The sequence below is a fragment of the Allofranklinella schreckenbergeri genome (genome assembly GCF_003703475.1).
Lineage (GTDB): Bacteria > Pseudomonadota > Gammaproteobacteria > Burkholderiales > Burkholderiaceae_C > Lampropedia > Lampropedia schreckenbergeri.
On sequence record NZ_RDQM01000002.1, the window covers coordinates 113,428 to 170,089 of the forward strand.

A 56,662-nucleotide genomic window follows, 5' to 3' on the forward strand; every position below is an offset into this window, starting at 1 on the left:
GAGCTGGAAGACCAGATCGCGCTGATCAAGAAAATCGTGCCCAATGCCAAGCGCGTGGGCATTGTCTACAACCCCGGCGAAGCCAACTCCAACGCCGTGGCCGAACAGCTCAAGCAAGTGCTGCCCAAGCACGGCATGGAACTGGTGGAGTCCAGCGCGCCGCGCACGGTGGATGTGACCTCGGCCGCGCGCAAGCTCGCTGGTAAGGTGGACGTGATTTACACCAACACGGACAACAACGTGATCTCTGCCTACGAGGCCCTGGCCAAGGTTGCCAACGAAGCCAAGATCCCCCTGATCGCCTCCGATACCGAGGCGGTGCGCCGTGGTGCGATTGCCGCTTTGGGCGTGGACTACAAAGTCATTGGCCGCCAAACGGGCGAGTTGGTGGCCCGCATCCTCAAGGGTGAAAAGCCTGGCGACATCGCTTCGCAGCGCGCGGCCAGCCTGGAGCTGTTTGTCAGCACCAAGGCCGCAGCGGCGCAAGGCGTGACTTTGTCCCAGGAGCTGATCCAGTCTGCCAAGGAAGTGATCCAGTAATGGCTTGCTTGGCCCCGCTTCCCGGCACAAGGGGATAGTGGGTCGTGTTGCGGGCGCGTTGAGCGCCCGCTGGCGCATGCGCGCCGTCCCAGGGTGGGGCTTGAGAGCAATCACCGCCTCCCCCCTGTTTCCGTTTTCAGACGTCATCGTTTTCATCACACCGCGACATGTCCTTCTACGCATTCATGGGCGCCATGGAAATCGGGCTGATTTTTGGCCTGGTCGCCCTGGGCGTGTTGATTTCCTTCCGAATCCTCAACTTCCCCGACCTCACGGTAGATGGCTCCTTCCCGCTGGGCGGCGCCGTGGCGGCGATCCTGATTGCCAATGGGCGAGATCCCTTCATTGCCACGGCCCTTGCGGCTGCAGCGGGGGCGGCTGCGGGGTTTATCACGGGATGGCTGAACGTACGCTTGAAGATCATGGATCTGCTCGCGGGCATTTTGATGATGGGGGCGCTGTACTCCATCAACCTGCGCGTGATGGGGCGGCCCAACGTCCCGCTGATCAGCGAGCCGACGGTTTTCAGCGTGCTGATGCCGGGCTGGCAGCCCGAATACATTGAAAAACCGCTGATCCTCCTGGTCATCGTGCTGCTGTGCAAGTTGCTGCTGGATGCGTATTTCTCCACCGAGCGCGGTCTGGCCATGCGCGCCACAGGTGCCAACGCCCGCATGGCCAGCGCCCAGGGCGTGGCCACCAACCGGGCCAAGCTGGTGGGGCTGGCTATTTCCAACGCGCTGGTGGCTTTGGGCGGGGCCTTGTTTGCGCAAAGCCAAGGCGGGGCCGATATCTCCATGGGGATTGGCACCATCGTGATTGGCTTGGCTGCCGTCATCATCGGCGAGAGCGTACTGCCCTCGCGGCGCATCCTCTGGGCGACCCTGGCGGTGGTGATTGGCGCGGTGCTCTACCGCTTGTTCATCGCCTTGGCGCTGGAGAGTGGAGAGTGGACGGGCCTGCAATCGCAGGACTTGAACCTGATTGCCTCTGCCTTGGTAGTGCTGGTGCTGGTGCTGCCGCTGATCAAGCGCGGCCTGCGCTCGCGCAAGTGACGCAGGCCGCCGAGAACCCTTGTTGAGAAGTCGAACGAGAAGTCGCCAACGATGCTCAAAGCCACCGACCTGCACATCACCTTCAACCCCGGCACCCCGATCGAAAACCCCGCCTTGCGCGGGGCGGGGCTGGAAATCCCCTCGGGCCAGTTCGTCTCCGTCATCGGCTCCAACGGCGCGGGCAAATCCACCTTTCTCAACGCCATCGCAGGCGATGTGATGGTCGATAGCGGGCGCATTGAAATCGATGGCGTGGATGTCACCCACAAACCCGCCTGGCAGCGCGCCAACATGGTGGCGCGCGTATTCCAAGACCCCATGGCGGGCACTTGCGAAGCCTTGACCATCGAGGAAAACATGGCCCTGGCCATGCGCCGGGGGCATAAGCGCGGCTTGGCGATGGCTCTGAAGCGCGCTGACCGCGAGCTGTTTCGCGAGCGCCTGGCCAGCCTGGGCCTGGGGCTGGAGAAACGCTTGACCGATCGCATCGGCTTGCTCTCTGGCGGCCAACGCCAGGCTGTCAGCCTGCTCATGGCGGCGTTGCAGCCCTCGCGCATCCTGCTGCTTGATGAGCACACCGCCGCGCTGGACCCCAAAACCGCTTCCTTCGTGATGGAGCTGACCGCCCGCATCGTGGAGGAAAACCGCCTCACCACCATGATGGTTACGCACAGCATGCGCCAGGCGCTGGATTACGGCAGCCGCACCGTCATGCTGCACCAGGGCCGCGTGGTGCTCGACGTCAGTGGTCAGCAGCGCCAGGGTATGGACGTGCCGGATTTGCTGCATCTGTTCGAGCGCACGCGCGGCGAAGTGCTGGCCGACGATGCCCTGCTGCTCAGTTAAGGCGTGGCACGCATCGCAGGGTCCACGCTGCGCCGGATGCTCGCCGGGCGCATTTCCGGGCCAAGCGGCGGCCTGGCGAAAAGGCCGCGTTGCGATAGCCGCAGGCTTTGCGCCGGTTTTCACGCTTGGCCGCCTGCCCCATCCCGCTTTCCTTCCCCCTGAGCCATGACTGCGTTCCAGCCCGCCTTGACCGAAGAAGACCTGCGCCGCAACCTGGCGGCCATTCGCGCGCGCATTGATGCGGCCTGCGCCCGCAGCGGGCGCGACCCGCAGGAAGTGCGCTTGTTGCCCGTGAGCAAAACGGTGGAAGTCGAGCGCCTGCGCCTGGCTTATGCCGCCGGTGTGCGCGAGATGGGTGAAAACAAAGTGCAGGAAGCCCACGGCAAATGGCAGGCCATGCGCGAAGCCATGCCCGATTTGCGCTGGTGCCTGATTGGCCATTTGCAAACCAACAAAGCCAAGTTCGTGGCCGAATTTGCCAGCGAATTCCACGCGCTCGACAGCCTGCGCGTGGCCCAGGCGCTGGATACGCGCTTGCAGGCGCTGGGGCGCAGCCTGGACGTGCTGGTGCAGGTCAACACCTCGGGCGAGGCCAGCAAATTCGGCTTGGAGCCGGCCGAAGTGGTGCCATTTGTGCAGGCCCTGCCGGCGTTTGGCGCGCTCAAGGTGCGCGGGCTGATGACGCTGGCCATGCACACCACCGAAGAGGCCCAGGTGCGCCGCTGCTTCGTGCTGCTGCGCCAATTGCGCGAACGCTTGCAGCAAGAGACGGCTTATGGCGGCGCCATTGCGCAGCTCTCCATGGGCATGTCGGGCGATTTCGAGTGGGCGGTGGAAGAAGGCTCGACCACTGTGCGCGTGGGCCAGGCCATCTTCGGCGCGCGCGCACTGCCCGATTCGCATTACTGGCCCGAAGGCAGCGCGCCAGCCTGAGCAAAAAGGCCTTTGCATGCTTGTAATTACAATTCAAAAAGAAATAAAACAACCATTTTTCGGCATGATGGTATTGAAGTTGAATTCATATTGATATGTAATTTGCTGCATTGACCAATGCCGCCGACAACCCGATGCCATGAACGCCCCCAGCTCCCAATACCTCAGCCCCGCAGCCACCGTGCGCGTGTTCTGCGTGTTTGCGCTGGTGTACTTCCTCTCCACCATGGTGCGGGCCATCATGGCTACGCTGGCGCCCGAACTCACCGCCGCTTTCGCGCTCGACGATGCGCAACTGGGCCTGCTGGCGGGCAGCTATTTCGTCGGCTTTTCGCTGATGCAAATCCCGCTGGGCATGGCGCTCGATCGCTTTGGCCCGCCGCGCACCGCCGTCGTGTTCCTGTTGGTGGCCCTGGCGGGCGGGGTGTTGACCGCCACCGCCCAATCCTTTGCCGCCATGCTGGCTGGCCGCACCTTGTTGGGGCTGGGCCTGGCTGCCGGGCTGATGGCGCCCATGGCGGCCTACCGCCGCTGGTTTCGCCCCGCCGCGCAGGTGCGCTCCAACGCCTGGATGCTCACCGTCGGCTCGCTGGGCATGCTGGCCTCCACCGTGCCGGTGCAATGGCTGCTGCCCCAAATCGGCTGGCGCGGCGTGTTCTGGTTGTGGACGGGGCTGGCGCTGCTGGCCTGGCTGGGCTTGCTGCTGTGGATTCCGCGTTGGCAGCACAACGCAGCGGCAGACCACGCAGCAGCGGGCAATGGGGCAGGGCAGGGCGGCGCTGCGGCAGGCCAGGCCACGCCGCCTGCTGCGCCACGCCCGCCCACGCTGCGCGCCATCCTCAAAGGCTATGGCACGGTGCTGTTGGACAAACGCTTTCTCAGCGTCGCGCCAGTGGGTTTTTTTGGCTACGGCGCGATGTTCGCCATGCTGACGCTGTGGATCGGCCCCTGGCTGCGCGAGGTGCATGGCGCCAATGCGCAGCAAGTGGCCTCCGGCCTGTTTGCGATCAATATGGGCATGATGGCGGCCTTTTTCCTCTGGGGCGTCGTGGCGCCCAGGCTGGAGCGGCGCGGCTTGCAACTGGAGCCGCTGGTTCTGGTGACCATGCTCACCGGGCTGGCGCTGTTGCCGCTGGTGCTGTGGCAGGGCGAGCGCGCGGGCTGGCTGCATTGGGCGGTGTATTGCATGAGCCTGTCGGGCTTTTCGCTGGTGCAGCCCAAGCTGGCCCAGCACTTTCCCAGCCATTTGGCGGGCCGGGCGCTGACGGCGTTCAATCTGACGATTTTTGCTGGCGGCTTTTTCCTGCAATGGGGCGTGGGCGCAGCCATCAATGCCTTTGGCCAGGCAGGGTTTGAGCGCGTGGCCGCGTTCCAAATCGCGCTGATGCTGATGTGGGCGTGCAAGCTGGCCGCGCTGGGGTGGTTTTTGCGTTTTCGCCATGCGCCAGCGCCGCAATAATCGCCCGCTATGACCCTTTGCCGCATTTTCATCGTCGCCCACGCACCGCTGGCCTCGGCCCTCAAAGCCTGCGCAGAGCATGTGTTTGCCGATGCCGCCGCCGATGTGCAGGTGTTGGATGTGCTGCCTGAGCACGACAGCGCTTTCTGGCATGCGCAGGCTGATGCGCTGCTGCTGGCGCCACGGCCAGGCTCTGCCGCAGATGCTGCGGCGCCCCCGGCCCCGGTGCTGCTGCTCACCGACATCATTGGCGCCACCCCGTACAACGTGGCGTGCGCCTTGGCGGCGCATGCGGCTCAGGCGGGCCTGCCTGCCTGCGTGCTCACGGGCGCGAACCTGCCCATGCTGCTGCGCGCCATCACCTATCGGCACGAAAGCCTGCCTGACTTGGCCGAGCGCGCCAGCAGCGGGGCCGTGCAATCCATCACCTGCATTCAGCCATGATCCAAACTCAAACCACCATCGTCAACAAACTGGGCCTGCACGCGCGCGCTTCGGCCAAGCTGACCAAACTGGCGGGCAGCTTCGAGAGCCAGGTGTGGATGAGCCGCAATGGCCGTCGCGTCAATGCCAAAAGCATCATGGGCGTAATGATGTTGGCCGCAGGCAAGGGCGCTGAAGTCGGGCTGGAAACCGATGGCCCCGACGAGGCCCAGGCCATGCAGGCGCTGCTGGAGCTGATTGCCGACCGCTTTGGGGAGGGCGAATGATGGCGGCCCCCAACCGTTGCCTTGTCCCCTTCGGGCGGCCTGCGTGCGGCACAGGCTCTAGAGCGTGTCATGCACTTTTCGCTCTAGAGAGCGGTGGAAAGTGCATGACACGCTCCAAGGGATTGCCATGAGTGCGCACAACATCCACCTGGCAGGCATTGCCGTTTCGCGTGGCATCGTCATTGGCCGCGCGTTGACGCTGGCGCGCGCGCCCTTGCAGGTTGAGCACCACATCATCCCCGGCGCGCAGGTGCCTGCCGAGCTGGAGCGCTTGCAGCGCGGCTTTGACCTGGCCATTGGCGAGTTGCGGCGCGTGCAGCAGGGGCTTGCCGATGAGGCCGCCTACGCCGATTTGCACACCTTGCTGGACGCCCACGCCATGCTGCTCGAGGACGAAGCCTTGCAGCAAGGCGCGGCCCACTACGTGCGCGAACGCCACTACAACGCCGAATGGGCCTTGATGGAGCAATTGGCCGAACTCTCGCGCGATTTCGACGCCATGGATGACAGCTATCTGCGCGAGCGCAAGGCCGATCTGGAGCAGCTCGTGGCGCGCGTGCTGCAATGCATGCGCCTGGCCCCCGGCGTGGCGCCACCACCCATGACGGTGTTGCCCAGCGGTGCCGATGCCAGCCTGGATGTCACCAGCTTGCCGCCCCGGCCGCGCGATGCGCTGCCGCAAATCGTCGTCGCCCACGATTTGGCCCCTGCGGACATGCTGCACTTTCGCCGGGGCATGTTTGCAGGCTTTGTCACCGATGCGGGCAGCAAAGCCTCGCACACCGCCATCGTGGCGCGCAGCCTGGATATTCCCGCCGTCGTCGGCATGAAAGATGCCAGCGCGCGCATCGCCCACAACGATTTGCTCATCGTGCATGCCGATGCGGGCCTGGTCATCCTCAACCCCGATGAGGCCACCCTGCAAACCTACCGCGGCTTGCAGGCGCAGATGCTCCAGGCGCGCCAGCGCCAGCAGCGCTTGCGCTACACCCCCGCCATCACCCGCGATGGCTGCCAGATCGAGCTGCTGGCCAACGTCGAGCTGCCCGCCGACTGCGAAGCCGCCGTGGCTGCCGGAGCCGTGGGCGTGGGGCTGTTTCGCAGCGAGTTTCTCTTTCTGGGCCGCCACGACAGCCTGCCCGGTGAGGAGGAGCAATACCGCGCCTACCGCGCAGCCATCCAGGCCATGCAGGGCCTGCCGGTCACCATCCGCACCATCGATATTGGCGCGGACAAGTTGCTGGAGGTTTGCGGCCACGCGCTGCCCAGCCAGGAGCAATCGGCGCTCGGGCTGCGCGCCATCCGCTGGAGCCTGGCCAATCCCGAGCTGTTTTGCACCCAGTTGCGCGCTCTGTTGCGCGCCGCCGTGCATGGGCCGTTGAACATCTTGTTTCCCATGCTGTCCCAAATGGGTGAAGTGCGCCAAACGCTGGAGTTGCTGGAGCAAGCCCGCGAGGAGCTGCGCGCGCGCAACGTGGAATTTGGCCCCGTGCGCCTGGGCGCGATGGTGGAGGTGCCCGCTGCCGCCCTGATGCTGCGGCAGTTTTTGCCGCACTTCGATTTCATCTCCATCGGCAGCAACGACCTGGCCCAATACACCCTCGCGGTTGATCGCGCCCAGGCCAGCGTGGCGCATTTGTTCGATGCCACCCACCCCGCCGTGCTGCATTTGATCGCCAACGTCATTGCCCAATGCAAGGCCCAGGGCAAATCCGTCTGCCTGTGCGGCGAAATCGCAGGCGATCCGCACATCACCCACTTGCTGCTGGGCCTGGGCTTGCAATCTTTTTCCATGAACCCGGCCCAATTGCTGGCCGTCAAGGAGCGCATTCTCCAGGCCGACACCGGCGTGCTCGCGCCCTGGGCACAGCAGGTGCTGGAGTTGGAGGACACCCAGGCGGCGCTGGAGCCATCTGGCTAGCGGGAAGCTTTTGGAGGCATTTTTTACCAATCAATAGGCAAAAAATAACCTTGTTTCGGCATGTCGGCTAATAAGACAGTTTTATATTGATTTGTAAATGATGAGGGCGTCCTTTGGCGGAGCCTAGAGCGTGGCATGTTGGCCGGGCGTGCACTGCGCGGGTAGCAGCCCTTGGAAGGCGTTGCTGACGGCGATGGCTTCGGCGCGGGCCAGGTCCTGGCGGGTCAGGCGCGCGCTGCGGACGCTGTGGGCGCCCAGATAGGCGGCGGGATCGGCCAGGATGGCGCGGCGCATCACGCCCTCGAGGATGTCCAGCTCCAGCGCGGGCGTGTGCCATTGGCCATCCAGGCGCACAAAGACGTTGCAAATGCCGCCTTCAAGCAGATGGCCGCTGGTGTTGAAAAACAGGCTGTCGAAAGCGCCCTGGGCCGTGGCGTTTTGGCGGCCCTGGTCGTAGTGGGCGCGGTGGGAGGTTTTGAAGCGGCGCAAGAAATCGCGCTCGGGCAGCGGTTCGGGGGCGATCAGCAGGCGTACGGGGCGTTGCGTGCTGGCGCTGGCCAGGGTGGCGGGGCGAAAGCGCAGCTCGTAGCGGCCATCAGGGAAGTATTCGATACGCAGGGCTTGCGGCGTTTGCGGCGCGGGCGCGCTGGCGGCGAGGCTTTGGGCTTGTTCCCACAGTTGCGGCGGCACAGGGGGGAACCGCAGGGCGCGGGCGCTGTCCTCCAGCCGCTGGCGGTGCAGGGGCAGCAGGGGGCAGTGGCCGTGCTCGGCGCGCAGGGTTTCAATCAGGCTGAACTGGGGCGGCAGCTCGCGCAGAAAGCGGCTTTTCCATTGGCATTCGCGCCATTCGTCGGCGGGGTCGCTGTCGGCGACGATGCCGCTGCCAACGCCGAAATCGCCTTCATGCAGGCCATCGGCGCGCGGGTGCAGTTGCAAGGTGCGGATGGCGACGTTGAGCGCGCCCTGGCAGCCCAGCGGGTTATCGGCAGGGGCCAGATGCCCGACGCTGCCGGTGTAAATGCCGCGCGGGGCGGCTTCGAGGTCGCGGATTTTCTCCATGCTCATGCGCTTGGGCGCGCCGGTGATGGAGCCACAGGGGAAGGTGGCGCGCAACAGCTCGGCCAAGCGCGTGCCGGGGCGCGGGCGGGCCTGGATACGGCTGGTCATTTGCCAGACGGAGCCGTAGGGGGCGACATGAAAGAGCCGGGGCACGGCGACGCTGCCGTATTCGGCGATGCGGCCCAGGTCGTTGCGCAGCAAGTCCACGATCATGACGTTTTCGGCGCGGTTTTTGAGATCTTGTGCCAGGGCCTGGGCGCGTTGCCGGTCGCGCTCGGGGTTGTGCAAATCGCGCGCGGCCGTGCCTTTCATCGGCTCGGTTTCGATCAGGCCATCGGGCTGGATGCGCAGAAACAGCTCGGGGGAAAAGCCCAGCGTCCACACCGGCGGGGCAGGCTGTAAGGGGGCTTGTGCGCAGGCTTGCGCAGCGCCGGGCAGGCGGGCCAGCAGCCCGTAGGGCACGGGTTGCTGTTGGCGCAGGCGGCGGTAGAGGGCGGCGGGGTGGCCGTAGCTGCGCACCTGGGCGCGGGTGGTGTAGTTGATTTGATAAACCTCGCCGCGCGCAATGGCGGCTTGCACCTGGGCGACGTGGGCGCGATAGCTGGCTTCGTCGATGCCATCGGCCCAGGCGCACAGGCCCGCCGGGGCATGGCCGCCAGCTTGCTCCAGCCATTGCGCGAGGGCGGCATGCTGAAGCGGGCTGGCCTGGGCGAACCAGTGGAGCTGGGCGCAGACGCGGCTGTCTGGCAGGTGTTGCAGGGCCTGGCCCCATTCGTAGGGCAGCCAGAGAAAGGCGTGCCAGCCTTGCGCCCAGCCGTGGTGCAGTTGGGCGTCCAAGCCGTCCAGCTCTGCCGCGCCGAAGGTGTGCGTGCTGCGCCAATCCCATAGCAGGCGGGCCTGGTTGCAGGTGGCGTCGTCGAGCAAAACGAAGGGGGTGGCCTCGGGCAGAGCCGGGGCTTGCAGATTTTCCATTTCAATGTATTTTGGGTTTTATTTGTATGTTGCCGAAATGGGTGGATTTCGTTTCTTTTGATTGGTTATTTGTAGAAAAAAGCCGCCTGGCAGGCGGCTTCGGGTAGGGCGTAGGGTGTTTATTTGAACTTGGGCAGGTTGAACTGCGGCGGCACGCCCATGCGGGTGTTGATGATCCACTGCTGCACGATGGAGAGGATGTTGTTGGTCAACCAGTACAGCACCAGGCCCGCCGGGAAGAAGAAGAACATCACGCTGAAGGCCAGCGGCATGAACCACATCATCTTGGCTTGCATGGGGTCTGGCGGCGCCGGGTTCAGGGCCACTTGCAGCAGGGACGAGACTGTCATGAGAAGCGGCAAGATGAAGTACGGATCGGGCGCGGCCAAATCGTTCACCCAGCCAATCCAGGGCGCATGGCGCATTTCCACGCTGGAAAGCAGCACCCAGTACAGGGCGATGAAGAAGGGCATCTGGATGAGGATGGGCAGACAGCCGCCGAAGGGGTTGACCTTCTCCTCGCGGTAGATGCGCATCATCTCCAGCTGCATCTGCTGGGGGTTGTCCTTGTGGCGTTCGCGCAGTTGCTGGATGCGCGGGTTGATGGCCTTCATCTTGGCCATGCTGGCGTAAGCCTTGGCGTTGAGCCAGTAGAAGGCGACTTTGAGCAGCACCACCAGCGCGACGATGGCCCAACCCCAGTTGCCCAGCAGGTTGTGCAACTGATCGAGCAACCAGTACAGCGGCTTGGCCAGCACTTTGAACATGCCGTAGTCCTTGACCAACTCCAGGCCGGGGGTGATGCCTTCGAGGTTTTTCTCGATCTGCGGGCCAGCGTAGAAGATGGATTCAACCGCTTGCGATTGGCCGGGCGCAACGGTGGCAAAGGGGGTGGTTTGCCCGACGGAATACAAATTCGGGCCCAGGCGGTTGACGTAGTTGGTGCGCTGGATGCCGTCGCGCAAGATCCAGGCAGAGGCAAAGTAGTGCTGCACCATGGCCACGTAGCCCGTGTCGGTGGTTTTCTCGAAGTTGTCCTTCTTGTTGTTGATGTCTTCGAAGCTGACTTTCTGGAACTTCTCCGCATCGCTGTAAACCGCCGGCCCGGTGTAGGTGCCCGCAAACATCACGCCGCCATCGACCAGGCCGCCATCGCGGGTGATCTGCTCGTAAAGCTGGGTGGAGACGGGCGCTTGGCTATGGTTGATGACTTCATGGCGCACATGCGCGTCGTAATGGCCGCGCTTGAATGTCCAGATCTTCACGAGCTGGACGCCGTTTTGCACGGGCGATTCAAAGCGCACTTGCAGCTCGTTTTGCCCGTCCGCCAGGCTCAAAGGGCCTTCAGCCAGCGTCATCAAAGTCTGATGGTTGGGCAGGCTGCCGCCAGTCAAGCCGGTCTCGGCCACATAAGTGTGGTCGCCACGGCGGTCGAGCAACACGACATTGCCATCACGCGCATCGTTGTCGTATTGCAGCAATTGCACGCGGTTGAGCGAGCCGCCTTGGGTGCTGAACGTCAAGCGCAGCACATCGGTGGTCACCACCACATCTTCCGCGCCCGCCACGGGCGCTTGGGCGCTGGCAGGCGGGGCGCTTGTGGAAGTTGCGGCAGGCACGCCAGCGGGAACAGCGCCTTCAGAGGCGGCCGGAGTGGCTTCGGCGCTGGCGGAGACCGGGGTTGGCTGCGGGAAAAACAGCGCCGGATTGCCGTTATGGATTTGCCAGCGATCCCACAGCATGATGAGGGAGAAGACAAAAACCACCCACAAAATGGAGCGACGGATATCGTTCATGAAGACTTCTCGGACGAGGGGGAAGAAGGGGGGCAATCGTTGCTCTCGGAGGCGAGCAAGCGCGTAAACAAGCCTTGGCGCTCTCCAGCAGGTGGCGTTGCGGGCGGAGGGACAGGATCGCAACCGCCTTCGCACCAAGGATGACAGCGCGCCAGACGGCACACGGTCAGCCAACTGCCACGCGCTGCGCCGTGCTGTTGCAAAGCGTCAATGGCGTACAGCGAGCAAGTGGGCTCAAACCGGCAGCCACTACCCAGCCAAGGGCTGAGCAGCAGGCGATAGAGCTTGACCAAGCCGATCAGCCCATCGCGGAAGAAGGCGTTAAGCGTCATGGCAGGGGAGGAGCGGTGTGCTGGCTAGGGTCTGCACCAGCTTGAGGCACATTTGGGAAAGCGGCAGGAGCCGCAGCTGCGAAAGCGCGCGCGAACAGCCGCTGCAATTGCCCCCGCACTTGCAAGCGCAGCGCATCAGAGGCGGCGCTGCGCAAAGGAGCGGGTGTTTGGCGGGCTGTGCCAGTTGCTGCTTGCAGGAGGACGGAGCTGGCTGCTGGTTGGCGGTGCCGCTGGCGCGGGGTATGCGCAGGCTTGCGCGGGGCATGAAACCCCCCGCGCAATCGCACCAAAATGGCTTGGGCCGGGATAGAGCCAGCGCCATCATTGCGGCAGTGCTCCAGCGCCACCGCATAGACCTGCCGACGAATCAAGTTGCGAGTGACTGCGTGGCGCGCCCAGCGCTTGGGCAATAAAACCCCCACCCAAAGCGCATCGCGATGTGCCGGCGCAACCCCTGCCAACTGTGCGGCGGGCAAGCTGTGCAGGCAGAAGTGAGAGGTCTTGGCCACAGGAAAAACAGCCAGCAGTTGTTGAAACTGCTGGCGTTTTTTCAAATGGCGCAGGGCCTTGGGCTGTGATGCCTGCGGCATGCGGTAGCACCTCTCCCTGCGTCACCCTGTGGATGCGATGCGGAATGCGCGCGGCAGGGGCAACAAGGGCAACGGGGCGAAGGCTTATGCCAGGCCCAGACGCTTGCGGCCTTTGGCGCGGCGAGCGTTGATAACGGCGCGGCCGCCCCGTGTTTTCATGCGCACGAGAAAGCCATGGGTGCGGGCGCGGCGGATTTTGGAGGGCTGGTAGGTGCGTTTCATAGCAATGACCTCTGGGAAGGTTTGGATAAATCTGCGGAGTTTCGACGGGCTGTAAATAAGAGCCTTTGCACAGGCTTTAAGCCAGGCCGACGAGGCGAGAAGGCGAAAGTCCGCAAAACCGAGCATGGGGTTGTGCTTGCGCAAAAAACCAGCGCTCGATCCCTAACGGCTTAGGCCCCGTAAAGCAAACCGCGAATTATCGCACATGATGGCATTGTTGTTGCCAGTGGCAATTAAAGACTACCGCATGGGGGGCATGCGAGAAGTTGTGGATAACTCCTGGCTGCGGGAGGGGACAGACCTATAATCCGCGCCTCTTTTGTAACGGGGTGGGCGATTGAGCGCCAGCCTCTGTCGATGCAAAGCCTGACAACTATTTGATTTAAAAAGGCTTTGTGTTTTTGGATTCAGGGCTGCAGGCCGTGTGGCTGGCCCTTTTCGATATACACCATGAATGACGTCATCAAACCCGCTGCGGACGATGCGGGCTTGTGGCAGCGCTGTCTTGAACGCTTGGCGCTTGAGGTGCCTGGGCCACAGTTTGCCGCCTGGATCAAGCCACTGCGCGTGGAGTCCACTGGCGCGAGCGTGCATATTTACGTGCCGAACCGCATTGCGCTGGACCATATCCGCAAGCGTTATCTCGAGCGCATGGCCGTTTTGCTGCAAGAGATAGGGGGGCAACATATCCAACTGGAGGTGAGCCTGGCCTCGCGCACGGCCAAGCCTGGACGTACAGTGGGAGCAAGGCCAGGCGCCGCCCCCCTGCGCGCGACGCAGACAAGGGGGGGCTCTCAGGTGGGCGCTGCACGGGCCTTGCCATTGGCCGATGGCGCGCCACAGCCTATGCAAGCGCTGGCCACTCAAATGCAGACGGATTTATTGGCCGCCTCCTATGCACAAGAGCATGAAGGGCAAGCATGGCCGCAGGCGCAGGATGCCGCCCCTGCGCATGCTGCGCCCGTCGAGCAGGAAGAAATAGCAGCCGCGCCTGTTGTGGGGGCCACGGTGGGCGGGGTGGCGGGCGCGCGGTTGGATCCGCAGTTGAATTTCGACAACTTGATCGAAGGCTCGGCCAACCGCATGGCGCGGGCGGCAGCCCTGCATGTGGCGCATGCGCCAGGCCAGCTCTACAACCCGCTGTTCATTTACGGCGGAGTGGGCCTGGGCAAAACCCACTTGATGCATGCAGTGGGCAACCAGATGCTGGCCGAGCGGCCGGATGCCAAAGTGCTGTACATCCACGCCGAGCAGTTTGTGACCGATGTGGTGCGCTCCTACCAGCGCAAGACTTTTGATGCGCTCAAGCAGCGCTACCACTCGCTGGATTTGCTGCTGATCGATGACGTTCAATTCATCGCAGGCAAAGAGCGCACGCAAGAGGAGTTTTTCAACGCCTTCGAGGCCTTGCTCTCGCGCCGCTCGCACATCGTGATGACCAGCGACACCTACCCCAAGGGGCTGACCGATATCCACGAGCGCCTGGTGTCGCGTTTTGATGCTGGCCTGACCGTCGCGATCGAGCCGCCTGAGCTGGAAATGCGGGTGGCCATTTTGATCGACAAGGCCAAAAGCGAGGGCATCCAGTTGTCCAAGGAAGTGGCTTTTTACGTGGCCAAGAACGTGCGCTCTAACGTGCGCGAGCTGGAAGGCGCTTTGCGCAAGGTGTTGGCCTACGCTCGCTTCAACCACAAAGAAATCTCCATTCCCGTCGCGCGCGACGCCTTGCGCGATTTGCTCTCTATCCAGAACCGGCAAATTGGCGTGGAGAACATCCAAAAGACGGTGGCCGATTTTTACAAGATCAAAGTGGCCGACATGTACAGCAAAAAGCGCCCCGCCAGCATCGCGCGGCCGCGCCAGATTGCGATGTATCTGGCCAAGGAGTTGACACAGAAAAGCCTGCCCGAAATCGGCGAACTCTTTGGCGGGCGCGACCACACTACGGTGTTGCACGCTGTGCGCAAGATCGCGCAGGAGCGCCAGCAGCAGCCCGAACTCAATCAGCAACTGCATGTACTGGAGCAGACGTTGAAGCGGTAATTTTTATAATTCAAAAAGAAATAAAAATGCCTTGTTTCGGCATGGTGTTATTGAAATTGATTTCACTTTGATTTGATATTGTAACCATTGGCCGATTTGGACGGCACAAACTGTCTTAGGGTTAACCTGTCGATGACAAAGTGAAATGGAGTCCGCACAATACACCCCCTCTGCGCATGGGCGTCGAGTGCGGACGAAGTGCCGCGCTGAGCCTGAGCTTTTTCCAATTAAGAAAGAGGAGTCACCATGAAATTGAACCGGATTATTCCCGTTGTGGCCGCGGCAGCCGCGCTGTGCCTGAGCGGGGCCGCCCATTCTGCCGAGACGATCAAAATCGGTATCCCCATGCCCATGACGGGGCCGGTCAAGCAGTATGGTGACCAGATCCAGGCCGGTGCGCTCACCGCCATTGAAACCATCAATGCCGCAGGCGGCGTCAACGGTCGCAAGCTTGAGCCGGTGTTGATTGACGATGCCTGCGAGCCTAAGCAAGCCGTGCCAGCGGCCAACCAGGTGGTGCATTCGGGTGCCAAGTTTGCCGTGGCCCATGCCTGCTCGGGCGTGGCCACAGCGGCCGCGCCGGTGTATGACGAGGAGCAAATCGTTGCCATCACCCCCGGTGCCACCAGCCCCACGGTGACGGACACCACCAAGCCGCATTACTTCTTCCGCACCATCGGCCGCGATGATTTGCAAGGCCCTTACGCTGCAGAGTACATCGCCAAAACACTCAAGCCCAAGAGCGTAGCCATCTTGCACGACAAGCAGACGTACGGCGCCGGCATCGCCGCGCAAGTGCGCGATGCGCTCAAAGAGCGCAAGGTCAATATCACCATGTTCGAGAGCGTAAACGTGGGCGATAGCGATTACTCAGCCATCATCACCAAGCTCAAGACGATGGGGCCGGACTTGATTTACTTTGGTGGCTACCACCCTGAGCTGGGCCTGCTGCTGCGCCAGGCGCGCGAACAGGGTTTGAAAGTGCAATTCATGGCGCCCGAAGGCACGGCTAACCAGGATCTGGTAGCCATTGCCGGCCCCGCGCTGGAAGGTTTGCTGGTGACTTTGCCCGCCGATTTCACCAAGCGCCCCGAAAATGCCAAGATCGTCAAAGCCTTCCACGACGCCAAGCGCGACCCTGACGGGGCATTCCAGATGCCAGCGTATGCCGCAGTGGAAATCATGGCCGCCACCATCAAGGCCGTGGGCGAAGACCCTGAGAAAGCGGCCGACTACATGCACAAAAACAGCTTTGAAACTTCCATTGGCAAGGTGGAGTTCGATGCCAAAGGCGATTTGAAGAATTTCGAATTCGCGGTGTACCAATGGGACAAGGACGGTAACAAGAAACAGTTGTAATCCACCCATCCGTTGGATCATCAGTTGGATCGATAGCGCGCCACTGGCACACCCTTACACCACACTAGTGGCGCACAGAGCCTGTTCGCATCGAGATCCGAGATCGTGCGCAGGCTCTCAGGGGCGGCAGCGGGCCACACGCCTGCTGCCGCTTTTCCAAGGAGCTTTGTTTCATGTTCGCAATACCCAGTTTTCCTGAAATCCTCCAGCAGACCTTTAACGGGCTGTCTCTGGGGGCCATTTATGCGTTGATCGCCATCGGCTACACAATGGTCTACGGCATCATCGGCATGATCAATTTTGCCCACGGCGAGATCTACATGATTGGCGCCTATGTGGGCTTGGTGACTTTGACGGCCATCGGCGGGCAAAGCGGTTTGCCCGTAGCGTTGATCGTGGCCATCATGTTGATTGCGGCCATGGCCGTAACTGCGACATACGGCTTTGCCGTCGAGCGCATTGCTTATCGACCTGTGCGTGGCGGGCCGCGTTTGGTGGCGCTGATTTCGGCCATCGGGATGTCGATCTTTTTGCAGAACTGGGTCGCACTAGGGCAGGGCGCGCGCGACCAGGCCGTGCCCTCGCTGATTTCCGGCGCGGTTGTGTTCAATTTCGAAGGCTTTGACGTCATGCTGCCGTACTCGCGCATGCTGGTGATTGGCGTGACGGTAGTGCTGATGGTGGCCTTGACGCTTTTCATCAAAAACTCCCGCATGGGCCGCGCTTCGCGCGCCTGCTCGCAAGACATGAAGATGGCCAGTTTGCTGGGCATCGACACGAATAAAGTGATTTCTTTTACCTTCGTTTTGGGCGCCGTGCTGGCGGCCGTGGGCGGGGTGCTGATTGCGGTCACCATTGGCAAGCTCAACCCTTTTATCGGCTTTATCGCTGGCCTCAAAGCTTTTACGGCCGCTGTGTTGGGCGGTATCGGCTCGATCCCCGGCGCCATGCTCGGTGGCGTGATTCTGGGTGTGGTCGAAACCTACGCGGCCGCGTTCATTTCCTCACAGTACAAAGACATCGTGGCTTTTGGTTTGCTGGTATTCATTTTGCTGTTCCGCCCCACAGGGATTTTGGGCAAGCCTGAAGTGGAGAAGGTGTAATGCAAGAAAACACAATCAAAAATGCCTTCATTGCAGCGGCGATGACCGCTGTCATCATTACCCCCGTTTTTGGCTTGCAACTGGTACGCCAAGGCGCGCAAACTCACCTGGAGCCGCAATGGGGCTTGGTGGCGCTGGGTTGCGCCATCGTGTTCGTGCTGCAATTGATTAAGCCTTTTCTGGCCAAGGCTTTTAGTGGTGTGAAGCTGCCTTCGGCGCCTTCGGTTTCTTCGTCCAAGCAAAAAATCTTCGGTTGGTTGCTGATTGCCATGGCGATTTTTTGGCCTTTTCTAGGCCAAATCTTCCCCGGCCTGGGCATTGGCAACCGCAGCCAGGTGGACATCGCCACCCTGGTGCTGATTTACATCATGCTGGGCTTGGGGCTGAACATCGTGGTGGGCTTTGCAGGTCTGCTGGATTTGGGCTTTGTGGGCTTTTATGCCGTTGGGGCCTATACCTATGCACTGCTGTACCACTGGGCCGATTGGTCGTTCTGGATGGCGCTGCCGCTCTCTGGCGCCATGGCGGCTTTGTTTGGCTATTTGCTGGGCTTTCCCGTTTTGCGCCTGCGGGGCGATTACCTGGCGATTGTGACGCTGGGTTTTGGCGAAATCATCCGCCTGCTGCTGATTAACCTGACGGAGTACACCGGCGGGCCTGATGGCATATCCGGCATTCCCAAACCCACTGTGCTGGGTTACGAAATGGCCCGCCGCGCCAGCGAGGAGGGGGCGCAAACTTTCCACCAAATGATGGGCTGGAAATTCAGCAACCTGCACATGCCGATTTATCTGTATTTGATGGCTTTGGCGCTGGCGCTGGTAACGCTGTATATCTCCAACCGCTTGCTGCGCATGCCCATCGGCCGCGCTTGGGAGGCGCTGCGAGAAGACGAAATCGCTTGCCGTTCGCTGGGCCTGAACCCTACCAACATCAAGCTCTCGGCCTTTACCTTGGGGGCGATGTGCGCGGGTTTTGGCGGCGCTTTCTTTGCCGCGCGTCAAGGTTTGGTGAACCCCGAATCCTTTACCTTTATCGAGTCGGCCCTGATCCTCGCAGTCGTGGTGCTGGGCGGCATGGGTTCGCAGATTGGCGTCATTTTGGCGGCCATTGTGTTGACGGTATTGCCGGAGCTGGCGCGCCAGTTTGCCGAGTACCGCATGCTGCTGTTCGGTTTGGTCATGGTGTTGATGATGATGTGGCGCCCGCAAGGCTTGCTGCCCACTAAACGCCCGCACGTGGAGATCCCCCAATGAGCGCACAGACACCAACCATGCAAACCATGCCTGAGCACCTTCCTCCCCAAACCCCGCGTTCGCCCCTGTTGCAGGTGCGCGATTTGGTCATGCGTTTCGGCGGCCTGCTGGCGGTGGACAATGTTTCGTTCGATGTGGGCGAAAAGGAGATTTTCGCCATCATCGGCCCCAACGGCGCGGGCAAAACCACGGTCTTCAATTGCGTGGGCGGGTTTTATCGCCCCACTTCTGGGCATGTGCAAATGGGTGGGGAAAATATCGCCGGTCTGCCAAGCCATAAAGTGGCGCGCCACGGTTTGGTGCGCACTTTCCAGAACGTGCGTTTGTTCAAAGAGCTAACGGCTGTTGAAAACCTGCTGGTAGCCCAGCACACGCAGGTGGAAAGCGGTCTGCTCAAAGGCTTGCTGCGCCTGCCTTCCTATCGCAAAGCGGAGCGTGATGCGCTTGATCGCGCCGTGTGGTGGCTGGATTTCATGGGCATTCGCCCCTTTGCCAACCGCGAGGCAGGCAATTTGGCTTATGGCCACCAACGCCGCCTGGAAATTGCCCGTTGCATGATCACGCAGCCGCGCCTGCTGATGCTCGATGAGCCAGCGGCTGGCCTGAACCCTCAGGAAAAGGTCGAGCTGCAAATGCTGATCCGCAAATTGCGGGACGATTTTGGCGTAGCCGTCTTGCTGATTGAGCACGACATGGGCTTGGTGATGAACGTCTCCGAGCGGATCATGGTCATGGAGCATGGCAAGCCGGTCGTGACAGGCACGCCCGAAGTGGTGCGCAACGACCCGCGTGTCATCAAAGCCTACCTGGGAGAAGAATAATGAGCCAGGTTGCCACCGAAACCATTACTGTGCAGGAGCCGATCGTGACACAACCAACCGGGCAGGGCGCGAGCGCGCCCATGTTGCAGCTTGAGGACATTCACACCTATTACGGCGCCATTCAGGCGCTCGACGGCGTCAGTATCCACGTCAATCAAGGGGAAATCGTCACGCTGATTGGAAGCAACGGGGCGGGTAAAACCACCATGCTCATGACGATTTGCGGCACACCGCGCGCCAGCAGCGGTCGGGTGCTGTTCGAAGGCAAGGACATTACCCGCATGCAAACCCACCAGATCATGCAGGGCGGGATTGCCATTTCGCCCGAAGGGCGGCGCGTTTTCCCTGATTTGACGGTGGTGGAAAACCTCAAGATGGGGGGGTTTTTCCAGGACGCGCAGGCCATTGAAGAGGGCATGGAGCACGTTTTTGCGCTCTTTCCCCGTTTGAAAGAGCGCGCCCATCAGCGCGCGGGAACCATGTCCGGTGGCGAGCAGCAAATGCTCGCCATTGGCCGCGCCCTGATGAGCAAGCCGCGCTTGTTGCTGCTGGATGAGCCGACATTGGGCCTGGCGCCGCTCATCATCGCGCAAATCTTTGAAATCATCCAAACCATCCGCGCCGAAGGCGTGACGGTTTTCCTGGTTGAGCAAAATGCCAACAAGGCCCTGCAAATTGCCGATCGTGGCTATGTGCTCGAAACTGGCCGCGTGGTCTTGGAAGACACAGGCGCCAATTTGCTGGGCAATCCGGAAATTCGCAAAGCCTACCTTGGCGCGTAACTGGCAATCTGGTTGCTGGGGATGAGGCTAAAATTACATTTCAAAGGAAATAATATATCGATATTTTGGCATTTTTATAAAGGATGCTGTTTTCTTATGAAATGTAATTTGCGTTTTATCTGTGTGGGCAGGCAACCGACATTCTGAAGCGGCGAAAACTCGCCGCTTTTTTCATGCTGCCGGGCGATAGGGCCATCGGCAGCGAAGTGCGGGCCTCAGTTGAATTTTGCTCACGTCTATACCGCATCGCCAGTTGGGGAAGGGGGTGTAATCTGAAATGGAAATGCGATGAATTCTTGCTGGCTTTTTGAAGCTGGGATAATGCGCAGCCAACTGCAACGGAGCGAGCCTTGGTGCGCTCTGAGAGCCTGTTCGAGGTCTTGGCAGTTTTATCCATGTCACAACCAATGGAGCATCCATGAAATTCACTTCTTTTCGTCGCAAGGCTTTGTTCGGCGCCGCATTGGCCGTCGCCGCAGGCGCTTTCCAATCGCAAGCCTTGGCTTCTGGGGAGATCAATCTCTACACCACACGCGAGCCTGGTCTGATTGAGCCGCTGATCAAGGCTTTTGAAAAGGATAGCAACATCAAGGTCAACACCGTTTTCGTCAAGGACGGCTTGCTGGAGCGCGCCAAGGCAGAAGGCGATAAGTCCCCCGCCGACGTGTTCATGGTGGTGGACATTGGCAATTTGCTGGATTTGGTGGATGCGGGCGTAACGCAGCCCGTCCAATCGGCGACGCTGAACAGCGTGCTGCCCGCCCACTTGCGTGGGGCCAATGGTGAATGGTTTACGCTGTCGCTGCGCGATCGGGTGCTGTATGCCGCGAAAGATTTGCCTCTGTCCAGCTTCCATTACGAAGACTTGGCCGATCCCAAGTGGAAAGGCAAAGTCTGCATTCGCGCAGGCCAGCACCCTTACAACACCGCCTTGATCGCGGCCATGATCGCCCATAACGGCGCGCAAGCCACCGAGCAGTGGCTCAAGGGCGTTAAAGCCAATTTGGCGCGCAAAGCCACCGGCGGTGACCGCAACGTAGCGCGCGATATCCTGGGCGGAATCTGTGAAATCGGCATTGCCAATAACTACTATGTGGGCAAGATGCGTAACGCCAAGCCAGACTCGGACGATCGCAAGTGGGGCGAGGCCATCAAAGTGGTGCGCCCAAGCTTCGCCAAGGGTGCAGGTACGCACGTCAACATCTCTGGTGCAGCGGTAGCGAAAAACGCGCCCAACAAGGACAACGCTGTGAAGTTGCTGGAGTATTTGGTTTCTGTGCCTGCGCAACAGCTTTATGCCAACGCCAACTATGAATACCCCATTCGGGAAGGCGTCAAGCTCGATCCTGTGACGGAGTCGTTCGGTCCGCTCAAAGCCGATACCCTGTCCTTGACCGAAATCGCCAAATACCGCAAACAAGCCAGCGAATTGGTCGATAAAGTTGGCTTTGACAACTAAAACAGCAGCAAGTTAAAGCGATCAATTTGAACGCGCAAAAGCGGCTCAGTGATGCATTGAGCCGCTTTTTTGCATTTAATCGGTTGGAGACGCTGTTTGGTGAGAAGCGTCTGCCTCAAGGGATAGCATGGCCGCACGCAGTTGAACGGCATAGCGCTCCAACACAGGGGCGCCAGGCTCTTTGCGCGGCCAAATCAGACCTACGCCATCGTTGGCATGGCGCGGAACAACGTGCATGTGAAAGTGCATCACGGTTTGCCCGCCATCTCGGCCATTGGCCTGTAGCAGCGTCATGCCTGTTGGGCTAAAAGCTTGCTTGGCTGCACGCGCCACTTTCTGGCTGGTCTGCATGACGGCTGCGCACTCTTGTGCTGTGAGATCAAACAAATCCGTTGTGTGACGTTTGGTGGCCACCAACACATGGCCGGGCGTGACTTGCCCTAAATCCATGAAGGCGATGGTCAACGCATCTTCATACACCTTGGATGAGGGGATCTCCCCTGCAACCAGCTTACAAAAAATGCACACCCCTGGCGGGGAGGTATCGACAAACTCAGGCATGAGGCAACCTTTCTTGCCCATTGGGGCATTTCAAAAACGGGCGATATGATGCCCGGCTCTACGTGTGGAGGTTTCGTTCTCGCAAGCTGCGGACGATAAATAACATGGATTGGGACAACCTCAGGTATTTTTTAGCGCTAGCACGCACGGGAACGCTGGTGAATGCCGCTCGCATGTTGGGGGTCGATCACACAACGGTGAGCCGACGTATTCAGGCGTTGGAAAAGCAAGTGGGCGTGCCCCTTTTTGCAAGGGAGTCTTTCGGGCATCGCCTCACCGAATCGGGCCGCCAGTTGCTGCCCCACGCTGAGGCGATGGAGGCGGCTTTCCTCTCGATAGAAAACACGGCACTTTTTGCTCGGGAAGGGCTTTCTGGCTTGGTGCGGGTTGGGGCGCCGGAAGGGCTGGGCACCTGCGTGTTGGCCGCACCTTTGGCCGGATTGGCGCAACAGCACCCCGCGCTAGTGGTGGATTTGCTGGCTTTACCGCGCCAAGTGCAGCTTTCACGACGAGAGGCGGACATCGTGATTTCGCTGGAGCGCCCCACACGCGACTCCGTCGTGGTCACCAAACTCAGCGACTATGTCTTGCGCCTCTACGGAGCGCAGAGCTATTTGGCTCGTCATAAGCCGATCCAGACCGTGCAGGACTTGGTCGGGCACACGTTCATTTCCTACGTGGATGACTTGCTGTTTTCCAGGCAACTGCAATTTTTAGACAACTTTTTCCAGCCTCGGCAATTTGGCTTGCGCAGCACCAGCATCATTGCCCAATACGAAGCCGTACGCGCTGGAGGGGGCCTGGCTATCTTGCCTGTGTTTTTGGGTGGGCGCGATGCCAGTTTGCAGTGCTTATTGCCGCAGGAGGCCCATTTCCAGCGGACTTTTTGGATGTCCATGCCTTCGGAAATTCGCCATTTAGCTAGAGTGCAAGCGGTCTGGCAATTTTTGTGTGACGTAGTGCGCGACCCCGCCCGAGGCCTGCTGCCGATCCCGCAAGGAGAGAGAAGAGCGCAGTGATTGCGAAAAAAATAGCAATTTTTACGCGCGACGCAATTTTTTTCGGCTAGAATGCTGGGCTTCGGCGCATTAGCTCAGTTGGTTAGAGCGACGGAATCATAATCCGCAGGTCCGGGGTTCGAGTCCCTGATGCGCCACCAAGTTTTACCAATTCAAATCAAACACTTAAGCCGCTTGCCTCAAGCGGCTTTTTTGTTGCCTGCTGAAAAGCTCTTTTATGCTTGACTCCTCTGAATTGAATCGGGAGAGAGCTATGAGCACTTTGATGAATTGGTCGCGTCCCGCTATGGGTTACTGGCTGGTGATTCTGGGCGGCTTTTTAGTAGGGTCTACACAGGCAGCGGATTTATACAAATGTACGCAGGCCGGACGTGTGTCCTACCAAGAGACGGCTTGCCCCGCCTCTGGGGAGCTTTGGATTGACGATCTGGGGCGTCAACGGAAAATTTTGCGCCAGCAGCGTTTGGATGATTTAGCTCAAGAACGGATCGATCAGCGCCAAATGCAGCTTTTTGAGGCAGAGCAAGCGCGAGATGCCATACGCAAAGCCAATGCCGAGCTTGCTACGGCATCAATGGATGGTGCGCAGCAAAACAATGCCCCCAGCCGCAAAGGTTCGGGGGAGAAGCGCTCGCAGAATTGAGGACTCTGTGTGCAGTTTATGGGCTTTGAATGAGACAAGCAGCAGCCCTCCTTTTGAGCGCGCGAGGCAAGGTTGATGCTCTGCTTGCAATTTTTCTCATCTTTATCGCCGTTTTGATTGGGGTAGGGCACGTTCCAGAGGCTCAATATTTCGCCATAAGAAATATTGAGCCTCAATTTGAAAAATAGCCTACCTCTTATGCGACACTGGCTAGTGCGCAAAACGCGTCTGATTGCATCGAGCAAAACCCACAAATGGCGGGTAAACCCTTGAAGAATCAGGGCCGCGGCTGACCAGCAGCGGCTGTTTGGCGGTGTAGATTTGCGCATGGCAGCGCCTTGCGATAAGTGCGTACAGGTGCGCAGCATTGGATATATCCCTTGGAGACTTGTATGAGTGATAACACAAACGCTCAATCTGCCCAGACGGCAGCCGATATCGACGCCCAGGAAACCCGTGAGTGGCTGGATGCGCTTTCTGCCGTCATCGACCGTGAGGGCGCCGAGCGTGCGCACTTTCTGATTGAGGAGATGCTGGAGCACGCGCGCCAGCACAGCATCGACTTGCCGTTTTCCGCCACTACCGGCTACGTCAACACCATCGAGCCGGAGCAAGAGGCGCGCTGCCCCGGCAACATCGTGTTTGAAAAGCGCCTGCGCGCGTATATGCGCTGGAACGCCATGGCGATGGTGGTGCGCGCCAACCGCCTCAACCCCGAAGATGGCGGTGATCTGGGCGGGCACATTGGTTCGTTTGCTTCGCTGGCCTCCATGCTGGGTGCGGGCTTCAACCATTTCTGGCACGCCGAAAGCGAAGACCACGGTGGTGACTGCCTCTACATCCAAGGCCATAGCGCGCCAGGCGTTTATGCCCGCGCTTTTTTGGAAGGGCGTATTACCGAGGAGCAATTGGATAACTTCCGCCAGGAAGTGGGCGGCAAGGGCTTGTCCAGCTATCCCCACCCCAAGCTGATGCCTGAGTTCTGGCAGTTCCCCACTGTCAGCATGGGCTTGGGGCCGCTGATGGCGATTTACCAGGCACGCTTTTTGAAATACCTGCACGCGCGCGGCATCGCCAATACGGAAAACCGCAAGGTCTGGGCCTTCATGGGCGACGGCGAGATGGACGAGCCGGAAAGCCTGGGCGCCATCGGCCTGGCCGCGCGCGAGGGGTTGGACAACCTGATTTTCGTCATCAACTGCAACCTGCAACGCCTGGACGGCCCGGTGCGCGGCAACGGCAAGATCATCCAGGAGCTGGAAGGCGAGTTCCGCGGCAGCGGCTGGAACGTCATCAAGCTGATCTGGGGCAAGGGTTGGGACGAGCTGCTGGCGCGCGACAAGAGCGGCAAGCTCAAGCAACTGATGATGGAAACGCTCGATGGCGACTACCAGGTGCTCAAGGCCAACGATGGCGCGTATGTGCGTGAGCATTTCTTCGGCAAATACCCCGAGACGGCCAAGCTCGTCGAGCACATGAGCGATGAGGAAATCTTCGAGCTGCGCCGCGGTGGCCACGATCCGGAGAAGGTGTATGCCGCATTCCACGCCGCTTACCACCACAAGGGCCAGCCCACGGTGCTGCTGGTCAAAACGGTGAAGGGCTACGGTATGGGCAAATATGGCGAGGCCAAGAACACCATCCACCAAACCAAGAAGCTCGACGACGAAGGCGTGCGCTACATCCGCGACCGCTTCGGCATCCCCATTCCCGACAGCGAATTGGACAAGCTGCCTTACTACAAACCGGCCGACGACACGCCGGAGATGAAATACCTGCACGAGCGCCGCAAGGCCCTGGGCGGCTATTTGCCCCAGCGGCGAACCGAGTCCACCGAGCGTTTTACCGTGCCCTCGCTAGAGACATTCAAGGCCATCCTCGAGCCCACCGCCGAGGGCCGCGAAATCTCAACCACCCAGGCTTATGTGCGCTTCTTGAACCAGCTGCTGCGGGACCAGGCTCTTGGCCCGCGCGTGGTGCCCATCGTGGTCGATGAATCGCGCACCTTCGGCATGGAAGGCATGTTCCGCCAAATCGGCATTTACAACCCCAAGGGCCAGCTCTACACCCCGGTTGATAAAGACCAGGTGATGTACTACCGCGAGGACAAGGCCGGCCAGATTTTGCAAGAGGGCATCAACGAAGCGGGCGGCATGGCCTCCTGGATTGCAGCGGCCACCAGCTACAGCACCTCCAACCGCATCATGGTGCCGTTCTACGTGTTCTATTCCATGTTCGGTTTCCAACGCGTGGGCGATCTGGCCTGGGCGGCGGGCGATATGCAGGCGCGCGGCTTCTTGCTCGGCGGCACCAGCGGGCGCACCACGCTCAATGGCGAAGGCTTGCAGCACGAAGATGGCCACAGCCACATCCTGGCGGGCACCATCCCCAATTGCGTGGCTTACGACCCCAGCTTCGCGCACGAAGTGGCTGTCATCATGCAAGATGGCCTCAAGCGCATGGTGGAAAAGCAGGAAAACGTCTTTTACTACATCACCTTGCTCAACGAGAACTACCCCATGCCTGGCCTGACGGCGGGCACGGAGGCGCAAATTCTCAAGGGCATGTACTTGCTACAACCGGCCGCCGCAGGTGCACAGCTGCGCGTGAACCTGCTGGGCAGCGGCTCCATCCTGCGCGAATCCATGGCTGCCAAGGAGTTGCTGGAGCGCGATTGGGGCGTGGCCGCCGATGTGTGGAGTTGCCCCAGCTTCACCGAGCTGGGGCGCGACGGTCAGGACTGCGAGCGCTGGAACCTGCTGCACCCCACTGAGCCGCGCAAGGTCAGCTTTGTTGAACAGCAATTGAGCCAGACCAGCGGCCCCGTCATCGCCTCGACCGACTACATGCGCAGCTTTGCCGAGCAAATCCGCCCCTTCATCCCGCAAGGGCGCAGCTACACCGTGCTGGGCACGGACGGCTTTGGCCGCAGCGATTTCCGCTCCCGCCTGCGCAAGCATTTCGAGATCAACCGCCATTACATCGTGGTTGCCGCCCTCAAGGCTCTGGCCGACGAAGGCAAGCTGCCGCGTGAAAAGGTTGCCCAAGCCATCGCGCAATACGGCATCGAAGCCGACAAGATCAACCCGCTGTACGCCTGACGAGCGCCGGAGAAACAAGGAGAACACACATGGCTCTGATAGACGTGAAAGTGCCCGACATTGGCGATTTCGACAACGTCGCGGTGATCGAAGTGCTGGTGAAAGAAGGCGATACGGTCAAGGCCGAGCAATCGCTTATCACCGTGGAAAGCGACAAGGCATCGATGGAAATCCCCTCCAGCCATGCCGGAGTGGTGAAAGCGGTGCTGGTCAAGCTGGGCGACAAGGTCAGCGAAGGCTCCGTCGTTTTGCAACTTGAAGCCGAAGGCGCGGTTGAAGCCGCTGCATCGCCCGCGCCCGCACAGGTGGAGGCCACAGCGCCTGCACAGGCTGCTGCCCAAGCGGCACCCGCCAGCGCCCCGGCTGCGGCGGCTGGCCCGGTGGAAGTGCGCGTCCCCGATATTGGCGATTTCAAGGATGTGGCGGTCATCGAAGTCTTCATCAAGCCCGGCGATGCAGTCAAAGCCGAGCAGTCGCTCATTACCGTTGAGAGCGACAAAGCGTCGATGGAAATCCCCTCCAGCGCCTCAGGCACAGTCAAGGAGGTCAAAGTCAAGCTGGGCGACAAGGTCAACATTGGCGACCTCATCGCCGTGCTCGAAGGTGCGGGCGGCGCGGCAGGCGCTGCCGCTGCTGCGCCTGCCGCATCGGTTGCTGCCCCTGCCGCAGCGCCTGCGGGGGCCGTTGCTGCTCCCGCGCCAGTCCAGGCCCCGGCCACCACCGCCCCCGCTCACGACCCCACCCAACCCCCACTGGGCCTGCCCCATGCCAGCCCCAGCGTGCGCAAATTCGCGCGCGAGCTGGGCGTGCCGCTGGCCGAAGTCAAAGGCAGCGGCCGCAAAGGCCGCATCACGCAAGAGGACGTGCAGAAATTCACCCAGGCCGTCATGTCCGGCCATCTGCAAACCCAGGCCCAGGCGGCTCGCGCGCCTGCGGGTGGCGGGGCAGGAGGCTCGGGCGTGGGGCTGGATCTGCTGCCCTGGCCCAAGGTGGACTTCGCCAAGTTCGGCCCTGTCGAGGCCAAGCCGCTCTCGCGCATCAAGAAAATCAGCGGCGCCAACCTGGCGCGCAATTGGGTGATGATTCCCCATGTCACCAACAACGAAGATGCCGACATCACCGAGCTGGAAGCCCTGCGCGTGCAGCTCAACGCCGAGGCCGCCAAGGCCAAGAGCGAGGTGAAATACACCATGCTGGCCTTCCTCATCAAAGCCTGCGTGGCGGCGTTGAAGAAATTCCCCGAGTTCAACGCCAGCCTGGACGGTGACAACCTCGTCTACAAAAAGTACTACCACATCGGCTTTGCCGCCGATACGCCTAACGGCCTGGTGGTCCCCGTGCTCAAGAATGCCGACCAGAAAGGCGTGGCCGAGATCGCGCTAGAAATGGGCGAACTCTCCGCCAAGGCCCGTGCGGGCAAGCTCGGCCCCGCCGAGATGACTGGTGGCTGCTTCACCATCAGCAGCCTGGGCGGCATTGGCGGCACCTACTTCACGCCCATCATCAATGCGCCCGAAGTGGCCATTTTGGGCGTGTGCCGCTCAAGCATGCGCCCGGTGTGGGACGGCAAGCAATTCGTGCCGCGCCTGATCCTGCCGCTGTCGCTGAGCTACGACCACCGCGTTATTGACGGCGCGGCCGCCGCGCGCTTTAACGCCTATCTGGCGCAGGTGCTGGCGGATTTCCGCCGGGTGATGCTGTAAGCCTCCAAGGCGCCTGCCCGCTGCCTGGCCTTACGGTTTGCAGCGGGCTGGTCTTTTGCATTTTCAAATCAAAAGGAAATTAAATTTCCTATATATGGCTTTATTTTGTTGAGTATGGATTTCCTTTGATTTGGAAATTATTGCTGTTTGACAGGCGCGTGCAATGGCATGCATGCAAGGGACGGTTTTTTTGAATTTTCTTGAATGACGCGATTTTTTTGCCGTTGCAGGCAAAAGGAGGCAAACCATGAGTGCAATCGACATCAAAGTCCCCGACATCGGCGACTTCAAAGACGTGGCGGTGATTGAAGTGCTGGTCAAGCCCGGCGATACCGTGGCTGCCGAGCAAAGCCTTATCACTGTGGAAAGCGACAAGGCCAGTATGGAGATTCCCTCCAGCCATGCGGGCGTGGTCAAAGAGCTGAAAGTCCAGCTGGGCGACAAGGTCAGCGAAGGCACGGTCATCCTGACGCTGGAGGCGGCCGAAGCCGGGGCCAGCGCAGGTGCGCCAGCGCCTTCCCCCGCTGCCGCCCCTGCCAGTGCGGCAGCCACACCGGCCGCTCCCGCTGCCAGCGCCCCCCAGGCCGCCAGCTACCAAGGCAGCGCCGATGTGCAATGCGACGTGCTCGTGCTCGGCGGCGGCCCCGGCGGCTACAGCGCGGCCTTCCGCGCTGCCGATCTGGGCCTGAACGTGGTGCTGGTCGAGCGCTACGCCACGCTGGGCGGCGTGTGCCTGAACGTGGGCTGCATCCCCTCCAAGGCGCTGCTGCACGTGGCCGCCGTGATGGACGAAGTGGGCCACCTGGCCGCGCTGGGCGTGGACTACGGCGCGCCCAAACTCGACATCGACAAACTGCGCGCCCACAAGGAAAAAGTCATCGCCAAGCTCACCGGCGGCCTGGGGGCCATGGCCAAGATGCGCAAGGTGAAAGTGCTGCGCGGCTACGGCAGCTTCGTCGGCACCAACCATGTGCAGGTGGAAGAAACCAGCGGCAGCGGCCAGGAGAAAACCGGCGGCAAGCAAGTGGTGCAGTTCCAGCGCGCCATCATCGCCGCAGGCAGCCAGGCCGTGCGCCTGCCCTTCATGCCCGAAGACCCGCGCGTGGTCGATTCCACCGGCGCGCTGGCCCTCAAGGGCGTGCCCAAACGCATGCTGGTGCTGGGCGGCGGCATCATCGGGCTGGAGATGGGCACCGTCTACAGCACGCTGGGCGCACGGCTTGACGTGGTGGAAATGATGGACGGCCTGATGCAAGGCGCCGACCGCGACCTGGTCAAGGTCTGGCAGAAGATGAACGCCCCGCGCTTTGACCACATCATGCTGGGCACAAAAACTGTGGCCGCCCGCGCCACCGATGCGGGCATCGAAGTCACGTTTGAGGGCGAAGGCGCGCCGCCCCCGCAAACCTACGATTTGGTGCTGCAAGCCGTGGGCCGCAGCCCCAACGGCAAGAAAATCAGCGCCGAAAACGCCGGCGTGGCCGTCACCGAGCGCGGTTTCATCCCTGTGGACGTGCAAATGCGCACCAACGCGCCGCACATCTTCGCCATTGGCGACATCGTCGGCCAGCCCATGCTGGCGCACAAGGCCGTGCACGAGGCGCACGTGGCCGCCGAAGTCATCGCCGGTGAACTCAAGGGCGACGAAAAGCTGGCCCGCGCCGCCTTTAACGCCCGAGTCATCCCCAGCGTGGCCTACACCGACCCCGAAGTCGCCTGGGTCGGCCTGACCGAAGACCAGGCCAAGGCCCAGGGCGTGAAGGTGAAAAAAGGCCTGTTCCCCTGGAGCGCCTCCGGCCGCGCCATTGCCAACGGTCGCGACGAAGGCTTTACCAAGCTGCTGTTTGACGAAGCCACCCACCAGATCGTGGGCGGCGGCATCGTCGGCACGCACGCGGGCGACATGATCGGCGAAATCGCCCTGGCCATCGAAATGGGCGCCGACGCCATCGACATCGGCAAAACCATCCACCCCCACCCCACGCTGGGCGAAAGCATCGGCATGGCTGCTGAAGTGGCCCACGGCAGTTGTACCGACCTGCCGCCGCAGAAGCGCTAAATGCCTTGGCTGCTGAGGCCAGTCCCCAGGACGTGTGTCGCATGAGGCGCACGTCCGGGGTTTTCATGGCAAAAGATGCCCCGTTTTTGCCATTCGTGCCATTTGTCGCAAATTGCCAATCAAAAGAAAAATTACTTACACAATAACAAGCCGTAAAAGGTTTATTTATTTTCCTATTGGTTTGTAAAATTGCTGTTCTAATGCCTGTTTTTGCCATCTGGCAACCCCGCCGCATCACCCCATCATCCGGGCCGGCATTGCAGGCATGAGTCGCTCGCCCCTCATTTCCGCCACCTTTCGCACCACACTTCGCACCGCACATGGCTGATGCAAACGATCGCCAGACGCCCCCGCGCAGCCAGCCCCGCACGGTGGTGCGCGTGGCCGCTGGACAGGATGGGCGCTTGCATGAACGCGATATCCAGGCCAGCGAAGTGCCTGTGGCGCTGGAATACAACGGCATCAGCCACGCCACCATGCTGGCAACGCCTGCGGATCTGGAGGATTTCGCCTACGGCTTTTCTTTCACCGAAGGCATCATCGCCAGCGCGCAAGATGTGCGCGGTGTGGAAGTGCAACCCGTGCCGGAGCATGGCGGGATTGTGGTGGCCATCGAAATCTCCAGCGCATGCGAATACCGCCTCAAGCAGCGCCGTCGTGCGTTGACCGGGCGTACTGGCTGCGGCCTGTGCGGGGTCGATTCACTGCCCGAAGTCGTGCGCGACATCGCCCCTGTGGCAGCGGGCGCGCCTGTGAAGGTGCCTGCGCTTTTTCAAGCCCAGCAGGCCATGCGGGCGCAGCAGTGGCTGTTTGAGGAAACGGGCGCCACCCACGCCGCAGGCTGGGCCACGCGCGATGGGCGGCTCCATTTGGTGCGTGAAGATGTGGGACGACACAACGCGCTGGATAAGCTCATTGGCGCGCTCATCCGGCGCGAGGATTTGCCCGTGCGCGAAGGCATGGCCTTGGTCTCCAGCCGCGCCAGTTTTGAGATGGTGCAGAAATCGGCCGCAGCAGGCATTGATGTGCTCGTGGCCTTGTCCGCGCCCACTGCGTTGGCGATCGATCTGGCGGTGCGATTGAATGTGGGCCTGGCGGGCTTCATGCGAGAGCAACGTTGCACGCTATACGCCCACGCCAACCGCTTTGCGTGAACGGCTGCTGCTGTATGGTGGAGGAAAAAACGGCAGCAGCAAAGCCTTTTTTCGCCCAATTGCCGCCCAATGGGGGCCGTGCCAGCGGCGATAATGCGCGCCGTGAAGCAGGCCAGGCCGCCGCTGGTGCAAGCGTGGAAACACCGCACTGGAGGAACGTCCGGACTGCACAGGGCAGCGTAGCAGGTAACACCTGCCCACCGCGAGGTGAGGATTAGAGCAACAGAGACGAGTCGCAGCGCCTTCGGGCACTGCGGGTGAAACGGGCAATCTCTACGCGCAGCAATACCAAATAGGCATGCAATGAACTGGCTCCGGCGAGCATGCGGGTAGGTAGCACCGAGCCGGTTGGGCGACCACCGGCCCAGATTGATGGCGGTCACATGGCAGTTTTGCCATGCACAGAATCCGGCGTATCGGCCTGCTTCACACTTTCTGATTCAAAATTACAAATCAAAGACAATAAAAAATGCCTGTTTCGGCATAGTGTGTCTAGTTTGGAAAATATTTTGATTTGTAATTCAAGGATTGTCGATGTGCCGCCCAAAAAAATGCGCCCGGCCTGCAGGCCGGGCGCATTGTCATTGGCGCTAATGCCTTAACGCTTAGGCGGCCACCGCTTCAGCAGCGCGCAATTGCGTCAAATCCACGCCCGCGCGCTCCATGCCCGAGAGGATGGCTGCAATCGAGGCCGAAACGATATTCGGGTTTTGCGCCGCGCCCCAGCAGCGCTGCTCGCCCACTTCCACCTCCACATAGGCCATCGCCTGCGCATCCGCCCCTGCGCCAATGGCGTGTTCGGCGTAATCGAGCACGCGCACATCGCAGCCCGTGGCCTGCCGCATGGCTTGGATAAAGGCGTCCACCGGCCCGGAGCCTTGTCCGTGAATCTGCGTGGCAACACCATTTTTCCGGATGCTGGCTGTAATGGAAGTCGCTGCACCGTCCCCGCCGAGCTGATAACTGGGGGCCGATTCATCCAGGCGGTATTCGCTTTTGAAAATGGCCCAAATATCGGCAGCCGTCATTTCCGTGCCCTCGGCATCCATGGCCTTTTGCACCACTTGGCTGAACTCGATTTGCAATTTGCGGGGCAGGGCGACTTTGTATTCATTTTCGAGCAGGTAGGAAATGCCGCCTTTGCCCGATTGGCTATTCACACGAATCACCGCCTCATAACTGCGCCCCACATCTTTTGGGTCAATGGGCAAATAGGGCATATCCCAAATCTCATCCTCCTGGCGCATATTGAATGCCTTTTTAATGGCATCCTGGTGCGAGCCGGAAAACGACGTGAAGACCAATTCACCCACATAAGGATGGCGAGGATGCACGGGCAATTGGTTGCAGTATTCCACTGTGCGCCGAATATCATCGATATCCGAAAAATCCAGCCCAGGATGCACACCCTGGGTATACATATTGAGCGCGACATTGACGATATCGAGATTGCCCGTGCGTTCGCCATTGCCAAAAAGGCAGCCTTCCAGACGGTCAGCCCCCGCCATCAAAGCCAGTTCCGCGCTGGCCGTGCCGGTGCCACGGTCGTTGTGCGGGTGAACGCTCAGCACAATGGAGTCGCGCCGTTTCAGATGGCGGTGCGACCATTCAATCATGTCGGCGAAAATATTGGGCGTGCTGTGCTCCACCGTGGTGGGCAAATTGATAATGCATTTGTTGTCAGGCGTGGGCTGCCACACATCGGTCACGGCATCGACCACGCGCTTGCTGAATTCCAACTCGGTATCGGAATACATTTCGGGCGAATATTGGAACGTCCATTTCGTATCAGGTTGCTGCGCAGCCAACTCGGCAAACAAGCGGGCATTGGATGCGGCCAATTCCACAATTTCGTCCTCACTCATGCCCAGAACCACTTTGCGCATTACTGGCGCCGTGGCGTTATAAAGATGCACGATGGCGCGCGGCACGCCTTGCAGCGCTTCAAATGTGCGGCGAATCAAATGCTCGCGCGCTTGCGTCAGTACTTGGACGGTGACATCTTCGGGAATCAGTTTGTCGTCAATCAGTTTCCGGACAAAATCAAATTCCACTTGCGAGGCGGAAGGGAAGCCAATTTCAATTTCCTTGAAGCCAATGGCTACCAAAGTTTTGAACATGCGCAATTTGCGCTCCAGATCCATCGGCTCAATCAGTGATTGGTTGCCATCGCGCAAATCCACGCTGCACCATACAGGCGGTTTGGTAATCACGGCATCGGGCCAGGTGCGGTCTTTCAAGTGAATAGGCTTGAAAGCTTGGTATTTGCTGGCGGGGTTCTTCAACATCATGGTGGCTCCTGTCAAGTCAAAGGAAGGCTGGTGGCAATGGATGGAAGACAAAACAAAACGGCCCGTTGCTACACCAGCAAAACGGGCCGTAAGGTATGAGTGTGTGCAAAAAAACGCGCGCAACCTATCCCGCCCGTTGGACGAAAACTAGTAGCGCTAGGGAGATTTTTTGCATGCGGCGCACTGTAGCACAGATTGATACAAGGGCGATTGTGGATACGGCTTAAGAGGCAGGGCCGCCGCGGCCTGGCAAATGGCGGAAGATGATGCGACCCTTGCTCAAATCGTAGGGAGACATCTCCAGCGTGACTTTATCGCCTGCGAGGATGCGAATGTGGTGCTTGCGCATTTTTCCGCCGGTGTAGGCTACGAGTTCATGCCCGTTGTCCAGCGTGACGCGAAAGCGCGAATCGGGCAGCACTTCCGTAACTGAACCCTGCATTTCAATCAATTCTTCTTTAGCCATAGGTAATCGTTGGTGAGTGTGCGGAAGGCAAAATCCCGCACGCACCACGCCTGCCTGAGCAAGGTGGCGCATGAGAAAGGGCGCGATTGTAGCAAGCCCTCTTTATGCGCCGGGAGGTTCAATGGGGCCTGCTGCCCATTTGCTTGCCATGGCTGAAGCCTTGCGCGCCTTGTGAATAGGTTGGCTTTAGCAAACTTCCCCATCCACGATTCTGATGCGACCGCCAGAGCTGATGCACAAGGCTTTGGTTGCGGGTGAGGAGGCGCCTGCTGGCTCTGGCGAAATAACGATGCGCCCAGCGCTCAACCCGTTGATTTGCCCCCAGCGGTCGAACGTGAGTTGTCCCCCGCGATTGCCAGGCAACATGACGTTGGTTGCGTTTTGCGGGGCGATTGTTTGCAGCAGCAAATCGCTTGTATCTCGCCTGTTGTTGCGATTGCTATCCACAAACACTTCCCAGCCGCATCCCCACTCTTGATTGGTGCTTGCCAACGTGCATTGGCGATTTTTGGGCAGTTTGCGCATCACCACGGAGCCGCCGCGTTTAATGGCTTCGGAGCGGGCCAGGTAGATGGAGGATTCAAATGCACTGACGCTGCCAAGCACCCGCCAGCGCTCTATGAGTGGGTTGAAACTGGGGACTGCAAGGCCAGCCAGGATGGCCACGATGGCGATGACCACCAAAAGCTCTATCAACGTAAAGCCGGATGATTGCGGGCGAGGGTGGTTGTGAGCTTGCGTGAGTATTGGCATAACACGCTCCAAACTGAGTAAGCATCGACAGACATGCAAAGCATGGAGACGCTATAGCCAAGCGTGAAATACGGAAACAGGATTAATACTTACAGGCGCCAGGCGCTCAACCAAATTTCCAATTCATAGGAAATAAAATTTGCTTGTTTTGGCGATATAAATATCGATACGGTTTTACTTTGATTGGTAGATTTCGCGGCCCATTTGTATGCCCCCTTGCACGTCGCAACGGGGCAGATCAGCCGCAAGACGGCTTGCTGCAAGTGGTTTGGGCGAGCATGCCCAAACCGGACTTAGGGTGGTGTGCCGTCAACATCCTCGCACCGCGCTCTGTTCAATCTCCTGCGCTGCCATCGCGCATTTCGATGAAGGCGCGGGCGCGCAGGCCTTCAATCCAGCGGATGTACTCTTTTTGCACTTTTTCTTCACGCGCCTGGCCGCGCACCAATTCGCGTTGTTCGCGCTGGGTGATTTTGTCCTGGCGGCGATCGAGCAGTTGGATCAGGTGCAGGCCGTAGCGCGAGACGATGGGGCGGCTGATGTCGCCGGGACGCAGCTCGTCGATGGCTTCCTGGAATTCGGGCACGAACAGGCCGGGGCCAGCCCAGCCGAGGTCGCCGCCCTGGCTGGCGCTGCCGTCTTGCGAGTATTGGCGGGCCAGGTCAGCGAAGTCTTCGCCGTTTTCAACGCGCTGGCGGATTTCCATCAGCAGCTCGCCCGCTTCTTGCGCGGAGCGGCCGGAGCTGGGTTTGATGAGGATGTGGCGGGCATGGTTGCGCACCACCATGTCGGCGCCGCCGCTTTGGTGCTCAAGCACTTGCAGCAGGTGGTAGCCCGCAGGCGAGCGGATGGGGCCGACGATGGCGCCAACGGGCTGGCCCTGGATGGCCTGGAGGAATAAATCGGGGTAGTGCGTGACGGGGCGCAGGCCCAGCTCGCCGCCGTGGCGAGCTTCGCTGGCGTCGGAGAAGTCGCGCGCCACGTCGGCCAGGCTGCGGCCTTGGGCCAGTTGGGCTTGGGCAGATTCGATGCGTTTTTTCAGTTCGGCTTCTTGCGCGGGCGAAGCGCGCTCGGGCACAACGACGAGGATGTGACCGAGGTTGATGGCATCGGGCACGCGCTGGCCTAGCTCTTGCGGGTGTTCGCGCAGGTAGCGATCCAGCTCCTGGTCGCTGACGCGCACGCGCGATTCGACGGCGCGCTCGCGCACGCGCATGAGGGTGAGCTGGTTGCGCAATTGGTTGCGAAATTGATCGCGCCCAATGCCGCCTGCGGCCAGCTCCTGGTACATGGCGGTGACGCTGACGCCGTTTTGCTCGGCCACGCTGCGCTCGGCTTGCTCCAAGGTGAAGTCGTCCACGCTGAGCTTGAGGTCTTTGGCCTCTTGCAGTTGCAGTTGCTCGGCGATGAGCAGATCCAGCACTTCCTGGCGCAGCCGAGCCTGGCTGATGCTTTGGCCTTGCTGGGCCAGCATGGCGTTGGCGTTTTCCATGCGGCTTTGCAGCTCGACGTGGGTGATGGGCACGGAGTTGACCAGCGCCACGATGTAGTCGGCCTGGCGGCTGCTGGCGCCAGCCGCTGCGGTGCGCGAGGAGGCTTGGGCGTTGCTGGCGGCGTCGCGCAGGTCGTTGGCGTAAGGGGCCTGGCCGGATTTGGCGGGCTTGGCTTGGGCTGGTTTTTGGTTGGTGGTTTTTCCGGTGGTTTTTTCAGTGGCTGGGCCGCCAGGGGGCTGGGCGCGCTGGCTAGGGGCGCTGCCAGCGTGTTCCATGCCGCCGAGCTGCAAGCCTGAGCCTGTGCCAGGCAAGCGCAGGCCTTGCGCCTGGCTGGGCAGGTGGGCTGCCAGCGCCAAGCCCAGGCTGGCGGAAAGAGCCGCGCGCAGGCAGCGCTGGGGGAGGGAGGGCAGGGGGGAGGTGTTCATTTGGAAACCATCCATCGTTGACGTGGTGTTGTCGGGGTGTGCGTGTGTACGAGGGCCGCCTGTTCGCATGGCGGGGGAGCAATGGCCGCCAGCACAGGCATGGACACAGGCGTTAATCGTATTGGGTGAAGCGGCTGCCCGGCGGGGCGACTGGGGTGTGAATGTCCTCGTAATAAGGCACGTGGGTGCGCAGCGAGGCCAGCGGGTTGGAGCCGATGTTGATGCGGGACAGCCCGGCCAGCTCCAGCTGGAACAGCACGCGGGTGTTGGCGGTGCGGGCGCTGTTTTGCAGGCGTTCGAGCACGATGCGCCCGGCCCAGCAGCAACTGCTGTATTCCAGGCCGATGACGGTATCGACCAGCTTTTTGTCTTGCAGGCTGTAGTTGAGCCGCCCCACGGTGTACCAGCGGCCCTGGTTGCGGGCCAGTTCGGGGCGCAGGGCGCCGTTGGCGGCCAGGGCGGCGGGGCTGGCCGAGCCAGCATTCAAAGGCCATTGCCAGCCCAGCTCGATTTGCTTGCTGGCGTTGTGCTTCATGCGGTAGCCGGCGCTGAGCACGCGGTATTGGCCGGGTTTGTAGTGGCCGGTGAGGGTGTAGCGCGCGGTGTGCCGCTGGTCGTAATTGTATTGGATGACGCCGCTGCTGGCCCAGCGCGGGGACCAGTTCACGTTGGCGCCCAGGAGCACATCCGACCAGCCTTTGTCCTGCCCGGGCACGCCTGGGGCGGTGACGCGCTGATCGGCAAAGCGCAGCCGCTGGGCAAAGCTGGCGCGCAGCAGTTCGGCACCGCTGTCGGCATCAAGCAGGCGCGAGGTCAGGCCTGCCGTGAGCAGGTGGTTGTCGGCGATGCGGTCGTGGCCGACGAAGGAATTGGGCGCAAAGATGCTGGCGAAGGTGAAATCCAGCCCGGCCGAGTCGTACATCGGCAGCATGCTTTGGTCGCGGTAGGGCGTGTAGGTGTAGAAGGCGCGCGGCTCCAGCGTTTGCAGCAAGGCACGGTTGCGCAGGGTAGTGGGGCGCTCGAACACCAGGCCGCTATCAAGGCTGAGGGTAGGCAGCGCCAGGCTGCGGCTTTGCCGTCCGGCCAGGGGGGAATCCAGCCGGTAATGGCTGGCGTGCAATTGCAGCGCCGGGGTGAGAAAACCTTGCGGTGCGATGAAGGGACGGCTGAGCTTGGCTTGCGCGTAGCTGCGCTGGCCGTCGGTGAGCTGGGCGGCAAAGGCTTTGTCGGCGCGAAAACGCGTGCTGTCGAGCTCCAGGCTGAAATCCAGCCCCGCGCCAATCTCCCAGGGGGTGTAGCGCACATGGAGTTGGGGCAGCATGTCGTAGGGCGGGAGGATGACGGAGTCCACATCCTGCAAGGTTTGCCATTTGCGCGCGCGCAGCAGCACTGTCAGGTCTTTTTGGCGACCGCCTTGCCAGGTTGCGCCCAGCTCGCTGCGCAGCAGGCGTTCGTTCAGGTTGTAGCCGCTGCGGGGGAAGTCGCGCCAGTAGTTGGCGTCGCTGACGCGCCGGGCATCCAGCTCCAGGCGCACATCGCCCACGGGCGAGGCCAGCACCTGCTGGTGGCGCGCGGCGGCGCTCCAGCGCTGGCGGTCGCGCAGCCGGTCGCTGGGCATCCATTGCGCGGCCACTTCGCCGCTGTAGCCTGGCTCCAGATAACGGAACTGCCCGCCCAGCGAAATCCCGCGCTTGGACATCAGCGCGCCCGTCAGCGTGGCATCGCGGTTGGGCGCGATGTTCCAGTAATAGGGCTGGGCGTATTGCAGGCCGGAGGTGCTGTCCAGCCCCAGCGTGGGCGGCAGCAGGCCGCTTTTGCGCTGGCCCGAGAGCGGGAAATCCAGATACGGCAGGGGCAGGATGGGCACGCCCATGAAGTCCAGCACGGCCCCGTGCACGATGCCGACATCGGCCGCGCGGTCGATGGTCAATTTGCGTGCGCGCAATTGCCAGGCGGGCCGCCAGTCGGGGTCGTGCTCGATGCGCGGGCAGGTGGTGTAGTCGCCTTCGTGCACCACGTAGCGGTCGCGGTCGATGAAGTCCACGCGCTTGGCCTGGCCGTGGGCTTGGTTGCGCAGCAGGCGGTAATTGACTGGCTGGAAATGCCCGGCGTAGGTGTCCAGCTCCAGCTCCAGATGTTCGCCTTGGTACACATCGCCTGCATTGTCGATATGCACATGGCCGCTGGCGGTGGCGGTGCGGCTGGCGGGGTGGTATTGCAGTGCATCGGCCTGGATGAGCGTGTTGGCGCGGCGCAGGCGGGCATTGCCCTGGATGCGGATGTGGGCGTCGGCAGCGGTGGCGTCGGCTTCGCTGGCCGTTTGCTGGCCCTCAATGCTGTCGCCGCTGAGAAAGATCGGGCGCTTGGCCGCCTGTTGTGCGGGGATGGCTTCTTGCAGCAAGGCGCTGGGCTGCAAGGGGGCCGCGCCGCGCGCCGGGGCCTCGTCGCCATAGGCGGTCAGCGGCTGGGCCAACCACGCCAGGCTAGCCAGCGCCGCCGCCGATACCGCCCGCCTGCGAACCCCTGAGCAGAGGTTGACAAAGCGTGGGGTGGCTGGGATGGAGGCGAAGCCCTTGGTATTCACAAAATGCCCGTTTCGGAGAGTCTTGGAAAGCCTGCCCGTGGCGGGCAAAGCCGCGAATATATCACCTGGCTTATTGGGCAAAAGCGGGCGTCTTAGCGCCCGTTCAAAGGCGTTTTGCTTTGGGTTGTGTTGTGCGCCTGCCCCCAGCGCAGCCATTGCTGATCCAGCCAGGCTATCCATGCCGGTGTGCCGTGCATTTGCGGCTCGGAGTACTGCGTTGAGCGCTGCGTTTGAGTGGCGTGGCTCGCCTGGGTTTGGGTTGGCGCTTGGGCGTGGTCGTGCTCGCCTTCCCATTGCCGTACCAGGGCGCTGGCGTGGGCGAATGCGGTGCTGAGCGTGGCGCCGGGCTGGGCCAGGGCTTGCCCGAAGAAGGCGCGGCCGAAGTAGGTGAAGTCGTTGTCGTCGGCGCAGCCAAAGGAGGTGCGGTCGGCGCGCGCGGCGGTGATGATGAGGGTGTGCTCGTCCTTGAGCGGCTCGATGAAGCCGCCGGAATAACAGGCCGAGACAACGACGATGCGCCGCTGGATGCCCGATTCGCGCAGGATTTGCGCCAGCGTTTGCGCGGGCAGATCGCGCAGCTCCATGCCGCGCATTTGCAGGCTGAGCGCATGCTCGGGGCTGCCGTGGCTGGTGAGAAACAGCAGCAGCACGTCTTCGGCGGGGTCCATCACCTTGGCCAGCGCGCTGAGGCTGGCGCGCAGGCTGTGCTGGGTGGCCAGCGGTGCGCGCTCGACGCCGGTGCGGCTGTTGATGAGGGCGATGGAGCGGCCCTGGGTGGCGTATTGGCGATCCAGCAAGCGGTGCACTTGCGTGACTTCGCGCCGAAAGACCTCTTGCGTGCCATCGCCTGCAACGAGCAGGGCATACAAATCGCTTTGGCCGGGGGTGTGCGGCCGGAGCTGGGTAAACGTGCGCGCCAGCAAGGTGTTTTGGTTGTAGAGCGCCGTCTCGACGTTGGCCTGCCATTGCGCAGGCGTATCGGGGGCAGTGTCGCTGGCTGCGCGCAGCTTGGCCAGCAGGCTGGATTGGGATGGGGCGGGGGCTTTGGACGGCTCTTGCTGCAAACGACCTGCCACCCAGTGGCCTTTGACGGTGCGGCGCCCATCGGCCTGGCGTTTGGCGTAGCGCATGGTGCCTTCGCCAAAGGGCATGCCGCCGAGGAATTCACCCCGGTACTCATCGCCGTTGGCGTAGCGCATGCGGCCTTTGCCGTGGGGTTCGCTGTGGAGCAACTCACCGCTGTAGTGATTGCCGTCGGGGTAGCGCACGCTGCCTTCGCCGTGGATGGCATCGCCCTCCAGCTCGCCTTCAATCACGGTGCCATCGGGCAAGGTGATGCGGCCGGGGCCGGAGAAGGTGCCATCTTCCATTTGGCCTTCGTAGCGGATGCCGCTCACATGGGCCAGGGCCATGACGCCCTGGAGCTGCCCTTTTTGAAAAGAGCCGGTGAAGGTGCCCAGCTCTTGCACCTCCAGCTTGCCCTGACCGTCGGGCAAGTCACCCGCAAACGGGCCGGTGTAAATGTCGCCGTTGGGAAAACGCAGGCGGCCCATGCCGTGCGCAACGCCTGCGCGGTATTGGCCCTGATGCTCGCTGCCATCGGGCGATTGCATCTGGCCTTGGCCGGAGAACAGGCCGTTTTCAAAGCCGCCAACGTAGCGCCGCCCATTGGGCCATTCCATGCGGCCTTGCCCATGCATCAAGCCGTTGCGCAGTGGGCCGAAATAGCGCCCGCCATCAGGGGTGATGGCGTCGGGCTGGCTGGCCTGGCTGACTTGGGGTGCGGGCGCTGCAGTGGCGTGCGCGGGCGCTTGATCAGCAGGGGCGGCGGTGATCGGCCCTGCCCCGAGGCTGAGCAGCAGAGGCAGAGGCCAGAGCATGGCGGCGCGATGGGAGGGGCGGAGCGTGGCGGGCATGGCAAGCGGGCGAACAGGGAAGGGGCTGGAGATCGGGGCAAGGAAAAGGGCTTGGCCCAGACTCTCACCGCGCAGGGATTTTCAACAGGTTCTCAAGCCTTGGGCCGGAAGGCAGCGCAGATTTCGGGGCGGGTTTCCACCCGGGGCGCGCCCAGCAAATCCAGGCACATGGGCACGGCGGCGAAGATGCCGTGGGCGATGGTGGCGCCGGTGGTTTTGTCTTTGAGGCCGCCCAACGTTTCGGCAATGGCGCGCGGGCGGCCGGGCAGGTTGAGGATGAGGGTTTTGCCGCGCGTGACGCCCACCTGGCGCGAGAGGATGGCCGTGGGCACGAAGTGCAGGCTGATTTGGCGCATTTGCTCGCCAAAGCCGGGCATGACGCGGTGCGCCACGGCCAGGGTGGCATCGGGCGTGACATCGCGCGGGGCGGGGCCGGTGCCACCGGTGGTCAGCACCAAATCGCAGGCGGCCTCGTCCACCAGCTCGATGAGGGTCTGTTCGATCAGCGCCTGCTCGTCGGGGATGAGGCGCTCGACAAACTCGATGGGGTTGAGCACGGCGGCCAGCAGCCAGGCTTTGAGGGCGGGGATGCCCTCGTCCTGGTAAGCGCCTGCGCTGGCGCGGTCGCTGGTGGATACCAGGCCGATGCGGATGGGGGGATGGTCGCCCGCATGCTTGCCGGGCGCGTCGGCAGGGGTGGGAGAGCGGTTCATGGCCTTTTATCGCAAATCAAAAGGAAATAAAATTGCCTTGTTTTGGCATGCTATGTATAAAGTTGTTTTTACTTTGATGTGAATTTCCCGCTTATTGGTGCGCAACGGAGCCGGTGGCCACCAAATCCAGCATCATGGCCTGCACGGAGCGGGCGTTGAACTGCTGGGGCGTCAACGGCAGGCGCTCGGCGTACTTGAGCACCCAGGAGGGCGTGAGCGCCTCGAGCTTGACCTGGCCCAAGGCCCAGTTGGCAAAGCGGCGCTCGTCGATCTCGGCAAAGTGCAGCAGTTGCACGCCTTCGTGGCGCTCATCGCGCAGCACCTGGGCATAGCTGTCGTTGACGGCGCTGCGCTCGCCCTCCATCGCCTGGATATACACGCCATAGCCGTGGCACAGCACGCCGGTGATGCCGCGTTGGGCATTGCGCGCGCGCCCTTGCGCCAGGATGGCTTGGATGGTGGCGGCACAGCTTTGGCGTGCCTGGCTCGCAAAAATCAGTTGCACCAGCATGGCGGTTGCTCCGGGAAAGACAAAAAAGGGGAGGGGGAAAAGGGCGCCCAAGCCGCGCATTATGTCGCGCGCGCTGGCTTGGCTCTGCCAGGTTTGGCCCATGAAAAACGCGCCAGGGCGGCAAGGCGCTGGCGCGTGGACGGGCGGCGATCAAGGCGCGGCAGGCGGCTTATTTTTGCAGCAGGCGGCGCACGTCGCGGTTGTTGGGCAGCGAGTAGTCGTAGGCGCTGACGATGCGGCTGTCTTCCGTGCGCACGAGCTTGAGGCTCACGTAGGTGAAGCGCGCAGCGGCCGAGTAGGTGCCCACCAGCACCACGCCTGCGTTCTGGCTCTTGGCGATGTCCTGGATTTCGCGCGAGAGCAGCAGCTCACCCGTGCCTTCTTGCACGAACACGTTGCCGCGCAGCTTGATTTCATGCACGTTCAGCCCCGCATTGGCGAGGGTGGAGGCGTATTGCTCCGAGAGCGTGCGGCCCAGCGGGGCGGAAACGCGCGTGTCGTTCACGTCCACGATGGTGGCCACCAGCAGCGGGCTGTTCTTGAAGGCATCGGTCTGGTAACCGGCGATGAGCTTGAGGGCGGCCTCCTGGTTGGTGCTCAAAAAGGCGTTGGCGGCAGCTTCCTGGTAAGTCGGCTCCACGCGCACGGCGTTGTCGCTGCGGCTTGCGCAACCGGCCAGCGTGGCGGCTACGAGCAGGGAGGTAGCGAGAATCGGGAATTTCATTGGTTCACCACTTTCATCTTGATGTTTTTGAAGCTGCTCTGGAACAGGCCGGCATCGACGTTTTCAAGGTAGTACACGTCGGTCGTGCGCGAGAGGAATCTGTCCTGATGCAGCACGGCGGTGGTCAGCACCATCTCCGTGCCGGTCTGGCCCGAGTAGGTGCTGACAGGGCCGTAGGCGGGGACGGCTTCGACGTTGTGCTGGCCGTAGCGCACGGTTACGCCGTCGCCCAGGTTCTGGAAGTCGCGCCCACCGTTGTAGTAGCCCATGTTGGAGGCATGGCGCACCACCTGGGTGTGATAGACGACGGTGTACTGCCCGGGCACGGGGTGAGCCTGCACCGAGGCGCCGCCTTCGACCAGGCGGGTGGTAATCATGTCGCGGAAGGCGGTCTCGAACGTGCCGGCGTTCTCGGGCGTGGCCACGTAAACCGGCGCGCCTGCGGTGGCGCCAGCGGCTTGCAGGGCCGCGAGGGTGCGGTTCATCACATCGGCGCTGATGACATTCCAGTGCTGGGCGGAACGCACTTTGTATTGATCGGCTTGATCGAAGTTTTTCGACAGCGGTGTCGCGGTGTTGACGCAGCCGGCCAAGCCAGTGACTGCGATGGCCAGCGCAGTGGCGCGGAATATGCGTTGGTGCATGTGGACTCTCCTAAGGTAACGACAGGCCGGTGGCCTAGGCTTGTTTTGCAAAGTAACGTTTAGACACGCAATGTCATATTGGAAAACAACACGCGTGCAATCTCACGTTCTGCATGCGGATTTACCGCATTATTTGCAATTGATTGGCATTGATTGGCGGGAAAGCGACGTTGGGGGCAAGATTTTTTTGACTCAGGCCGCCTTGGCGCGGCGTTCGAGGATTTCAAAGGCGGGCAGTTGCTTGCCTTCGAGCACTTCCAGAAAGGCGCCGCCGCCGGTAGAGATGTAGCCAATCTGTGGCTCCAGCGCGTATTTGGCGATGGCGGCCAGCGTGTCGCCGCCGCCGGCGATGCTGAAGGCGTCCGACTCGGCGATGGCTTGGGCCAGCGTGCGGGTGCCGCCTTCAAAGGCGTCGAATTCGAATACGCCCACGGGGCCGTTCCAGACGATGGTGCCGGCCTGGCGCATTTGCCGGGCCAGCTCGGCGGCGGCCTGGGGGCCGATGTCGAGGATGAGGTCGTCCTCGGCCACGTCCTGGGCGGCTTTTACCTGGGCGGGGGCATCGGCGGCGAAGGTCTTGGCCGTCACCACGTCTTGCGGGATGGGCACGCTGGAGCCGCGCTGGCGCATCAGCTCCATGATGGCTTGGGCTTCGGGCACCAGATCGGGCTCGGCCAGGCTTTTGCCGATGGGCAGGCCCGCGGCGAGCAAGAAGGTGTTGGCAATGCCGCCGCCCACGACCAGGGCATCGACCTTTTCCGCCAGGCTGCGCAAGATGGTGAGCTTGGTGGAGACTTTAGAGCCGCCCACGATGGCCACCAGCGGGCGCTTGGGCTGGCGCAGGGCTTTGCCCAGGGCGTCGATTTCGGCGGCCAGCAGCGGGCCGGCGGCGGCGATGGGGGCGAATTCGGCGATGCCGTAGGTGGAGGCTTCGGCGCGGTGGGCGGTGCCGAAGGCGTCGTGCACGAAGATGTCGCACAGCGCGGCCATTTTGCGGGCCAGGGCGGGATCGTTTTTCTTCTCGCCGACGTTGCCACGGCAGTTTTCCAGCAGCACGACCTGGCCGGGCTCGACCTGCACGCCATCGACCCAGTTGGTGCGCAGCGGCACGTCGCGGCCCAGCAGCTCGCCCAGGCGGCGGGCGACGGGGGCGAGCGAGTCTTGCGGCTCAAGCGCGCCTTCCTTGGGGCGGCCCAGGTGGCTGGTGAGCATGACGGCAGCGCCTGCCTTGAGGGCCATGTCGATGGCGGGCACGGAGGCGCGAATGCGGGTGTCTTCGGTGATGTGGCCTTGCGCATCGAGCGGGACGTTGAGGTCGGCGCGGATGAATACGCGCTTGCCCTGGACTTGGCCTTGTTCGCACAGGTCGCTGAAGCGGATGAATTGCATGGCTGGGGTTCCTTTGTGGCGGTTGATGGCGATTTTTGAGGGGGAGGAATCGGGTTGAAGGTGAATTTTTTGCATATCAATGGGAAATAAAATTCACCTATTTAGGCATGATAGGTATAAAGTGATTTTTACTTTGATGTGAATGGCGTGAGTGGGGCTGGCGTGGCTTTCACAACCGCGCTTTCGCGGCAGGTTGTTACACATCAACCTCCACCGCATCGCCGTGCAGCTCCATCAGCTCGCGGCGGGCGCTGGCTTCGCCTTTGCCCATGAGCTGGGTGAAAAAGCCCTCGGTCTGGGCGAAGTCGAAAGCCCCAAGTTGCACGGGCAGCAGGCGGCGGGTGTCGGGGTTGAGGGTGGTTTCCCACAGTTGCTCGGCATTCATTTCGCCCAGGCCCTTGAAGCGGCCAATGCTCCAGGCGCCTTCTTTCACGCCGTCCTTGCGCAGCTTGTCCAGCGCGCGTTGCAGTTCCTGCTCACTTAAAACGTAGAGCTTGGCGGCGGGCTTTTTGCCCCGCGCGGGCACGGCGATGCTGTAGAGCGGCGGCTGGGCCACGAAGATGTGCCCGGCTTCGATCAGCTTGGGGAAGTGGCGGAAGAACAGCGTCAGCAGCAGCACCTGGATGTGCGCGCCGTCCACGTCGGCATCGCTCAGGATGCAGATCTTGCCGTAGCGCAGGCCGGAGAGATCGACCTCATCGCCCGGCCCATGCGGATCGACGCCGATGGCCACGGCGATGTCGTGCACCTCGGTGTTGGCAAACAGGCGCTCGCGCTCGACCTCCCAGGTGTTGAGCACTTTGCCGCGCAGCGGCAGCACGGCCTGGGTTTCCTTGTCGCGGCCCATTTTGGCGCTGCCGCCGGCCGAGTCGCCCTCGACCAGAAAGACTTCGTTGTAGGCCAGGTCGCGGCTTTCGCAATCGGTGAGCTTGCCCGGCAGCACGGCCACGCCCGAGCCTTTGCGCTTTTCCACTTTTTGCCCGGCCCTTTGGCGCGTTTGTGCGGCGCGGATGGCCAGCTCGGCAATCTTGCGGCCGTAGTCCACGTGCTGGTTCAGCCACAGCTCCAGGGCGGGCTTGACGAAGCTGGAGACCAGCCGCACGGCATCGCGGGAGTTGAGCTTTTCCTTGATCTGGCCCTGAAATTGCGGGTCGAGAATCTTGGCCGAGAGCACGTAGCTGGCGCGCGCGAACACGTCCTCAGGCATGAGCTTGACGCCCTTGGGCAACAACGCGTGCAGCTCGATAAAGCCTTTGACGGCCTGGAACAGCCCGTCGCGCAGGCCGCTGTCGTGCGTGCCGCCGGCCGTGGTGGGGATGAGGTTGACGTAGCTCTCGCGCAGCGGCTGGCCTTCTTCGGTAAAGGCCACGCACCAAGCGGCGCCTTCGCCTTCGGCAAAGCTGTCGCTGTGACGGTCGGCGTAGCCTTGGCCTTCAAACAAGGGGATGAGGGCATCGGCGGGCAGCGCCTGGCTGAGGTAATCGGCCAGCCCGCCCTTGTATTGCCAGCTTTGCTGCTGGCCGGTTTTTTCGTTGCGCAGCGTCACGGCCACGCCGGGCATCAGCACCGCCTTGCTGCGCAGCAGGTGCACCAGCTCGGCCTGGGGCAGGGCGGGGGATTCAAAGTAGCGCGCATCGGGCCAGGCGCGCACGGTGGTGCCGTGCTTGCGCTCGCCGGCCTGGGCCGGGCGCACGTGCAGCGGCTCGATCACCTCGCCGCCGTGGCCGAAAACCAGCCGCGCCACCTGGCCGTCGCGGTAAATCGTCACCTCCAGCCGGGTGCAGAGCGCATTGGTGACCGACACGCCCACGCCGTGCAAGCCGCCTGCAAAGCTGTAGGCGCCGCCCGCGTCTTTATCGAACTTGCCGCCCGCGTGCAGACGGGTAAAGACCAGCTCCACCACCGGCGCGTTTTCTTCCGGGTGCAGGCCGAAGGGGATGCCGCGGCCTTCGTCTTCCACGCTGACGGAGTCGTCGGCATGCAGCGTGAAGCGGATTTTTTTGCCATGCCCGGCCAAGGCTTCATCGGCGGCGTTATCCAGCACTTCCTGGATGATGTGCAGCGGGTTGTCCGTGCGCGTGTACATGCCCGGGCGCTGCTTGACAGGCTCCAGCCCTTTGAGAACGCGGATGGAGCTTTCCGAATAGCCACTGGCGGCGGGGGCGGATGCGGCAAGAGGGGGGGTAAGCATGGGCGGCGATTGTAGTGGCGCGGCCAGGCCGCCAAGGCTGCCCGTGCGGGGGCAGAACCTGCACTACAATCGCGCCCCGACGGGCCTTCCCGCATGGTCAAACAGCCAACCGGGTCAGGTGGGGAACCAAGCAGCCCTAACTGTGCAGCCAGTGCCGGGGTCAGGCTCGTCACCCTTTCTTTTCTCTCCTTATCCCTTATCTTTCGGGCCCTTCTGGCCAGTCGGCCGCCCAGGCGTTTTGCCCTGTGTCTGCCGCAACATTTCCCCCCTCCTTGATCTTGACGCGCCCGCAGGCGCAAAACCCCGCCTGGGCGCAAGCTCTGGCGGCTTTGGGCGTGGGCAGCGTGGCCTTGCCCCTGCTGGAAATCGGCCTGCGCGACGACGCTGCGTTTGCTGCCGCCCATGCGCAGGCTTTACAGGCGCTGCATGGGCAGGAGCGCTGGCGGGCCATCATGCACGTCAGCCCCAATGCGGTGGCGGGGTTTTGGCACGCCCAGGCGCTGGCGGCCTGGCAGGCGGGCAGGCACAGTGGGGCGGCCCTGCCGCGGCTGTGGGCGCCGGGGCCGGGCACGGCGCAGGCCCTGCTGGCGTTGGGTTTTACGGCGCAGGAAATCGACCAGCCGCGCGCCGATGCGGCGCAGTTCGATTCCGAATCGCTGTGGGACGTGGTTGGCCCGCAGTGCGCGGCGGCGATGCCGGGGCAGGGCGGCCTGAGAGGCCAGGTTTTGATCGTGCGCGGCATGGCCGGGCGTCCGCCTGCCAGCGGGGATGGCTTGGCGAGCAGCGCCGAATCGCCCGGCCAGGGCCGCGACTGGCTGGCGCAGCGGCTGCGTGAGCAGGGCGTGGGCGTGGCGTTTCTGGCCGCCTATTGGCGTGCTTGCCCAGTCTGGAGCGCGGTGCAGTGCGAGCAGGCGCGCCAAGCCGCAGCGCGGCGGCAGGTGTGGCTGTTGAGCAGTTCCGAAGGCGTGCGTTATTTGCCCCAGCTACTGCCCAGCGAGGATTGGCGCGCGCACCGCGCCATTGCCACGCACGAGCGCATTGCAGCCACCGCGCAGGCGCTGGGCTTTGCGCAGGTGGCGCAGGCGCGCCCGACGCCGCAGGCGGTAGTGCAGGCGCTGGCTCGACTGGGATCTTGATCAGCTAAGCCGCAACTGGGTACGCAATCCGGCGCGCGCGGCCAGCGTCACCAGCATGTCCAGGCTGAAGTCCTCCACTTGTCCCTTGAGCAGGCGCGAAACCCTGGGTTGTGTGATGCCCAAATGGCGCGCTGCTTCGGCCTGCGTCCAGCCCTGTTCCTTGAGGCGCCGTGCGGTCAGAAGCATCACCTCTGCGCGCAGGCGCATGACTTCTGCTTCAGCAGGGTCAAAACCCAAGTCGAGGAACACGTTGCCGCTACCTTGCGTGCGGCTGGTATCTTCCCAGCGGGCGTCGGGCGATGGTTGCATGGTTCAAACTCCTATCATTTTGTAACGCTTGGCGGCAAGGTCGAGATCGTATTGGGCGGTTTTCTGCGTCTTTTTCTGGAAGGCGTGCAGCACATAAACCGCATCGGCAAACTTGGCCACATAAATCACCCGGAACGCCCCGGTTGCATCCCGATAGCGTATTTCGTAGGCCCCCGCCCCCACGGCAGGCATGGGTTTGAAGTCGCCCGGATCACCACCCAACTGCACATTCATCAACTCCAAACCCAGTGCGGCACGCACAGCAGCAGGCATTTCGCGCAAGTCTTTTTGACTGGAACCAAGGAATACAAGAGGTTTCATGGTGTGTACGGCTTGATTATGTCAATACTTGCATAGCGCGCTGCACTTTGAGAGCTTGCGTCGTTTGCGTCAATTGCGCGCGCAGGCGGGCCAGCACGGCTTGGTGTGCGCCGCCGCTGGGGCCGGGCGTGCTGCGCAGCACAAAATGGGCATGCGGAACGGGCGGCAATCCGCTGCTGCCGTCGAGCGCGCGGACCGCGCCGCCGGTGGCAATCACATGGCGCGATTGCAGGGTCACCCCCAGGCCGGCCTGCACGGCAGCCAGCACGCCGGCCATGTTGGGGCTGGTATAGACCTCGCGCCAGCGGCGGCCTTGCGCCTGCAATTGCGCCAAGGCATAGGCGCGGTACACGCAGCCGTGGGGGAACAGCACCAGTGGCAGCACGGCTTGGCGTTCGGGTGGGTGTTCGGCTTGGGAGGTGTGCGCGGCGACCCAGTGCAGTGGATCGGGCCAGGTGGGGCAGGCGTCGTCGTCGCTGGCGGCGTTTGCTTCGGGCGCGGTGGCGACGCGGCGGTACAGGGCGATATCCAGCTCGCCCGCTTCAAAGGCCGCGCGCAGTTCCAGCGAGAGCATGGAGCGCACCTCCAGCCGGGCATGTGGATGATGGCGGGCAACTTCGGCCAGCAAATGGGGCAGCGCTTGCACGGCGTAGTCTTCGGGCAGGCCGATGCGCACTAGTTCGGGCAAATCTTCGGCAAAGAGGTTGCGGGCCTCGTCGTGCAGGGCCAGGATGCGACGCGCGTAGGCCAGCATGCGCTCGCCATCGGCGGTGGGCCGCGTCATGCGCGCATTGCGCAGCAGCAACTGCCGCCCGGCGTGCTCCTCCAGCTTTTTGATGTGCTGGCTGATGGAGGATTGCGTGCGGTGCACGCGCTCGCCTGCGCGGGCGAAGCTGCCGCTGTCGATCACCTGGACAAAGCTGCGCAGCAAGGAGATGTCGAAATCGCTCACGGTTTGTTGTCAATTGAATTAAAAAATCGAATCCAAAGTATAAGAAATATTCGTTTTTCAAATGCTTTGCGCCTGCCTAGACTGCTGGCGCATGAAACCGAATCGTTTTTGCTCTACTGCCTGCGCTGCCAGGCCCGCAGCGGCTGGCGGCGCGCTGTGGCTGGCTTTGCCTTTTACGCTGGTGTGGGCCAGCGCCTTCCCTGCGGCCAAGTTCGTGTTTGTTGACAGCCCGCCCTTGCTGTTTTTGAGTGTGCGTTTTTTATGCGCTGGCCTGCTGCTGACGGCCTGGGCCATCGGGCGCGGGGAGTTTCGCCGCTCGGGCCTGCCCACTGGGCGCGATTGGCTGGCGTTGGCCCTGCTGGCGCTGTTGAACCATGCCGTGTATTTGGGCGTGAGCTGGACGGGCATGCGCCAGCTTTCCTCCGGCCTGGCGACCATTCTCATCAGCGCCAGCCCCATTGTGGTGGCGGTGCTGGCGGCGCTGTGGCTGGGCGAGCCGCTGGGCAAGCGCAAGCTGGTTGGCTTGGCGCTGGGCTTTGCCGGGGTGGCTTTCATCGTGCGCCACCGGCTGCAAGGCGGTGCCGATACCTGGCAAGGGGTGTTGCTGGTGCTGGTGGCCCTGGCCTCGCTTTCGGCGGGGACGGTGTTGTACAAGCGCCTGCCGCTGCGCCTGGGGGTGGTGGCCCATGCCGGGCTGCAAATGCTGCTGGCGGGCGTGCTGCTCAGCCCCGTGGCCTTGAGCGTGGAAAGCGTGGCCGATGTGCGCTTGACGCCCACGTTGTGGGGCGCTTTTGCTTGGCTGCTGGGGGGGGTGTCGCTGGCGGGCTACGTCATGTGGTTCACCTTGCTGCGCCGCTACAGCGCCAGTGCGGCCAGCGCGTGGTTTTTCCTCACGCCCGCGTTGGGGCTGCTGATGGGGTGGGCGGTGCTGGGTGAGCCGCTGTCGGCCTGGGATCTGTTGGGCATCGTGCCGGTGGCATGGGGGATTGCGCTGGTGGTGCAGGCTTCGGGAGCAGGCGCGGTCAAACGATGAGGGGGTAAAAAGGGCGACAATCCCCGCTTTGGCCTGCCCTGCGGCCAAGCATGATGAGGAAAGGATTGGCATCGCCATGCCCGAATTGAAAGCCCGCCCCGCCACGCCCATCGACCCGGAAGACACGCTGCGCATTGACGACACGCGCATCCAGGCCGTGCGCCCGCTGATTACGCCCGCGCTATTGCAAGAATGGCTGCCTGCGCCGGAATCGGCCCGCGCCTTGGTGGAGCGCAGCCGCGATGCGCTGTGCCGCGTGCTCGATGGCCGCGACGACCGCTTGATCGTGGTGGTGGGGCCATGCTCCATCCACGACCACGAGCAGGGCCTGGAATACGCCCGCGCCCTCAAGGCCCAGGCCGAGGCGCTGCAAGACGATTTGCTCATCGTCATGCGCGTGTACTTTGAAAAGCCGCGCACCACCGTGGGCTGGAAGGGCTATATCAACGACCCGCACATGGACGGCAGCTTTGCCATCAACGAAGGGCTGGAGATGGCCCGCGCCTTGCTGCTGGATGTGCTGGCGCTGGGCCTGCCGGTGGGCACGGAGTTTCTCGACCTGCTCAGCCCGCAATTCATCAGCGATCTGGTCAGTTGGGGCGCCATTGGCGCGCGCACGACGGAAAGCCAGAGCCACCGCCAGCTCGCCAGCGGCCTGTCCTGCCCAGTCGGTTTCAAGAACGGCACGGATGGCGGCGTGAAAGTCGCCGCCGATGCCATCGTGGCGGCCAGCTCGCCCCATGCCTTCATCGGCATGACGAAGATGGGCCAATCGGCCATTTTCGAAACGCGCGGCAACCAGGCCTGCCACGTCATCCTGCGCGGGGGCAAGCAGCCCAACTACAGCGCCGCCGATGTGGAGGCTGCCTGCGCCTTGCTGCGCGCCTCGGGGCTGCGTGAGCAGGTGATGATCGACGTCTCGCACGCCAACAGCAGCAAGCAGCATCTGCGGCAAATCGATGTGGCCGCCGATGTGGCCGGGCAAGTGGCAGCGGGCGATGCGCGGATCACCGGCGTGATGATCGAAAGCCATCTGGAAGAAGGCCGCCAGGACATCACCCCCGGCCAGCCGCTGCGCCGGGGCGTTTCCGTCACCGATGCCTGCATCAGCATGGCGCAGACCGTGCCCGTGCTTGAGCAACTGGCCCAGGCCGTGCGCTCGCGCCGTGCGGGCAAGGCTTGATGTTTTTACCAATCAAAGGAAAAGCAAGAAACCGATTTCGGCAATTCTGTATTCAAAATTTTTTAAGAAAGATGAATTTTGATATGGAATTTATGCAATCCCCCTGTATCCTCACCACCAAAGGAGACTGCCATGGCAAACGTGTTTGTTTTTCTCACCACCGGCTTTGAAGAAATCGAAGCCCTGGCCACGATCGACGTGTTGCGGCGTGCCAAGCTCAACGTGCAATCGGTTTCGCTCACCGGCCAAAAACAAGTCACTGGCGCGCATCAGGTGACGGTCGAGGCCGACTGCCTGCTGGAGCAGGCCGATCTCAGCGCTGCCGACATGCTGGTGGTGCCCGGCGGCACCACCAAATTCAACGAACACGAAGACTTCAAGCAGCAACTGCTGGCTTTTGCGCAAAAAGGCGGCAAAGTCGCTGCCATCTGCGCCTCGCCCATGGTGCTGGGCGGCCTGGGGCTGCTGGAAGGCAAAAAAGCCACGTGTTACCCCGGCTTCGAGCAATACCTCAAAGGCGCGCAACTGCAAACCGAAAGCGCGGTGGTGGTCGATGGGCGGATCACCACCGGCCGTGGCCCGGGCTTGACCATTGCCTTCGCCCTCTCGCTGGTTGAGCAACTGGCAGGCCAGGCCGTGCGCGATGAAGTCGCCAGCGGTCTGCTGGTGCAGTAAACACAAGACACAACATGGCGGCGCTGCCTGGACACGACCTGGGCGCCGCCGTCGCGTTTTTCTTTTTTCCCCCCTGGCTGGCCCGCCCGGGCCAGCGCACACGAATGCCACCCCATGAGTACCACCCACTTCGGCTTCAAAACCGTCAATGAAGAAGACAAGGCCAAGGAAGTGCGCCGCGTTTTCGATTCCGTTGCCTCCAAATACGACGTCATGAACGATTTGATGTCTGCGGGCCTGCACCGCGCCTGGAAGGCCTATGCCGTGCTGGTGGCCAATTTGCGCCCCGGCCAGCAGGTGCTGGATATCGCCGGCGGCACGGGCGATCTGGCGGGCGCGTTTGCGAAAAAAGTCGGCCCCACGGGCACGGTGGTGCATACCGACATCAACGAAGCCATGCTGCGCACGGGCCGCGAGCGCATGCTCAACGCCGGGCGGGTGTTGCCCACGACCGTGTGCGATGCCGAGCATCTGCCCTTTGCCGATGGCCAGTTCGATCTGGTCAGCGTGGCCTTTGGCCTGCGCAACATGACCCATAAAGACCGCGCCCTGCGCGAGATGCAACGCGTGCTCAAGCCCGGCGGGCGGCTGCTGGTGCTGGAGTTCTCCGAAGTCGCGCCGCCGCTGCGCAAGGCTTACGACTGGTATTCCTTCAACATCCTGCCCAAGCTGGGCCAGATCGTGGCGGGCGATGCCGACAGCTACCGCTACCTGGCCGAATCCATCCGCATGCACCCCAATCAGGACAGCCTCAAGGCCATGATGCACGAGGCCGGTTTCGGCCATGTGGACTACCACAACCTCACCGCCGGCATTGCCGCGCTGCATGTGGGCATCAAGTGCGCTTGAGCGCCTTCCTTGAACTGCCTTGAACCGGAATTTTTTGCGCAGGAACTTTCGCCATGAACCACACCGAGCACGACCCCAACTGCATCTTCTGCAAAATCGTCGAGGGCCAAATCCCCTCCAAAAAGGTGTACGAGGACGAGCAAATCTACGCCTTTCACGACATCAACCCCTGGGCCCCCGTGCATTTTCTGATTGTGCCCAAGCGCCATATCGCCTCAATGGCGCAGGTAGGCCAGGGGGATGCGGCCTTGCTGGGCCACATCATGAGCAAAGCCCCGCAACTGGCGCTGGAGCAAGGCTGCAACCCCTACCCGGCAGGCGGCTTTCGCATCGTCGTGAACACGGGCGAGGAGGGCGGCCAGGAGGTGCACCATTTGCACGTGCACGTCATGGGCGGCCCCCGGCCTTGGTTGAAGGGCTAAACGGCGCTGGCGGTAGGGTGGCCCGTTGTCAGTTTCGTTTCAATCAAAAAGAAATTTTATTTCAATAGGGATATGCCGAAATAGGCAGAAATTTTTTCCTATTGATTGGTATTTTGGGCTTCTTCCAGCGCTGGTGCGGGCGGCATTTGCCGCGCCATCAGGGCAATCAGCAGCAGCACGGGCAGGCCCAGGCAGGCCGTGAGGCTGAAAAACTGCGTGTAGCCCAGCGCCTCCACCACCTGGCCGGAAAAGCCGCCCAGCCATTTGGGCAGCAGCAGCATCATGGAGCTGAACAGCGCGTATTGCGTGGCCGAATACTGGATGTTGGTCAGGCTGGAGAGGTAGGCGATAAAGGCCGAGGAGGCCAGCCCGCCGGCCAGGTTGTCGGCCGAGACCACCAGCACCAGCCCCAGAAAGCGCGGCCCCAGGCTGGCCAGCCAGGGCGAGAGTTCGGCCAGGCTGCGGCTGCATCCCGCATCGGGCGGCAGGGTGGAGAGCCAGGCGAACAGCACGTTGGTGCCCGCCGAGAGCACCGCGCCCAGCAACAGAATGCGCAGCAGGCCGATGCGCATGGCCACCACGCCGCCGATGAAGGCCCCTGCCAGCGTCATCAGCACGCCATAGACCTTGGTGACCAGGGCGATTTCGTCCTTGGTGTAGCCCATGTCCACATAAAACGGGTTGGCCATCACGCCCATCACGATGTCGCTGATGCGATAGACGGCGATCAAGGCCAGGATCAGCAGCGCCTGGCGGCGGTAGCGGCGCACGAAATCGGCAAAGGGGGCGATCAGGGTTTCATACAGCCATTGCTTGAAGTCGCGCAGCGCAGCGGTTGCGGCTGCGGGGCGCGCTGGCTCGGGCGAGAGCAGCACTGTGGCCGCGCCCACCAGCATGCTGGCCGCCATCACGCTATAGGCCCAGGCCCAGGCCGACTGCTGGTAGCCCTGCACGGCGGCGCTTTCGCCGCGCGCGGCCAGCCACAGCGCGCCCGCGCCAGCCCAAATCATGGCGATGCGGTAGCCGCCCTGGTACATGGCCGCCATCGCCGTCTGGCGCGAGGCATCGCCGGTTTCGATGCGGTAGGCATCCAGCGCGATGTCCTGCGTGGCCGAGCCGAAGGCCGCCAGCAGGGCAAAGCCCACCAGGGCGGCGAGCTGCTGGCGCGGATCGGCCCAGGCCATGCCCAGCAAGCCCACGACGATGGCCGCCTGCGCCAGCAGCAGCCAACTGCGCCGCCGCCCCAGCCAGCGCGTGAGCATGGGGATGGGCACGTGATCGACCACCGGCGCCCAGGCCCATTTGAAGCCATAGGCCAGCGCCACCCAGGAGAGATGGCCGATGGTGCTGCGGTCAATGCCCGCCTCGCGCAAGCGAAAGCTCAGCGTGCCCAGCACCAGCAGCAGGGGAAGGCCAGCGGCAAAGCCCAGAAACAGCATGCGCACGCAGCGCGGCTCCAGATAGATGCGAAGCGCTGGCAGCCAGCGGGCCGTGGCGCAAGGGCTGGAAGGGGAGGTCATGGCGGTGGGTCTCTGGCCTGTGCGCAGCGTGCAAGGCAAGCGAGCGGGGGGGTGAGAGGGCGCTCCAAAGCCAGGGGTTTGCGCGCAAGCCCTGGCTTTGGAGCGCGATTCATGAGGGATTTCCAATCAAGGAAAATATGCTATATACCCATCATGCCGAAATAGGGTGATTTTATTTCTTTTTGATTTGTATTTTTGGGGCGGTTTTGCAGAGCCGAAGCCAGCCGCCATCGCGTTGGCTGGGCTTGGCTTGCGCGCCCCGCCGGGGCCGGACTCAGGTGCCGCCCACAAAAGGGTTGCTGGCCCGCTCGCGAGCGAACGTGCTGTTGGGGCCGTGGCCGGGCACGAACTCCGTTGCGTCGCCCAGCGGCCAGAGTTTGAGGACGATGCTGTCGAGCAACTGCTGGTGGTCGCCGCGCGGAAAGTCCGTGCGGCCAATGCTGCCAGCGAACAAGACATCGCCCACAAACGCAAGCCGCGCCTCGGGGGAGTGGAACACTACATGCCCCGGCGTGTGCCCCGGCGTGTGTCGCACATGCAGCGTGAGCTGGCCCAACTGCACGGTGTCGCCCTCGTCCAGCCAGCGCGTGGGCGTGAACGTTTGCGCCGGGGGAAAGCCATAGGCCGCGGCTTGCTGGGGCAGGCCGTCGATGAGGAATTGGTC

50 protein-coding genes, 1 tRNA gene and 2 other RNA genes (2 of these 53 running past the window's edge) are annotated in these 56,662 nt (G+C 62.2%); 30 read left to right on the forward strand and 23 right to left on the reverse strand.

Annotated features, from left to right (window positions below; translation table 11 throughout):
* The 8 genes from EBQ26_RS02045 to ptsP all read left to right on the forward strand — a co-directional run.
* Positions 1-540: the 3' portion of an ABC transporter substrate-binding protein gene (locus tag EBQ26_RS02045; RefSeq protein WP_122237369.1), read on the forward strand. Its footprint begins 450 nt before the window's first position; only the last 540 of its 990 coding nucleotides appear in the window; the start codon falls outside the window, past its left edge; it ends in the stop codon at positions 538-540.
* 167 nt (positions 541-707) lie between these two features.
* Complete coding sequence (locus EBQ26_RS02050; protein WP_122237370.1) at positions 708-1,595, forward strand: ABC transporter permease; 888 nt, start codon at positions 708-710, stop codon at positions 1,593-1,595.
* A gap of 51 nt (positions 1,596-1,646) precedes the next feature.
* Entirely contained in the window at positions 1,647-2,441 is a 795-nt protein-coding gene (locus EBQ26_RS02055; protein ID WP_122237371.1) for an ABC transporter ATP-binding protein, read from the forward strand.
* Between the two features lie 165 nt (positions 2,442-2,606).
* Complete coding sequence (locus EBQ26_RS02060; RefSeq protein ID WP_122237372.1) at positions 2,607-3,374, forward strand: YggS family pyridoxal phosphate-dependent enzyme; 768 nt, start codon at positions 2,607-2,609, stop codon at positions 3,372-3,374.
* Between the two features lie 139 nt (positions 3,375-3,513).
* On the forward strand, positions 3,514-4,833 hold the full coding sequence (locus tag EBQ26_RS02065; RefSeq protein ID WP_122237373.1) for an MFS transporter: 1,320 nt from the start codon (positions 3,514-3,516) through the stop codon (positions 4,831-4,833).
* A 9-nt stretch (positions 4,834-4,842) separates the two neighbouring features.
* On the forward strand, positions 4,843-5,277 hold the full coding sequence (locus EBQ26_RS02070; protein WP_122237374.1) for a PTS sugar transporter subunit IIA: 435 nt from the start codon (positions 4,843-4,845) through the stop codon (positions 5,275-5,277).
* Positions 5,274-5,543, forward strand: a complete 270-nt coding sequence (locus EBQ26_RS02075; protein WP_122237375.1) for an HPr family phosphocarrier protein — start codon at positions 5,274-5,276, stop codon at positions 5,541-5,543. The genes EBQ26_RS02070 and EBQ26_RS02075 overlap by 4 nt, the downstream gene beginning before the upstream one ends.
* Positions 5,544-5,670: 127 nt before the next feature.
* Complete coding sequence (gene ptsP / locus EBQ26_RS02080) at positions 5,671-7,464, forward strand: phosphoenolpyruvate--protein phosphotransferase (protein ID WP_122237488.1); 1,794 nt, start codon at positions 5,671-5,673, stop codon at positions 7,462-7,464.
* A 123-nt stretch (positions 7,465-7,587) separates the two neighbouring features.
* Here the strand turns inward: ptsP and EBQ26_RS02085 are convergent, their stop codons facing one another.
* From EBQ26_RS02085 to rpmH, 5 genes are all read right to left on the reverse strand, one after another.
* The gene (locus EBQ26_RS02085) at positions 7,588-9,495 is read right to left on the reverse strand and encodes a bifunctional chorismate-binding protein/class IV aminotransferase (RefSeq protein WP_122237376.1); all 1,908 of its coding nucleotides are present in this window, start codon (positions 9,493-9,495) and stop codon (positions 7,588-7,590) included.
* A 119-nt stretch (positions 9,496-9,614) separates the two neighbouring features.
* Entirely contained in the window at positions 9,615-11,291 is a 1,677-nt protein-coding gene (yidC, locus tag EBQ26_RS02090; protein WP_122237377.1) for a membrane protein insertase YidC, read from the reverse strand.
* Complete coding sequence (yidD, locus tag EBQ26_RS02095; RefSeq protein ID WP_122237378.1) at positions 11,288-11,623, reverse strand: membrane protein insertion efficiency factor YidD; 336 nt, start codon at positions 11,621-11,623, stop codon at positions 11,288-11,290. The genes yidC and yidD overlap by 4 nt, the downstream gene beginning before the upstream one ends.
* The gene (locus tag EBQ26_RS02100) at positions 11,620-12,213 is read right to left on the reverse strand and encodes a ribonuclease P protein component (protein ID WP_122237379.1); all 594 of its coding nucleotides are present in this window, start codon (positions 12,211-12,213) and stop codon (positions 11,620-11,622) included. The genes yidD and EBQ26_RS02100 overlap by 4 nt, the downstream gene beginning before the upstream one ends.
* Before the next feature lie 84 nt (positions 12,214-12,297).
* Positions 12,298-12,435: a 50S ribosomal protein L34 gene (gene rpmH, locus EBQ26_RS02105; protein WP_073355483.1), complete on the reverse strand. Its 138-nt coding sequence runs from the start codon at positions 12,433-12,435 to the stop codon at positions 12,298-12,300.
* Between the two features lie 450 nt (positions 12,436-12,885).
* Between rpmH and dnaA the strand changes: the two genes are divergently transcribed.
* The 7 genes from dnaA to EBQ26_RS02140 all read left to right on the forward strand — a co-directional run bounded on the left by dnaA (position 12,886) and on the right by EBQ26_RS02140 (position 21,258).
* Positions 12,886-14,478 (forward strand): chromosomal replication initiator protein DnaA, encoded by a 1,593-nt coding sequence (gene dnaA / locus EBQ26_RS02110; protein ID WP_122237380.1) that lies wholly within the window; start codon positions 12,886-12,888, stop codon positions 14,476-14,478.
* Between the two features lie 246 nt (positions 14,479-14,724).
* On the forward strand, positions 14,725-15,837 hold the full coding sequence (locus EBQ26_RS02115; RefSeq protein WP_122237381.1) for a high-affinity branched-chain amino acid ABC transporter substrate-binding protein: 1,113 nt from the start codon (positions 14,725-14,727) through the stop codon (positions 15,835-15,837).
* 173 nt (positions 15,838-16,010) lie between these two features.
* Positions 16,011-16,940 (forward strand): high-affinity branched-chain amino acid ABC transporter permease LivH, encoded by a 930-nt coding sequence (livH, locus tag EBQ26_RS02120; RefSeq protein ID WP_122237382.1) that lies wholly within the window; start codon positions 16,011-16,013, stop codon positions 16,938-16,940.
* Complete coding sequence (locus EBQ26_RS02125; RefSeq protein ID WP_122237383.1) at positions 16,940-18,196, forward strand: high-affinity branched-chain amino acid ABC transporter permease LivM; 1,257 nt, start codon at positions 16,940-16,942, stop codon at positions 18,194-18,196. The genes livH and EBQ26_RS02125 overlap by 1 nt, the downstream gene beginning before the upstream one ends.
* Positions 18,197-18,222: 26 nt before the next feature.
* Entirely contained in the window at positions 18,223-19,017 is a 795-nt protein-coding gene (gene livG, locus EBQ26_RS02130) for a high-affinity branched-chain amino acid ABC transporter ATP-binding protein LivG (RefSeq protein WP_122237489.1), read from the forward strand.
* A gap of 80 nt (positions 19,018-19,097) precedes the next feature.
* Entirely contained in the window at positions 19,098-19,799 is a 702-nt protein-coding gene (locus EBQ26_RS02135; protein WP_122237490.1) for an ABC transporter ATP-binding protein, read from the forward strand.
* 418 nt (positions 19,800-20,217) lie between these two features.
* Positions 20,218-21,258 (forward strand): Fe(3+) ABC transporter substrate-binding protein, encoded by a 1,041-nt coding sequence (locus tag EBQ26_RS02140; protein ID WP_122237384.1) that lies wholly within the window; start codon positions 20,218-20,220, stop codon positions 21,256-21,258.
* Positions 21,259-21,333: 75 nt separating this feature from the next.
* On the opposite strand, the gene EBQ26_RS02145 is transcribed toward EBQ26_RS02140, so the two are convergent.
* Positions 21,334-21,819 carry an HIT family protein gene (locus tag EBQ26_RS02145; protein ID WP_122237491.1) on the reverse strand — a complete coding sequence of 162 codons (486 nt, stop codon included), beginning with the start codon at positions 21,817-21,819 and terminating at the stop codon, positions 21,334-21,336.
* 104 nt (positions 21,820-21,923) lie between these two features.
* Between EBQ26_RS02145 and EBQ26_RS02150 the strand changes: the two genes are divergently transcribed.
* The 8 genes from EBQ26_RS02150 to rnpB all read left to right on the forward strand — a co-directional run bounded on the left by EBQ26_RS02150 (position 21,924) and on the right by rnpB (position 31,930).
* On the forward strand, positions 21,924-22,838 hold the full coding sequence (locus tag EBQ26_RS02150; RefSeq protein WP_122237492.1) for a LysR family transcriptional regulator: 915 nt from the start codon (positions 21,924-21,926) through the stop codon (positions 22,836-22,838).
* 63 nt (positions 22,839-22,901) lie between these two features.
* Positions 22,902-22,978, forward strand: a tRNA-Met gene (locus EBQ26_RS02155).
* Positions 22,979-23,091: 113 nt separating this feature from the next.
* Positions 23,092-23,481: a Mic19 family protein gene (locus EBQ26_RS02160; RefSeq protein WP_147473412.1), complete on the forward strand. Its 390-nt coding sequence runs from the start codon at positions 23,092-23,094 to the stop codon at positions 23,479-23,481.
* A 392-nt stretch (positions 23,482-23,873) separates the two neighbouring features.
* Positions 23,874-26,582, forward strand: coding sequence for a pyruvate dehydrogenase (acetyl-transferring), homodimeric type (aceE, locus tag EBQ26_RS02165; protein WP_122237386.1), 2,709 nt, complete (start codon positions 23,874-23,876; stop codon positions 26,580-26,582).
* 29 nt (positions 26,583-26,611) lie between these two features.
* Complete coding sequence (gene aceF / locus EBQ26_RS02170) at positions 26,612-28,285, forward strand: dihydrolipoyllysine-residue acetyltransferase (protein WP_122237387.1); 1,674 nt, start codon at positions 26,612-26,614, stop codon at positions 28,283-28,285.
* A 247-nt stretch (positions 28,286-28,532) separates the two neighbouring features.
* Entirely contained in the window at positions 28,533-30,344 is a 1,812-nt protein-coding gene (gene lpdA / locus EBQ26_RS02175) for a dihydrolipoyl dehydrogenase (RefSeq protein WP_122237388.1), read from the forward strand.
* Positions 30,345-30,664: 320 nt separating this feature from the next.
* Positions 30,665-31,498, forward strand: coding sequence for a formate dehydrogenase accessory sulfurtransferase FdhD (gene fdhD, locus EBQ26_RS02180; protein ID WP_122237389.1), 834 nt, complete (start codon positions 30,665-30,667; stop codon positions 31,496-31,498).
* Positions 31,499-31,602: 104 nt separating this feature from the next.
* Positions 31,603-31,930, forward strand: an RNA gene (gene rnpB, locus EBQ26_RS02185) — RNase P RNA component class A.
* 173 nt (positions 31,931-32,103) lie between these two features.
* On the opposite strand, the gene leuA is transcribed toward rnpB, so the two are convergent.
* The 12 genes from leuA to EBQ26_RS02245 all read right to left on the reverse strand — a co-directional run bounded on the left by leuA (position 32,104) and on the right by EBQ26_RS02245 (position 47,598).
* The gene (leuA, locus tag EBQ26_RS02190) at positions 32,104-33,786 is read right to left on the reverse strand and encodes a 2-isopropylmalate synthase (RefSeq protein WP_122237493.1); all 1,683 of its coding nucleotides are present in this window, start codon (positions 33,784-33,786) and stop codon (positions 32,104-32,106) included.
* Positions 33,787-34,012: 226 nt separating this feature from the next.
* Entirely contained in the window at positions 34,013-34,255 is a 243-nt protein-coding gene (infA, locus tag EBQ26_RS02195; RefSeq protein ID WP_122237390.1) for a translation initiation factor IF-1, read from the reverse strand.
* Positions 34,256-34,441: 186 nt separating this feature from the next.
* On the reverse strand, positions 34,442-35,008 hold the full coding sequence (locus EBQ26_RS02200) for a GspH/FimT family pseudopilin (protein WP_122237391.1): 567 nt from the start codon (positions 35,006-35,008) through the stop codon (positions 34,442-34,444).
* 334 nt (positions 35,009-35,342) lie between these two features.
* Positions 35,343-36,926, reverse strand: coding sequence for a peptidylprolyl isomerase (locus EBQ26_RS02205; RefSeq protein WP_238944085.1), 1,584 nt, complete (start codon positions 36,924-36,926; stop codon positions 35,343-35,345).
* Positions 36,927-37,038: 112 nt separating this feature from the next.
* Positions 37,039-39,510 (reverse strand): LPS-assembly protein LptD, encoded by a 2,472-nt coding sequence (locus EBQ26_RS02210; RefSeq protein WP_238944086.1) that lies wholly within the window; start codon positions 39,508-39,510, stop codon positions 37,039-37,041.
* Between the two features lie 92 nt (positions 39,511-39,602).
* Entirely contained in the window at positions 39,603-41,426 is a 1,824-nt protein-coding gene (locus EBQ26_RS02215; protein ID WP_122237394.1) for a C13 family peptidase, read from the reverse strand.
* 92 nt (positions 41,427-41,518) lie between these two features.
* On the reverse strand, positions 41,519-42,139 hold the full coding sequence (gene mog, locus EBQ26_RS02220; RefSeq protein WP_122237395.1) for a molybdopterin adenylyltransferase: 621 nt from the start codon (positions 42,137-42,139) through the stop codon (positions 41,519-41,521).
* A gap of 91 nt (positions 42,140-42,230) precedes the next feature.
* On the reverse strand, positions 42,231-42,650 hold the full coding sequence (locus tag EBQ26_RS02225) for a BLUF domain-containing protein (RefSeq protein WP_122237494.1): 420 nt from the start codon (positions 42,648-42,650) through the stop codon (positions 42,231-42,233).
* Between the two features lie 169 nt (positions 42,651-42,819).
* Positions 42,820-43,374: a FlgO family outer membrane protein gene (locus EBQ26_RS02230; RefSeq protein WP_122237396.1), complete on the reverse strand. Its 555-nt coding sequence runs from the start codon at positions 43,372-43,374 to the stop codon at positions 42,820-42,822.
* Positions 43,371-44,018, reverse strand: coding sequence for a hypothetical protein (locus EBQ26_RS02235; RefSeq protein ID WP_122237397.1), 648 nt, complete (start codon positions 44,016-44,018; stop codon positions 43,371-43,373). The genes EBQ26_RS02230 and EBQ26_RS02235 overlap by 4 nt, the downstream gene beginning before the upstream one ends.
* A 192-nt stretch (positions 44,019-44,210) precedes the next feature.
* Positions 44,211-45,407, reverse strand: coding sequence for a phosphoglycerate kinase (locus EBQ26_RS02240; protein ID WP_122237495.1), 1,197 nt, complete (start codon positions 45,405-45,407; stop codon positions 44,211-44,213).
* A 196-nt stretch (positions 45,408-45,603) separates the two neighbouring features.
* Positions 45,604-47,598, reverse strand: coding sequence for a DNA topoisomerase IV subunit B (locus EBQ26_RS02245; RefSeq protein ID WP_122237398.1), 1,995 nt, complete (start codon positions 47,596-47,598; stop codon positions 45,604-45,606).
* Between the two features lie 78 nt (positions 47,599-47,676).
* Here EBQ26_RS02245 and ffs point away from each other — a divergent pair.
* Together ffs and EBQ26_RS02255 are read left to right on the forward strand one after the other, a co-directional pair.
* Positions 47,677-47,772, forward strand: an RNA gene (ffs, locus tag EBQ26_RS02250) — signal recognition particle sRNA small type.
* Between the two features lie 98 nt (positions 47,773-47,870).
* Entirely contained in the window at positions 47,871-48,734 is an 864-nt protein-coding gene (locus EBQ26_RS02255) for a uroporphyrinogen-III synthase (protein WP_122237399.1), read from the forward strand.
* On the opposite strand, the gene EBQ26_RS02260 is transcribed toward EBQ26_RS02255, so the two are convergent.
* Genes EBQ26_RS02260 through EBQ26_RS02270 form a run of 3 tightly spaced genes read right to left on the reverse strand, consistent with a single transcriptional unit; the run spans position 48,735 to position 50,316 of the window.
* The gene (locus tag EBQ26_RS02260) at positions 48,735-49,043 is read right to left on the reverse strand and encodes a helix-turn-helix domain-containing protein (RefSeq protein ID WP_122237400.1); all 309 of its coding nucleotides are present in this window, start codon (positions 49,041-49,043) and stop codon (positions 48,735-48,737) included.
* A 3-nt stretch (positions 49,044-49,046) separates the two neighbouring features.
* Entirely contained in the window at positions 49,047-49,364 is a 318-nt protein-coding gene (locus EBQ26_RS02265) for a type II toxin-antitoxin system RelE/ParE family toxin (protein ID WP_122237401.1), read from the reverse strand.
* Positions 49,365-49,380: 16 nt separating this feature from the next.
* Entirely contained in the window at positions 49,381-50,316 is a 936-nt protein-coding gene (locus EBQ26_RS02270) for a LysR substrate-binding domain-containing protein (RefSeq protein WP_122237402.1), read from the reverse strand.
* 91 nt (positions 50,317-50,407) lie between these two features.
* Here EBQ26_RS02270 and EBQ26_RS02275 point away from each other — a divergent pair, with 91 nt between their 5' ends.
* The 5 genes from EBQ26_RS02275 (at position 50,408) to EBQ26_RS02295 (ending at position 54,478) form a co-directional block, all read left to right on the forward strand.
* Entirely contained in the window at positions 50,408-51,349 is a 942-nt protein-coding gene (locus EBQ26_RS02275; RefSeq protein WP_238944087.1) for a DMT family transporter, read from the forward strand.
* A 76-nt stretch (positions 51,350-51,425) separates the two neighbouring features.
* Complete coding sequence (locus tag EBQ26_RS02280) at positions 51,426-52,532, forward strand: 3-deoxy-7-phosphoheptulonate synthase (protein ID WP_122237496.1); 1,107 nt, start codon at positions 51,426-51,428, stop codon at positions 52,530-52,532.
* Between the two features lie 132 nt (positions 52,533-52,664).
* Complete coding sequence (locus tag EBQ26_RS02285; RefSeq protein WP_122237404.1) at positions 52,665-53,207, forward strand: DJ-1 family glyoxalase III; 543 nt, start codon at positions 52,665-52,667, stop codon at positions 53,205-53,207.
* A gap of 114 nt (positions 53,208-53,321) precedes the next feature.
* Positions 53,322-54,056: a bifunctional demethylmenaquinone methyltransferase/2-methoxy-6-polyprenyl-1,4-benzoquinol methylase UbiE gene (ubiE, locus tag EBQ26_RS02290; protein ID WP_122237405.1), complete on the forward strand. Its 735-nt coding sequence runs from the start codon at positions 53,322-53,324 to the stop codon at positions 54,054-54,056.
* A gap of 53 nt (positions 54,057-54,109) precedes the next feature.
* The gene (locus EBQ26_RS02295) at positions 54,110-54,478 is read left to right on the forward strand and encodes a histidine triad nucleotide-binding protein (protein ID WP_122237406.1); all 369 of its coding nucleotides are present in this window, start codon (positions 54,110-54,112) and stop codon (positions 54,476-54,478) included.
* Between the two features lie 98 nt (positions 54,479-54,576).
* Here the strand turns inward: EBQ26_RS02295 and EBQ26_RS02300 are convergent, their stop codons facing one another.
* Together EBQ26_RS02300 and EBQ26_RS02305 are read right to left on the reverse strand one after the other, a co-directional pair.
* The gene (locus tag EBQ26_RS02300) at positions 54,577-55,998 is read right to left on the reverse strand and encodes an AmpG family muropeptide MFS transporter (protein ID WP_122237407.1); all 1,422 of its coding nucleotides are present in this window, start codon (positions 55,996-55,998) and stop codon (positions 54,577-54,579) included.
* Between the two features lie 274 nt (positions 55,999-56,272).
* Positions 56,273-56,662: the 3' portion of an MBL fold metallo-hydrolase gene (locus EBQ26_RS02305; protein ID WP_122237497.1), read on the reverse strand. 249 nt of this gene lie beyond the right edge of the window; the window shows 390 of its 639 coding nt (coding positions 250-639); its start codon lies off the right edge, out of view — the gene reads right to left on this strand; it ends in the stop codon at positions 56,273-56,275.

Coding starts and splice junctions, on each gene's coding strand:
- EBQ26_RS02050 (WP_122237370.1), top strand. CDS start 708: ATGTCCTTCTACGCATTCATGGGCGCCATGGAAATCGGGCTGATTTTT.
- EBQ26_RS02055 (WP_122237371.1), top strand. CDS start 1,647: ATGCTCAAAGCCACCGACCTGCACATCACCTTCAACCCCGGCACCCCG.
- EBQ26_RS02060 (WP_122237372.1), top strand. CDS start 2,607: ATGACTGCGTTCCAGCCCGCCTTGACCGAAGAAGACCTGCGCCGCAAC.
- EBQ26_RS02065 (WP_122237373.1), top strand. CDS start 3,514: ATGAACGCCCCCAGCTCCCAATACCTCAGCCCCGCAGCCACCGTGCGC.
- EBQ26_RS02070 (WP_122237374.1), top strand. CDS start 4,843: ATGACCCTTTGCCGCATTTTCATCGTCGCCCACGCACCGCTGGCCTCG.
- EBQ26_RS02075 (WP_122237375.1), top strand. CDS start 5,274: ATGATCCAAACTCAAACCACCATCGTCAACAAACTGGGCCTGCACGCG.
- ptsP (WP_122237488.1), top strand. CDS start 5,671: ATGAGTGCGCACAACATCCACCTGGCAGGCATTGCCGTTTCGCGTGGC.
- EBQ26_RS02085 (WP_122237376.1), bottom strand. CDS start 9,495: ATGGAAAATCTGCAAGCCCCGGCTCTGCCCGAGGCCACCCCCTTCGTT.
- yidC (WP_122237377.1), bottom strand. CDS start 11,291: ATGAACGATATCCGTCGCTCCATTTTGTGGGTGGTTTTTGTCTTCTCC.
- yidD (WP_122237378.1), bottom strand. CDS start 11,623: ATGACGCTTAACGCCTTCTTCCGCGATGGGCTGATCGGCTTGGTCAAG.
- EBQ26_RS02100 (WP_122237379.1), bottom strand. CDS start 12,213: ATGCCGCAGGCATCACAGCCCAAGGCCCTGCGCCATTTGAAAAAACGC.
- rpmH (WP_073355483.1), bottom strand. CDS start 12,435: ATGAAACGCACCTACCAGCCCTCCAAAATCCGCCGCGCCCGCACCCAT.
- dnaA (WP_122237380.1), top strand. CDS start 12,886: ATGAATGACGTCATCAAACCCGCTGCGGACGATGCGGGCTTGTGGCAG.
- EBQ26_RS02115 (WP_122237381.1), top strand. CDS start 14,725: ATGAAATTGAACCGGATTATTCCCGTTGTGGCCGCGGCAGCCGCGCTG.
- livH (WP_122237382.1), top strand. CDS start 16,011: ATGTTCGCAATACCCAGTTTTCCTGAAATCCTCCAGCAGACCTTTAAC.
- EBQ26_RS02125 (WP_122237383.1), top strand. CDS start 16,940: ATGCAAGAAAACACAATCAAAAATGCCTTCATTGCAGCGGCGATGACC.
- livG (WP_122237489.1), top strand. CDS start 18,223: ATGCCTGAGCACCTTCCTCCCCAAACCCCGCGTTCGCCCCTGTTGCAG.
- EBQ26_RS02135 (WP_122237490.1), top strand. CDS start 19,098: ATGTTGCAGCTTGAGGACATTCACACCTATTACGGCGCCATTCAGGCG.
- EBQ26_RS02140 (WP_122237384.1), top strand. CDS start 20,218: ATGAAATTCACTTCTTTTCGTCGCAAGGCTTTGTTCGGCGCCGCATTG.
- EBQ26_RS02145 (WP_122237491.1), bottom strand. CDS start 21,819: ATGCCTGAGTTTGTCGATACCTCCCCGCCAGGGGTGTGCATTTTTTGT.
- EBQ26_RS02150 (WP_122237492.1), top strand. CDS start 21,924: ATGGATTGGGACAACCTCAGGTATTTTTTAGCGCTAGCACGCACGGGA.
- EBQ26_RS02160 (WP_147473412.1), top strand. CDS start 23,092: ATGAGCACTTTGATGAATTGGTCGCGTCCCGCTATGGGTTACTGGCTG.
- aceE (WP_122237386.1), top strand. CDS start 23,874: ATGAGTGATAACACAAACGCTCAATCTGCCCAGACGGCAGCCGATATC.
- aceF (WP_122237387.1), top strand. CDS start 26,612: ATGGCTCTGATAGACGTGAAAGTGCCCGACATTGGCGATTTCGACAAC.
- lpdA (WP_122237388.1), top strand. CDS start 28,533: ATGAGTGCAATCGACATCAAAGTCCCCGACATCGGCGACTTCAAAGAC.
- fdhD (WP_122237389.1), top strand. CDS start 30,665: ATGGCTGATGCAAACGATCGCCAGACGCCCCCGCGCAGCCAGCCCCGC.
- leuA (WP_122237493.1), bottom strand. CDS start 33,786: ATGTTGAAGAACCCCGCCAGCAAATACCAAGCTTTCAAGCCTATTCAC.
- infA (WP_122237390.1), bottom strand. CDS start 34,255: ATGGCTAAAGAAGAATTGATTGAAATGCAGGGTTCAGTTACGGAAGTG.
- EBQ26_RS02200 (WP_122237391.1), bottom strand. CDS start 35,008: ATGCCAATACTCACGCAAGCTCACAACCACCCTCGCCCGCAATCATCC.
- EBQ26_RS02205 (WP_238944085.1), bottom strand. CDS start 36,926: ATGAACACCTCCCCCCTGCCCTCCCTCCCCCAGCGCTGCCTGCGCGCG.
- EBQ26_RS02215 (WP_122237394.1), bottom strand. CDS start 41,426: ATGCCCGCCACGCTCCGCCCCTCCCATCGCGCCGCCATGCTCTGGCCT.
- mog (WP_122237395.1), bottom strand. CDS start 42,139: ATGAACCGCTCTCCCACCCCTGCCGACGCGCCCGGCAAGCATGCGGGC.
- EBQ26_RS02225 (WP_122237494.1), bottom strand. CDS start 42,650: ATGCTGGTGCAACTGATTTTTGCGAGCCAGGCACGCCAAAGCTGTGCC.
- EBQ26_RS02230 (WP_122237396.1), bottom strand. CDS start 43,374: ATGAAATTCCCGATTCTCGCTACCTCCCTGCTCGTAGCCGCCACGCTG.
- EBQ26_RS02235 (WP_122237397.1), bottom strand. CDS start 44,018: ATGCACCAACGCATATTCCGCGCCACTGCGCTGGCCATCGCAGTCACT.
- EBQ26_RS02240 (WP_122237495.1), bottom strand. CDS start 45,407: ATGCAATTCATCCGCTTCAGCGACCTGTGCGAACAAGGCCAAGTCCAG.
- EBQ26_RS02245 (WP_122237398.1), bottom strand. CDS start 47,598: ATGCTTACCCCCCCTCTTGCCGCATCCGCCCCCGCCGCCAGTGGCTAT.
- EBQ26_RS02260 (WP_122237400.1), bottom strand. CDS start 49,043: ATGCAACCATCGCCCGACGCCCGCTGGGAAGATACCAGCCGCACGCAA.
- EBQ26_RS02265 (WP_122237401.1), bottom strand. CDS start 49,364: ATGAAACCTCTTGTATTCCTTGGTTCCAGTCAAAAAGACTTGCGCGAA.
- EBQ26_RS02275 (WP_238944087.1), top strand. CDS start 50,408: ATGAAACCGAATCGTTTTTGCTCTACTGCCTGCGCTGCCAGGCCCGCA.
- EBQ26_RS02280 (WP_122237496.1), top strand. CDS start 51,426: ATGCCCGAATTGAAAGCCCGCCCCGCCACGCCCATCGACCCGGAAGAC.
- EBQ26_RS02285 (WP_122237404.1), top strand. CDS start 52,665: ATGGCAAACGTGTTTGTTTTTCTCACCACCGGCTTTGAAGAAATCGAA.
- ubiE (WP_122237405.1), top strand. CDS start 53,322: ATGAGTACCACCCACTTCGGCTTCAAAACCGTCAATGAAGAAGACAAG.
- EBQ26_RS02295 (WP_122237406.1), top strand. CDS start 54,110: ATGAACCACACCGAGCACGACCCCAACTGCATCTTCTGCAAAATCGTC.
- EBQ26_RS02300 (WP_122237407.1), bottom strand. CDS start 55,998: ATGACCTCCCCTTCCAGCCCTTGCGCCACGGCCCGCTGGCTGCCAGCG.